Origin of the sequence: Bacillus cereus group sp. BcHK124 (genome assembly GCF_027712065.1) — a bacterium.
Classification (GTDB): domain Bacteria; phylum Bacillota; class Bacilli; order Bacillales; family Bacillaceae_G; genus Bacillus_A; species Bacillus_A pacificus.
The window spans coordinates 56,266-99,592 of record NZ_JAQFPJ010000015.1 but is presented as its reverse complement, the minus strand read 5'-3'; the positions used below and the strand labels follow the sequence as shown (position 1 = coordinate 99,592).

Sequence of the window (43,327 nt, the reverse complement as noted above, 5' to 3'; positions counted from 1 at the left end):
TTGCGAGAACACGATGAAGCACTAACTTGTGTAAATTTGATTGAATTGTATAGATTTAGTTAAGTTTATCGTATCGGATGCTTGGGGGAAGATGTTAAGAAGTTTACGTTTAAAAATTGCGGTAGTATTTTCGGTACTTATTTCTATGATGTTCGTAATATTAGGTACAGCTATGTATCAATTACAGAAAGAGAAGGAAGTGCGCTCCTTAGACCAGTATTCTCAAAATACGATGGATCTTGTGACAGAGCAGTTAACTGCATTTATGCAGCGAATTGAAGAAGATATGGGTCATTATGGGAGTCATGATGATATTCAAAACATGTTACAAGATGGAGTGACTCCAGAAGAAGAGAGCTTTATTTTAAAAGAATTTTCAAGGTTTAAAAAGAACCATCCTGATATTTTAGATGTATACATTGGGACAAAAGATAAAAAAACGTTGAGTGCAAATCTTGCTGACGGAGGAAAAGTACCAGAAGGGTATGATCCAACGAGTCGTCAGTGGTATAAAGCATCAGAATCCGATACAAAATCGATTATTTGGGGGCAACCACAATATGAAATTGCGACAGGTAAGTTAAGTATTGGGGTTTCAAAAGCTATTGTCGGACAAGATGGTTCAGTATTAGGGGTAGTAGCAATGGATGTATCACTAGGAACAATCCAAAAGCTACTCCATAATATTCAATATAATAATGGCGGAGAAATGTTTATCGTAAATGATAAAAATATTGCTATTGTATATCCAGAGAAAGTAGGAAAAGATGTTTCAAAAGAATCACTTGTAAAAAGTTTGAATAAAGATGAAACAAAATTTGCAGTGACGACATTAGGAGGGAACGATGTAGTAGCCTATAGTCAACTGTTTGATAAGATGAAATGGAAAATTGGGATTGTTTATCCGAAGGACACGATTGATGGGCTATTAAATAGTACGAGAAATACAGTCATTATAATGGCATGTATTAGCTTATTCGTTGGAATTGCAGCTTCATACTTGTTCTCAAGAAGGTTAGCAAGACCGCTGCAACTATTAACGAATCACGTTCAAAAAGTAGCAGAAGGTGATTTAACGTTGCAAATGAAAGTGACAAGTAAGGATGAAGTTGGAGAACTGACGAACCATTTTAATCATATGGTTGAGCAAATGAATGAAATGGTAAGCAAAATTAAAAATAGTGTATCAACCGTGCAACAATCAACGAATAATCTACATTATTTAACGAATGAGACTGTAGCAGCTAGTAGAGAAGTGTCAGGTGCAATGGATGACGTGAGCGGAGGAGCTTCTACGCTTGCTAATAGTGTAGATGAAGTTTCAGAGCAGCTCGAGAATATGGCGCAGTCAGTGGAACAAATGAATAATTCTGTTAGTGAAATAAAAGGTGTGGCTGGCAAAGCTGAAGAGGCATCTAAGCAAGGATTAAATACGATGCGTAATTTAGTTCGTACGAGGGGCCAATCCTCTTCGATTGTTGTTCATACAGAGGAAGCATCTGGAAAGTTAGAGCAAAGGGTTGGATCGATTCAAAATGTTGTAGAGCTTATAAAAGGTATTTCAGATCAAACGAATTTACTTGCTTTAAATGCTTCAATCGAGGCGGCACGTGCGGGTGAACAAGGTAAGGGCTTTGCTGTTGTTGCGGAAGAGGTTCGGAAATTAGCGGAACAATCAAAAGAAGCAACAGTAGAAATTGCGACGATGATTGGTGATGTACAAGTAGAGGTAAGACGAGTTGTAGAAGTTGTAAGTAAATTGAAAGACATTGCGGATATACAAAATAATGTTACGACAGAAGCAGAGGCGGAATTCCGTACCATTATGTCAGTTGTAAATACAATTAGTACTTCAGTGGAACAAATTGTAGAAGAGGTACATAACATCGGTCACGAGCAAGGAGAAATTACAGCGGTCATGCATACAATCGCTGGTACGAGTCAAGAAAGCGCAGCTGTTTCGGAAGAAGTAAATGCTGCAACTGAATCACAAGTGAACCATCTAGAAAAGGTAGCTCATACGATGGAAAGCTTGACGGAGCATATGAGAGACTTAGAAAGATTAGTTGAGCAGTTTAAAATAGAGGAATAACAAATTAGTAAAATGATGCGTATTTCGGTAAAATAGACAATGGATATATAAGAAGCAAGTATAGGAGGAAGACTACTATGGCAATTGTTGACGTATCGATTATTCCAGTAGGAACAAGTAATCCAAGTGTGAGTGAATATGTAGCAGAAGTACAAAAGGTGCTAGAGAAAAACTCAGATCGTGTGAAATATCAATTAACACCAATGAATACAATTATTGAAGGAGATCTTCCTGTCATTCTAGAAGTAATTCAACAAATGCATGAAGTTCCATATACGAAAGGTGCACAGCGCGTTGCAACAACAATTCGTATCGATGATCGTCGTGATAAAGTAAGCACAATGGAGAAGAAATTAAACTCTGTTCGATCAAAATTATAAAGAAAAGCAGCGATCTTCGCTGCTTTTTTCATATAGGAGGTAGATAAGATGAGTGAAAAGTTTAACGAACAATTTGACGGGTTGTTAGAGAAATACACGGAACTATTACTTGGAGAGAGCAATGAAGAGAGAAAAGAACAGGTGCAGAAGTGGGCACTGTATTCTTACATAGCGAAGACGATGCCGGCTTTAGTGAAGCATTGGAACGAGACGTATCCCGATGCGAAAGAAGAGATGGTGCAGTTAATTACACATATTAAAAGGCTGAATGAAGAGAAGAGAAATGAGCAATAAAAAAACTCGAGGTAAATATAATCTCAAGTTTTCTGTATTAATATCCTCATATAATTTACATGGAATATAAAGGGTTTTATAGGCATGTCGAATATTTTCGGCATGCCTATTTTGTGCCTATTAAACTCTATTTTTCTAAATGTCGAAAAATATTTCAGTCATATTTATAAGCGAGAATATAGGTTTTTAAATGTTTTTATAGTATTTTATAAATTATCTAAATAATTATTTGTATCCAATAATTTTAAACAATGATATAATTTCGAAGAGGGGTAAAAAACAGATAAATTAAGTCATAGGGGTGAATTACATGGAACAATTAATGCGAAATTCGTTTCTTTTCTTATCTAAAAATAAAGCGCTAACAAAACTGGCTAAAAAGTACGGTTTACGCTTTGGTGCAGGTCGCTTTGTCGCAGGGGAGACAATTGAATTAGCGACAGCAGCTATTAAACAATTAAACAAGCAAGGACTTTGCGTAACAATCGATTATTTAGGGGAATTCGTTGATAATGAAGCGGAAGCAAATGAAATGGCTAACCAATCGATTGAAGCAATCCGTGCAATTGGAAGAGAAGGTCTTGATTCGCAACTTTCTTTAAAGATGACTTCTATGGGGCTAGATATCTCTGATGAAATCGTAATGAACAATATGCGCCGCATTTTAGAAGCTGCAAAAGAAAATGGTGTGTTCGTTACAATTGATATGGAAGATTATACACGCTGTGGAAAAACAATTGATATCTTTAAACAGTTAAAGTCTGAGTACGATAATATTGGTACTGTTATTCAAGCTTACCTATATCGTACAGAAAAAGATATTGAGGACTTAAATGCTTATAATCCTAATTTACGTCTTGTAAAAGGGGCTTATAAAGAACCTGAAGAAGTGGCGTTCCCGGACAAGAAAGATGTAGATGACAATTATAAAAAGATTATTAAAATGCACTTATTAAATGGAAATTATACTGCAATTGCTTCACATGACGAAGCGATTATTGAATATACAAAAAAACTTGCCGAAGAACACAACATTCCAAGGGATCAATTTGAATTCCAGATGTTATACGGTATTCGTAATGAGCGTCAACTTGAGCTAGTAAAAGAAGGTTACAAAATGCGTGTTTACGTACCTTATGGAAACGACTGGTATGGTTACTTCATGCGTCGTCTAGCAGAGCGTCCAGCAAACGTTGCGTTCGTATTAAAAGGTATGGTTAAAAAATAACCAAGGAGAAAATACTCCTTGGTTATTTTAATTGCTGAAATGCGTAATGTGCCATTTTCTTCGTATCAGGATACAGTTGCTTGCGAGTGGAAGATAATACAACATTAATGACGCGTTTACCGTCTTTCTCATCCACTGTTACGACTGTATATTTTCCGAGTGCTGATAGACCGCTTTTACTTCCAATTGCATATGGATCGTCATATAGTTCTTCTCGTCCATAGTTTGCAATCTTTGGAGAGCGTTCTGAAGTATGTAGAGTTGTACGCGTTGAATTCATATATTCTAAAACAACTGGGTACTTTAATGCTTCTTTCGTAATTATAGCAATGTCATATGGTGATACTTTGTTTCCTAGTGCATCAGCACCACTTGCGTTTTTGAAAGTCGCATGCTTTGTACCAAGTTCCTTCGCTCTAGCATTCATCATTTTTACAAATTCATTTTTTGATCCTGCAATATGTTCTGCAATGGATTCAGCTATTGGGTCTGCACTAATGATAAGCATCAGTTTTAATGCCTCATCACGTTTTAACTTTTCCCCAGCACGAAGTTTAATTTTCTTACTTTGGCTTTCTGTTTTAATTGCGTTTTCTGTAACTGTAATTTCTTCATCTTCTTTTACATTCTCTAGTAAAAGAAGGGTTGTCATCATTTTGGCTATACTAGCCGGATAAGAGCGTTCGTCCTCTCTTTTTCCATACAAAATTTCACCTGTGTCTGCATCAATTGTAATGCCGTATTGCCCAGTGATATTAGGTTGATCAGCTCTTACAGCTTGTTGCCTTTGTGCGTAAGAGAAGAAAATCATCCCTGTAAATAGTGTGGCAATCATTACAATCATAACTATTGTTCGTTTCATTATAATTCCCTCATTTGTTACAAATAAATTGGGCAGAAAAAGCAGCCATTACCCATTATGCCACGTTCTCTGCCCAAAAATATAGCGTTATTTTTCGCCCATATTATGCTTCTTATATTGTTGGTTATTACCTTGACGTCCTTTTTCTACGCCTCGATCAGTTGGGCCAGCGTTTCCTGTCACACTTGCTGCGCTAATTCCAGCCTTTGAAGGGTTCTTCTTAAGTTTTGCCATATATATTCCTCCAGTTTCGTCAGATTATAAAAAGGGAAAGTGTATTTTAGTGAAGAAAATACATATATAGCATGGGCAAATAAAAGAAAAATATTTATTTCAGAAAATTTTATCAATAAATATATTGCGAAAATTTAAACAGTATCATATATTTATTAGTAGAGGCTCACTCATTGATTGCGACTTATGTCGAAAAATTGAATGAGCATTCATTCAAGAATAGGGGGAGAATTGGATGTTCCAAATTAAAAAGGCTGCTGTTCTAGGGTCAGGCGTAATGGGTTCAGGAATTGCGGCACACTTAGCTAATATTGGTATTCCGACATTATTGCTTGATATTGTACCACCTGCGCTTACGAAAGAAGAAGAAGCGAAGGGACTTACATTAGAACATAAAAGTGTGAGAAATCGTTTTAGTAATACGGCGCTGCAAAAACTATTAAAGCAAAAACCAGCTCCTCTGACAGTGAAAGGAAATTTAGCACTGATTGAAGCAGGTAACTTAGAAGATGACCTTGAGCGTCTAGCTGATGTAGATTGGATTATTGAAGTAGTAGTTGAAAACTTAGATATTAAAAAGAAACTATTTGAAAAAGTAGATGCTGTTCGTAAACCGGGTTCTATCGTGAGCTCGAATACGTCAGGCATTTCAGTTGAAAAAATGGCAGAAGGTCGTTCAGATGACTTCCAGAAACACTTCTTAGGCACACACTTTTTTAACCCACCACGATATTTAAAACTTCTAGAGGTAATACCGACGAAAGAAACTGATCCACAAGTATTAAGCTTCATGAAACTATTTGGCGAAGACGTTCTTGGAAAAGGCGTTGTTATCGCAAAAGATACACCAAACTTTATTGGAAACCGCATCGGTACGTACGGTTTATTAGTAACTCTTCAAGAGATGGTAAAACGCGGCTATAGCATTGGGGAAGTTGATTCAGTAACAGGCCCACTTATTGGTCGTCCGAAGAGCGCAACGTTCCGTACATTAGATGTTGTCGGTTTAGATACATTCGTACACGTTGCAAATAACGTATATGAAAACGTACAAGAAGAAGAGCGCGATGTATTTAAAGTACCAGCTTTCATGCATGACATGCTTGATAAAAAATGGCTTGGAAGCAAAACAGGTCAAGGCTTCTTCTTAAAACAAGGAAAAGAAATTTTAGAATTAAATCCAGAAACGATGGAGTACGAAGCTCGTAAAAAATTAAAAGCTGCATCGATCGAGTTAAGTAAACAAGAAAAAGGTTTATCGAATAAATTGAAAGCGCTTGTATATGCGAAAGACCGCGCAGGAGAGTTGTTATGGAATATCATCACACCGACTCTTTTATACTCTGCAAAACTTCATAAAGAAATTGCTGACGATATCGTTGCAATTGACCAAGCGATGAAGTGGGGCTTCGGCTGGGAGCAAGGACCGTTTGAAGTTTGGGATGCAATCGGCGTTGAAAAGTCCGTTCAAAAGATGGAAGAAAACGGCGTAGTTGTTCCTGCTTGGGTGAAAGAAATGTTAGAGAAAGGTTTCACTACTTTCTACAAACATGATAACGGAGATAGCTACTATTACGATAATGGCGAATATAAGCTAATCGAACGTAATAAAAAAGCAATTTCTCTTAAGCAATTAAAAGCGAAAAATGGCGTATTAAAGAAAAATAGCGGAGCGAGCTTAATTGATTTAGGAGACGGCATCCTTTGTTTAGAATTCCATTCGAAGAGCAATGCAATCGGTATGGATATTACGCAAATGATTAACTACGCTGTTGATGAAGTAGAAAAGAATTATAAAGGTCTTGTTATCGGTAACCAATCGAAGAACTTCTGCGTTGGTGCGAACTTAGCAATGATCTTAATGGAAGCACAAGACGACAACTACTTTGAAATTGAGTTAGTTGTGAAAAACTTCCAAGATGCAATGATGAAAATTAAATACTCTTCTAAGCCAGTTGTAGCAGCACCATATGGTATGACGCTTGGCGGAGGTACAGAAGTTTGCTTACCAGCAGCGAGCATTCAAGCTTCTAGTGAAACGTATATGGGCTTAGTAGAAGTTGGTGTTGGCTTAATCCCTGGCGGAGGCGGTAATAAAGAGCTATACATTAAACACTTAAATAAAATGGCAAATGGCGTAGAGTTCGATCTACAAAAAGTTGCAAATAAAGTGTTTGAAACAGTCGCAATGGCGAAAGTTTCAACTTCAGGACAAGAAGCGATTTCTCATAACTTCTTAGGTGATAAAGATGGTATTAGTGTGAATGGTGATCACTTACTATACGATGCGAAACAGAAAGCACTTGCTTTATATGAAGCTGGTTATAAAGCGCCGATTCGTAAAAAGATACCGGTTGTTGGTGAAACAGGATATGCAACTCTTGCACTTGGTGCAGAAGCAATGCATTTATCTGGTTATATTTCAGAGTACGATCTTCACATTGCGAAGAAACTTGCATATGTCATCGCGGGCGGAAAAGTGCCGTATGGAACAGAAGTTGATGAGCAGTATTTATTAGATGTAGAACGTGAAGCATTTATTAGCTTAGTAAGTGAGATGAAATCACAAGCAAGAATGCAGCACATGCTTGTAAAAGGAAAGCCATTACGTAACTAATAACGAGGGGAGATATCGTTCATGAGAGAAGCTGTCATTGTTGCGGGAGCAAGAACACCAATTGGAAAAGCAAAGAGGGGTTCATTAAAAACAGTTCGTCCTGACGATCTAGGGGCGTTAGTAGTAAAGGAAACGTTAAAGCGTGCGAATTATGAAGGACCAATCGATGATTTAATTTTCGGTTGTGCGATGCCAGAAGCAGAGCAAGGTTTAAATATGGCTCGTAATATCGGCGGATTAGCAGGACTTTCTTACGATGTTCCAGCTATTACAATTAACCGTTACTGTTCTTCAGGTTTACAAAGTATCGCTTACGGAGCAGAGCGCATTATGCTTGGGCACTCGGAAGCTGTATTATCAGGCGGAGCGGAATCAATGAGTTTAGTTCCAATGATGGGACACGTTGTTCGTCCAAATAGTCGCCTTGTAGAAGCAGCTCCAGAATATTATATGGGTATGGGACATACAGCAGAGCAAGTTGCTGTGAAATATGGAATTTCTCGTGAAGAGCAAGATGCATTTGCAGTACGAAGTCATCAACGTGCTGCGAAAGCATTAGCTGCAGGAAACTTTGCTGATGAAACAGTACCTGTAGATGTAACGTTACGTACTGTTGGATCAAATAACAAACTGCAAGAAGAAACAATCACTTTCACGCAAGACGAAGGTGTAAGAGCAGAAACGACGCTAGACATTTTAGGTAAATTACGTCCAGCATTTAACGTTCGCGGTTCTGTAACGGCTGGTAACTCTTCACAAATGAGTGATGGTGCAGCATCTGTATTATTAATGGACCGTGAAAAAGCAGTAAGCGATGGTATGAAGCCACTTGCGAAATTCCGTTCATTTGCAGTAGCGGGTGTACCACCAGAAGTAATGGGAATTGGCCCAATCGCAGCAATTCCGAAAGCATTAAAACTAGCTGGCTTAGAGTTATCTGATATCGGCCTATTCGAACTAAATGAAGCATTCGCTTCACAATCGATCCAAGTTATTCGTGAACTTGGTTTAGATGAAGAAAAAGTAAACGTAAACGGCGGTGCAATCGCACTTGGACATCCACTTGGCTGTACAGGAGCAAAACTAACACTATCTCTTATTCACGAAATGAAACGCCGCAACGAACAATTCGGTATCGTAACAATGTGTATCGGCGGCGGAATGGGAGCTGCGGGAGTGTTTGAATTACTATAAAAAAAGTGCAGGTGGCTTGCTCAGAACAGGAGGGCGTTGGAAGCCCTGACGAAGAGGCGCTTTTTGCCTCACAGGAAGGGGTGAAACGACCGACTGTTCTAGCCACCGGAACTGGATTATAAAAAAAGTGCAGGTGGCCCGTTCAGAACGAGACGTCACCAATGCAAAGAATGGAAGCAACAAAGGTTTATAAAAACAAAAGGGAGAGCCAGCTTCTTTCAAAATGAGAGAAGCGGCTTATGAAAATATGAAGGAGGAAATTTTCATGGAAAAAACAGTAGGAAGTGCAGTTAAAGGCGGTAGCTTTTTAGTAGATGAGATTACAATTGATCAAGTGTTTACGCCAGAAGATTTTTCATCTGAGCATAAAATGATTGCAAAAACGACAGAGGACTTTATCGTAAATGAAGTTCTTCCAGAGCTTGAATATTTAGAGCAACATGAGTTTGATCGTTCTGTTCGTCTTTTAAAAGAAGCTGGGGAACTTGGTTTATTAGGCGCTGATGTACCAGAAGAGTACGGCGGAATTGGTCTTGATAAAGTAAGCTCAGCGTTAATCGCAGAGAAATTCTCTCGCGCTGGTGGCTTTGCAATTACTCACGGTGCTCACGTAGGTATCGGATCTTTACCAATCGTATTATTCGGTAACGAAGAGCAAAAGAAAAAGTATTTACCATTACTTGCAACTGGTGAAAAATTAGCTGCATACGCATTAACAGAGCCAGGTTCAGGATCTGACGCATTAGGTGCAAAAACAACGGCACGTTTAAACGCAGAAGGTACACATTACGTATTAAACGGTGAAAAACAGTGGATTACAAACTCTGCATTCGCTGACGTATTTGTTGTATATGCAAAAATTGATGGAGAGCATTTCTCAGCATTTATCGTAGAGAAAGACTATGCTGGTGTATCTACAAGCCCAGAAGAAAAGAAAATGGGTATTAAATGTTCTTCAACTCGTACGTTAATTTTGGAAGATGCGTTAGTACCGAAAGAAAACTTACTTGGTGAAATCGGTAAAGGTCATATTATCGCATTCAACATTTTAAATATCGGTCGTTATAAATTAGGTGTTGGTACAGTTGGATCTGCGAAACGTGCAGTAGAAATTTCAGCCCAATATGCAAACCAACGTCAACAGTTCAAACAACCAATCGCTCGCTTCCCATTAATTCAAGAGAAACTTGCGAATATGGCAGCAAAAACATATGCAGCTGAAAGCTCTGTATATCGTACAGTAGGCTTATTCGAAAGCCGCATGAGCACATTATCTGAAGAAGAAGTAAAAGATGGTAAAGCAGTAGCAGCTTCTATCGCTGAATATGCAATCGAGTGCTCTTTAAATAAAGTATTCGGTTCTGAAGTACTAGACTATACAGTAGATGAAGGTGTTCAAATTCACGGTGGTTACGGATTTATGGCAGAATACGAGATTGAAAGAATGTACCGCGATTCTCGTATTAACCGTATTTTCGAAGGAACGAACGAAATTAACCGCCTAATCGTACCAGGTACGTTCTTACGTAAAGCGATGAAAGGTGAATTACCACTTCTTCAAAAAGCACAAAAATTACAAGAAGAGTTAATGATGATGATGCCAGAAGAAGTAGGCGATGAGCCATTAGCACTTCAAAAGTATTTAGTAACTAATGCGAAGAAAATTGGCTTAATGGTAGCTGGATTAGCTGCTCAAAAATACGGTAAAGCATTAGATAAAGAGCAAGAAATTCTTGTGAATATCGCTGATATCGTAAGTAACCTATACGCAATGGAGTCAGCTGTTCTTCGTACAGAAAAAGCAATCAAAACGACTGGTCTTGAAAAGAATAAACAAAAAGTGTTATACACTGAAGTATTCTGCCAAGAAGCATTCAACGAAATCGAAGCAGATGCGAAAGAAACACTTATCGCAGTTGAAAACGGCGACATGCTACGCATGATGTTATCATCATTACGTAAATTAACTCGCCACACACCACTTAACGTAATTCCGAAGAAGCGTGAAATCGCTGCGAAAATTTTAGAAGATGAGCGTTACACAGTTTAATATCTTTAAAGAACAGTAGTCGTTTATACGACTACTGTTCTTTTTTTTGAAAAAAATAAATTTTTAGTGACATAAAACTAATGCCATTAGTATAATAAAACTAATAGCATTAGTTTTCGTGAAAGGGAGATGGGAATATGAGAATGATACATGAAAAAACGGTATATCAATTGTCATTTTTGCCAAGAGTGTTTCCTGTGAATTGTTACTTTGTGGAGGAAGAAGATGGTTTAACTTTAATTGATACGGCTTTGCCATATAGCGCAAAAGGTATTTTGCAGGCGGCTGAGAAAATAGGAAAACCAATTACTAAGATTGTATTAACACATGCGCATGATGATCACATCGGTGCATTAGATGCATTAAAGGAAGTACTTCCTCATGTTCCAGTCTATATTTCTAAGAGGGACGCAAAGCTGTTAGAAGGAGATACGACGTTACAAAAGGATGAACCGAATATACCGATAAAAGGCGGTGTACCTAAAAAAGTAAAAACGGTACCTGATGTTTTATTGGAAGATGGCGACCGAGTTGGATCGCTTCTTGCGATTATGACACCGGGACATACGCCAGGCTCCATGTCGTTTCTTGATGTACGAAATAAAGCTCTTATTGTTGGGGATGCATTCCAAACGAGAGGAGGTACGGCTGTTTCGGGACAAATGAAATTTTGGTTTCCGTTTCCAGCGATAGCAACGTGGAGTAAAGAAATATCATTACAAAGTGCAGAGAAGCTAAGAGAATATGAGCCGTCCTTGCTTGCGGCAGGGCATGGGAAAATGATAAACGATCCAGGGGCTGTCATAGAGCTTGCTATTAAGGAAGCTAAGCGAAATATAGAAAGTAGAAAAGAGGGTTAATTTATGTCACCAAGAATCGGACTTACATTACAGAAAATTGTAGAAACAGCAGCAGAAATTGCAGATACAAATGGAATACAAGAAGTAACGTTAGCTTCATTAGCGCAAACATTAGGGGTACGTTCACCTTCGCTATACAATCATGTGAAAGGCTTACAAGATGTACGGAAACATCTTGGTATTTACGGAATCAAGCAGCTGTATAACAAACTGGAAGAAGCGGCCGAGGGTAAACGGATGGATGAAGCAATTCATGCTTTAGGAGAAGCATATGTAGCATTCGTACGCAAACACCCTGGACTATATGAAGCAACCTTTTTACGAGATGAAGAAGTAAGAAAAGCAGGTGATGGGATTGTAAAGCTTTGTCTTCAAGTTTTACAACAGTACGGCTTAGAAGGGGAAAATGCACTTCATGCGACACGTGGATTCAGAAGTATTTGTCACGGGTTTGCGTCGATTGAACAGCAGGGCGGATTTGGTTTGCCGTTAGATTTGGATATAAGTTTACATGTATTGTTGGAAATGTTTATTAAAGGATTACGTGGAATGAGAGAGTGAATAAGAGGAGAAAAACATGAATTTGTCGCTGAGCATGCTTTTTATATAGTAGGGCTTTGATTTGCTGGAGGGACAATGACAAAAGGATGTGAAGTGAAATGTTTGCAGGACATTTTGGCTTAGCGGCAGTAGTAAAAGCCAAATCACCTAAACTACCACTTTGGGCTCTTATGGTAAGCTCACAATTGTTGGATATCATTTTTTTGCCGCTGTATATTTTAGAAGTAGAGACAATTGAACCTATTAATAGGAATAGTTATGGTGAGGCAATCATTCATGCGGATTACACACATTCTTTAATAGGAGCACTGTTTATTGCTTTTGTTGCAGGAATAGTGGGGAAAAGGTTTTGGGGAAAGCGGAGTGGTTTTGTTATAGGGGCTGTAGTTTTTAGTCATTGGATTTTAGATTTACTTGTGCACCGTGCTGATTTGCCGTTACTTCCGGGCAATTACGGGGATTTACCTATGCTTGGTTTTGGATTGTGGAGATTTCCGGCTATTAGTATCATATTGGAATGTATTCTTATTGCGATAGGAGGTATATTATACTTCCGTTTTATCGTTTCAAGTGCGGGCGCACAAAAGAAGTTTATAGCACGATTAACTGGCGGATTGGTAGTTGGAGTATTAATTCTTTCGTTGCTTATCAGTATAGTGTCTTGAATATGGATAACTGGGAACCTTAGAAGCGATTCTAAGGTTTTTTAGTGCGTATGAGTCCAAAAGATTAGATGAGAAAGAGCCTCTAGTGGTTTAGAGGCTCTTTCTTGTTACATGATATTATTTTGCAGGTTTGAAAAATGTGTATATGGCTAAGAAAAAGCAAACGAAACTGAATACGATAGGATCTTGATATGGACTAGGCTCAGAGCCCTTCTGGATTTCTGTAAGGAAGTCATGTGTTTTCATGTTCATTGCTCCTTTATATAAGAATACGTTTAATGAAACTAATACTTACTAATAGAGTTGCACTAATAAATACTAAGAAAAACGTAGTGTTACGATTTTTATAATTGTTAAGTGTTATAAATAAAAAGCAAATGAGAAATAACATATGTAACGGTATAGAAGTGAGTAATGGCTTTAAAGTTAATATATCAATCAACAATTTTACATAGAGGATTGCGTAAATGATAAAGAAGGTAACTTTAACATATTTTTGCATGAGCACACCTACCATGGTTTGTTTGAGGATTATACTGTTATTATAAGGTTAGCTTTTGAATATTTTTATTTTTCTGTAATTATAACATTTTTTTGTATTTATAAATAGATGTGATTGATTTGAAATGTAAGAAAGCTTTTTCATGAATACGATTTAAAAAGAGCAGAATACTAAAGAAGAATGAAAGAAGAAAGGTAGGAGTATTCCATGCAAAATTTAACAGAGCTTGAAGTAGAAAACTTACGTCATTTAATTGGTGGACACGCAACAATTATTAACAAGTTGGAGCAGTATGCACAGACATGTACAGATCCACAACTGAAACAAATGCTACAAAAAGATGCGCAAGATGCACGAAATACGAAACAACAATTAATGACTTTCTTAGGATAGGAGGAAGCGAAAGATGAATGAAAAAGATATGGTAAATGATTATTTAGCAGGATTAAATGCAAGTTTAACAAGTTATGCAAATTATATTGCTCAGTCTGATAATGAACAGTTACACCAAACGTTAATTCAAATTCGTAATCAAGATGAAATGCGCCAACGTAATATGTATGAGTACGCAAAGCAAAAGAGTTATTACAAACCGGCAGCACCTGCAAATCCGATGATTGTACAACAATTAAAAAGCCAATTAAGTGCGGAATAACAGGAAAAAGAAAACGAGCGAATCTATTCGCTCGTTTTCTTTTTGTATATGTCAATAAATACATAATAAATATTTTTCCAGTTGTAACAAATATGACGAAAATGTAATATAACAATTCACAAAAAGGACAAAACTTTGTTCAATATTTCACAAAGTATCCATGGTTTCTATCGTGGGAACCTCTATAATTAGGAGTGTAAGGAACAAAAGAAATAGATTATATGATCAATTAGGAGAGATTGCTATGAAAAGACATACAAGAAAAATTGCGATTATCGGTACTGGATTAGTTGGATCAAGTTGTGCATATTCCATTGTCAATCAAGGCATTTGCGAAGAGCTATTATTAATTGATATAAATCATGAACGTGCAGTTGGGGAAGCAATGGATTTATCACACTGCATTAACTTTACAAATACAAGAACAAAAGTATATGCAGGAAGCTATGAAGACTGCAAAGATATGGACATCGTTATTATTACAGCAGGACCAGCGCCAAAACCAGGGCAAAGTCGCTTAGATACTTTAGGAGCAAGTGCAAAGATTATGGAAAGTGTTGTTGGCGGCGTAATGGAAAGTGGATTTGATGGTATTTTCTTACTTGCATCGAACCCAGTTGATATTATTACATATCAAGTCTGGAAATTATCTGGATTACCTAGAAATCGTGTGATCGGTACTGGTACATCACTAGATTCTTCTCGCTTACGAACAATTTTATCTGAAATGTTACATGTAGATCCTCGTAGTATTCACGGGTATTCATTAGGAGAACATGGTGATTCTCAAATGGTTGCTTGGTCACACGTAACTGTTGGTGGAAAACCAATTCTGCAAATCTTAGAAGAACAAAAAGAACGATTTGGTGAAATAGATTTAGATGAAATCGTTGAGAAGACTGCAAAAGCCGGATGGGAAATTTATAAACGAAAAGGTACTACTTATTATGGAATCGGAAACTCTCTAGCATATATTGCAAACTCAATCTTTAACGATGATCACCGTGTAATTGCTGTATCAGCCATTTTAGATGGTGAGTATGGTGAATATGATATTTGTACAGGAGTACCAGCTATTATTACTAGAGATGGTATAAGAGAAATTGTAGAACTAAATTTAACAGAGGATGAAGAATCTCGATTCGCAAAATCAAACGATATTTTACGTGATTATATGAAAACAATTGGTTACTAACTTATAGGAGAAGGTGAAACAAATGAAGGAATATATAATGTCTCGTGTATTTAAAGCATCAGCTGGAATCGCACAAGGTATTTTCGTATCCCTTGGAATTGGTTTACTAATCGAAAATATAGGAAGAATTGTTGATATTCCGTTGCTTATTACAATCGGAGTTGTTGCAAAATCACTTATGGCACCAGCCATTGGTGCCGGAATTGCTTTTATGCTTGGTGCAAATGGACTTGTAATTTTCTCGGCTATGGTAGCTGGAGCAATTGGTGCCGGATCCATTTCAATTACTGAAGCAGGTCTAATTATTAAAACAGGTGAGCCAATCGGTGCATTATTAACAGCGACTTTAGCTGTATATATTGGTAAACGTTTAAGTGGAAAAACTGCGTTAGATATGATGCTCGTTCCATTTGCGGCAATATTAGGTTCTGGTTTAGTCGGCATTTGGTTATCTCATAATATTACTCCCGTTTTAAATACAGTTGGAGCATTCATTAAAGATAGTTCAGCTGGTAGCCCGTTCATCGCTTCTATCGTTATTGCAGTCGTTTGGGGACTATTACTTATCTCTCCAGCTTCATCAGCTGCGTTAGCGATTGCACTTAGCTTAGACGGTGTTGCAGGTGGTGCTGCTCTTGCAGGCTGCGTTGCTCAGTTTATCGGATTCTCTGTCATCTCAGCGAAAGAAAATAATTTAGGTGGTATATTAGCTCAAGCTCTGTGTACTCCGAAAGTACAGTTGCCAAATATCACTAAAAATCCAATGATTCTCGTCCCAACTGTCGTCGCCAGTGCAATAGTTGGTCCAGTATCAGCATTAATTTTCCAACTGGAAGCAGGAAAAGAAATTGCAGGTCTTGGATTAAGTTCTCTTATCGCACCAATTAATTTAATTTCCAGCGAAGGATGGGAAGTTGTCCCAGCGATGGTAATCACTTATATCGTCATTCCAGTAGCTGTTTCTTATATACTTTACATTGCTCTTAAAAAAGCAGGTCGTATTCACTCTGGTGATATGACTGTACCGCAATCTTAACTTGAACATCTCCTTTTATATAGAGAAAAGCAGACTGAGAAGCCACAGTCTGCTTTTTACATTTTATAATTCTGTTTTACTGGAACACGTACCGTTTCTTTTGCTAATAACAGCTGAACGCCGAAGTAAAGTATGCTTGCAAGCGTCATTCCAGAAATGGCGTCTACAAAGGCATGTTGCTTCGTAAATAGCGTTGATAAAATAATAAGCGTACCGAAGAAGGTAAGAATGTAATATTCAAAAGCATGTTGTTCTCTACGTCTAAAGGCAGCTAACATAATGATAAAGGTAGTAAGAACGTGAATGCTAGGGAAACAGTTCACCGGTTGATCGATACTATAAATATAGCGGACTAGTTCGGAAAATACGTCGGATCCAACTACTGTTGGACGTGGTACAGTTGTCTGCCAAAAATAATAAATAGAAAAACAAGCAAGTTTTCCAAGAATGATACTACTTAAAGTGACATAATATTGTTTTCGATCTGCAAAGCAGTAATAAATAAGTGCGCCGTATAAGTAAGGAAACCAAAGTAAATAAGGAATAATAAATGCTTTCACAAATGGAATCCAATCATCTACTACAGTTGTGACATCTACTGCGTGTACAGTCGATTTATTTAATACATCGTAAAGGGGACTTACGAGTACGAGTAGAAGTATATAACTTAACGGAAGAAAAGATGAAAGTTTAAATTTCTTCATGATAATCTCCTATGTTTAGTAATGTAAGTAAATTCAATTGATTATAATATAGAAACGTAATTTGGGCTATCGATTTTGCTTACATTTTCTTGAATGAACCTTACGTTTTTGTCACTTGACTGAAAAGAAGGGGAGGGTGCTAAATGAAGCGTTTATCGTATTTCTTAGTTTTTATATTGATATGCCTAGCGAGTGCTGGGTGTGCAAAGGATAAAGAAGGAGAGAAATTAGAATATAACGGAAGAGCACTCGTAATTGGAGTTGTTGGAGAAAAACCGAAAGATACGTTTAGGAATGTAAAGTTTGAGGAAATGAAGTTAGAGGAACTGGAAAAGAAATCTAAGGAAGTAGATGGTTTTCTCATAATGAAAGATCACTTTCAAGAAGCCTCAACAGAGCAATATAAAAATGTATTTTCATCACTAAAGAAACCAGTATTTTTTATCGGTTTACAAGATAAATCATATTCGATTTTTATTACAAAAGGGATAGAGTATAACAGTGCCCGAAAAGATGTAAATGCGATGTATACGCAAGGGTTTGCAAATATTGGAAGTGGTGAAGGACAACAATGGGCAGTTGGTTTATCGAATGGCGGAAATACTGAAGAAAGCATTCATAATATGTATATCGTCGTATTTCAAACAATTGCAGATTATTTAAGTCGATAATGAAGGAGCCTGTAAACTAGGCTTCTTATTTTTTAAATAAACGTTTGTTTAAGAAGTATGTTCGGTAGGAAGAAACTGATGGAGCTCAGGGGGTGAACAAAGAAAAAAGGGGGATTAATCAAACGTTTGTTTAAGAAGTATGTTCGGTAGGAAGAAAGCGATACAGCTCAAGGGTTAACAAAGAAAAAAGGGGAGTTAATCAAACGTTTGTTTAAGATATATGTTCGGAGAGTGATAAGAGAAGAATCTAAAAAAATTTATATATTTATTTTTCCTTAAGAAATGGCGGAAAAATAAGAAAAATTTGCAGGATTATTAAAAATTATCACGAAATAAGTAAAAGTTTAGCGAATAATCGTTTGAAATAATAAAACGTTTTCTATATGATAAAGGTAAAGGTTAGTAAAAAAGTAGGTGAATTTATGACAGTAACATTTTATTCATATCCAAAGTGTGGCACATGTCAAAAAGCAAAGAAATGGTTTGAGGCAAACGATGTAGCATATGAGATGATTCATATTGTTGAAAATCCACCATCAAAAGAAGATTTACGTAATTTACATGAAAAAAGTGAATTACCATTAAAAAAATTCTTTAATACAAGTGGAATGCGTTACCGTGAACTTGGTCTGAAAGATAAGTTAAAAGATGCAAGTGAAGACGAAATGTACGAGCTTTTAGCATCTGATGGCATGTTGATTAAACGTCCAATTGTAACAGATGGAACGAAGGTAACACTTGGTTTTAACGAAGAGCAGTTTGAAAGTGTGTGGAAAAAGTACCAATAAGGTATTTTTACATAATTAATACATTCACTGGAGGTACAGTCATGAGCATTCCAAATAATTTACGTTACTCTGAAGAACACGAATGGGTAAAAACTGAAGGTAATGAAGTTGTTATCGGTATTACTCACTTTGCACAAAGTGAGCTAGGCGATATCGTATTCGTTGAACTTCCAGAAGTAGGTGCAACAATCGAAGCTGACGAGCCATTCGGAAGCGTAGAATCTGTTAAAACAGTTTCTGAATTATACGCACCTGTAAGCGGTAAAGTTGTAGCAGTAAACGAAGAATTAAGTGACCAACCAGAACTTGTTAACGAATCTCCATACGAGGGTGCATGGATGGTTAAAGTTGAACTTTCTGATGCAAGCCAAGTTGAGAAGTTATTAACTGCTGAAAAATATGCAGAAATGACAAACCAAGACTAATTATAGTCGACTGAAGGACAGCCTTTGTGCTGTCCTTTTTTATTTTATGTAAAATAATGAACGTAGAATCATATACTAATTATCGTGTGGGAGAACGTTTTTTGGAAAAACTTTTTTGTTTTAAGCTTTATATAGTTCTAGCTGTTTTCGCTTCTTCTTGCAAGGCAAAAAGCGCCTTTACGTCAGAAGCTCCATCCCCCTCGCAATCTGAACGAGCCGCTTGCGCTTTTCTTTTGCAAAAATAAACAGGAAACAACATGAAAATAACGAATATACTATATACTAAGTTAAAGGTTGTATAGTATATGGTGATCGGGTGATGACATATGGTTTATGTAGAAAAAGTCATTATTGTAGAAGGTACATCAGATAGAAGAAAGATTGAATCTATTATTCGGGAACCGGTGGAAATTGTTTGTACAAATGGTACAATTGGTTTGTCGAAAATGGATGAGCTCGTTGATCAGTTTTTTGATAAGGAAGTGTATGTACTAGTGGATGCTGATGATGCTGGAGAAAAGTTAAGGAAACAATTTCGAAAAGAATTCCCGCAAGCAGAGCATATTTATATTGATCGCTCGTACCGAGAAGTGGCAACTGCGCCATCTTCACACTTAGCAAATGTATTATGGGGAGCTGACATTGACGTTTATACAGAATATTTACGGTAAGGAATGATAGAAGTGATTGACTGGACAGGAGCCGAAGCTACAGCTCTAATAGAGAATGAAGAAAAAACAGTGTTATATGTATATACTCCAATGTGTGGAACATGCCAATTAGCAAAAAAGATGTTAACTGTCGTTGAGATGACAATTGAAGGTTTGAAAATTGGAATGTTAGATTTAAATTATGCTCCGCATTTCGCGAAAGAGTATGGGATCGAAAGTGTACCTTGTTTACTTGTTTTTGAAAATGGGACACTGATGAAGAAGATATACGCATTTCATTCGGTTGAATATTTATATACGGAATTAAAGTAGGCGGCAAAGTTTTTGCCGCCTCGACATATTTCTCGGGAAATATGTCGAGATGCAGGGTGGTTACAGTATTTGTCGAGCGAAAATAACAGGATTGCTCTTTAGTGAGAGGGAATGGTATGTGTAATAGAAAGTGATATGAAGGATGTGATTTAGAGTGAAATTATATTCTTTGCTGCAATCATTTGTAAATTACGCTAATGGTCAATATCATTTAGAACCGCTTTTAAGACAAGGAGAAAAAACTGTTAATTTCCGCTTTGGAGATGAAAGTTGTTCGTTACAAATTTCAAGAGATTATATAGAGCTGTTGAAAGAAGAAAGAGGAACAGAGCAAATTGTTTGTGTAGATGAAGAAGATGTAAAACAATTGGTGAACGGCAATGTACGATTGCAAATGTTAATGAACGATGGACGTGTACAATATTCGGGAACGTATCGAACGATGCTATTAGTTGAATCGATGTTTCATATATGTAAACCAATGTCAGTAGGTGCTTAAAATTCTGAAGTTTCATTTTTTGCGAAAATTTCTGTTGACATGGTGTGTGGATATTGATACAATTCAATTCATAAAATATAGATAATTTCATAAATTACAAATCAGACGAAAATGTAATCTGATTTCTCTTATCAAGAGAGGTGGAGGGACTGTGCCCTGTGAAGCCCGGCAACCGTCAACTTTATGTTGAAATGGTGCCAATTCCTGCAAAGCAAATGCTTTGAGAGATGAGAGAGAGGGATAATGTTGTTATATACGCACATAAACCTTTCTGCTTCTCTAAAGCGGAAAGGTTTTTTTGTTGTTTGAATGTGGAGGACATTCAAATAATAAAAGTAGTGATAACGGTGGACTACACGCATTAAACATAAAAAATTGCGGAGTCGATCCAAACAAAAAAGGGGTGATACACCATGATTCTATTAGAGAATGTAAAGAAAATATATAAAGCAAAAAGCGGTGATGTCACTGCTGTAGATAATGCCAATTTAAAAATAGATAAAGGTGAAATATTTGGTGTTATCGGATATAGTGGCGCTGGAAAAAGTTCTTTAATTCGATTATTCAATCAGTTGGAGAAACCAACTTCAGGCCAAATTACAATTGCAAATCGCGTGATTTCAGCGATTACAGGAAGCGAACTTCGTAAGGCAAGGCAAGAAATCGGAATGATTTTTCAACACTTCAACTTACTTTGGTCACGAACTGTACGTGAAAATATTGAGTTCCCACTTGAAATTGCAGGTGTTGATAAGGCGAAGAGAAGAAAACGCGTGGATGAGTTAATCCATCTTGTTGGATTAGAAGGAAGAGGAGACGCGTACCCATCTCAGCTGAGCGGAGGACAAAAGCAACGTGTTGGTATTGCGAGAGCGTTAGCTAACAATCCGCAAGTACTTTTATGTGATGAAGCAACGTCAGCTCTTGATCCAGAAACGACAGATCAAATTTTAGATCTATTATTAGATATTAATAAACGTCTCGGTTTAACGATTGTACTCATTACACATGAGATGCACGTAATTCGAAAGATTTGTAATCGTGTTGCAGTAATGGAAAAAGGGAAGATTGTAGAAACAGGTCCAGTACTTGATGTGTTCCGTAATCCGCAGCAAGACATTACGAAACGATTTGTACAGCAGTTAACGGATTCTGAAGATACAAATGAAACGATTGAAAGTTTAATTGAAAAATATCCAGATGGAAAAGTAGTTCGTTTGCAGTTTATCGGTGAAGCGGTAGAAAGACCAGTACTTCAAAGATTAATGCAACGCAGTGATATAGAAGTTAGCATTTTGCAAGGAAATATCGCACAAACGAATAACGGCTCTTACGGTAGTTTAGTTGTTCATTTAAATGGTGAGGAAACAGCGATTCAGCAAGCAATAGAGGGAATACATCAAGATCAAGTAGAGCTGGAGGTGATTGCACATGGATAAGTTACTCACAAATGTTGATTGGAATCAAATGTTAGAAGCAACTGGTGAAACGTTATATATGACGGCAATCGCCGCTCTTGCCACATTTGTTTTAGGACTCATTTTAGGATTGTTACTCTTTATGACAGCGAAAGATAATTTATGGGAAAACAAAGCGGTTAACACAGCAATTGGAGCTTTCGTAAACATTTTCCGCTCGATACCGTTCATTATTTTAATCATTTTATTAATTCCATTCACAAAGATTTTGCTTGGAACAATTCTTGGAGCGAGTGCAGCACTTCCAGCTTTAATTATTGGAGCGGCACCATTTTATGCAAGAATGGTTGAAATTGCACTTCGCGAAATTGATAAAGGTGTAATTGAAGCTTCAAAAGCGATGGGAGCAAAAACAAGCACAATTATTTTGAAAGTGTTAATTCCAGAATCGTTACCAGCGTTAGTATCTGGTATTACGGTTACGACAATTGCTTTAGTGGGCTATACAGCAATGGCGGGAGTTGTTGGTGCTGGTGGTCTTGGAACACTTGCTTATTTAGAAGGATTCCAACGAGGAAATAACGACGTAACAATCGTTGCGACAATTTGTGTATTATTAGTTGTATTTTTCATTCAGTGGATTGGTGATCGTGTAACGACTCGAATAGATAAACGATAATAAAAAACGGGAGGATGTTTCAAATGAAAAAATTATTACTTACAGCACTGATTTCAACTTCAATTTTGGGGCTAGCTGCTTGTGGCGGAAAAGATAAAGATGAAAAGAAACTAGTTGTGGGGGCTTCTAACGTGCCGCATGCGGTTATTTTAGAAAAGGCTAAACCTTTATTAGAGAAAAAAGGAATTGAGTTAGAAGTGAAAAAATTCCAAGACTACGTATTACCAAATAAATCGTTAGCGGATAAGGATTTAGATGCAAACTACTTCCAGCACATTCCGTATTTAGAAAAAGAAATGAAAGATAAAAAATATGATTTTGAAGTAGCAGGAAAGATTCATTTAGAACCGATTGGTGTATATTCTCAAAAATATAAGAGCTTAAAAGAACTTCCAGACGGAGCGACAATTATTATGAGTAATTCAGTTGCTGACCATGGACGTGGTCTAGCAATTTTACAAAAAGAAGGTATTTTAAAAATTAAAGACGGAGTAGATCCAGTTAAAGCAACTCCAAAAGATATTGCGGATAACCCGAAAAACTTGAAATTCAAAACAGATATTGAGCCTGGTTTATTGCCACAAGTGTATAACAATAAAGAAGGCGACGCGGTTCTAATTAACTCGAACTATGCAATTGATGCGAAGTTAAACCCAGAAAAAGATGCAATTGCAATTGAAAGTAATGATTCACCATACGCAAACGTAGTAGCTGTTCGTAAAGGTGATAAAGATAAGAAAGAGATTAAAGCTCTTGTAGAAGTATTACATTCTAAAGAAATCGAAGACTTCATTAATAAAGAATATAAAGGGGCAGTTGTTCCTGTAAAAGAATAATTGCTGTAAAAGGGCTGGTGTATGCCAGCCCTTTTTATAACTACATAATTATACGGGAGAAGGGGACATCATATGAAAAAGATTCTATTGTCAGTTGTTACAGCGCTGTCTGTATTTACATTAGCTGCTTGCGGAGGAAAAGAGGAGAATAAGCTGGTTGTGGGAGCTTCTAACGTACCGCACGCTGTTATTTTAGAAAAGGCACAGCCGATATTAGAGAAAAAGGGTATTAAATTAGAAATTAAAAAATTCCAAGATTATGTGCTGCCGAATAAAGCGTTAGCGGATAAGGAAATTGATGCAAACTACTTCCAGCACATTCCTTACTTAGATAAAGAAATTCAAGAAAAAGGATATAAAATTGTAAACGCAGGGAAAATTCATTTAGAGCCAATGGGCATTTATTCTAAGAAATATAAAAGCTTAAAAGACTTACCAGATGGTGGGACAGTGATTATGAGTAATAACGTAGCGGAGCGTGGCCGTATGCTAGCGCTGTTACAAAAAGGCGGCGTTATTAAATTAAAAGACGGAGTAGATGTTGTGAAAGCAACAGTAAAAGATGTTGTAGAAAATCCGAAAAACTTAAAGTTTAAAACAGATGTAGAGCCTGGTCTTTCACCGAAGTTATATGAAAATAATGAAGGTGATGCGTTATTTATTAATTCAAACTATGCAATTGATGCAAAATTAAATCCAACAAAAGATGCGATTGCGATTGAAGGATCAGACTCTCCGTATGCAAATATTATTGCAGTTCGTAAAGGTGACGAGAAGAAAAAAGAAATTAAGGAGCTAGTAGAAGTACTGCATTCAAAAGAAATTCAAGATTTTATTAATAAAGAATATAAAGGTGCTGTACTTCCGGTAAGTGAATAGATATAAGGAAAGGGCTGGAAATTTACCAGTCCTTTTTTCTTTATATAAATAAGAAGAAAGGTGTATCATATAAGGATGCAAGTGAAATACTTATATACATTTGTGAAAAAATTGTTACTTTTTTTCATCGTTTGCGATATCATTTTATTTGATATAAAATTAGAATGAGAATAAAATGAGAATATGAACGTTTTAGGAATTTTTAAAATGTATATATAGGATTAATGGAGGTATTGAGATGGCTGGTTCTACATTAACGGTTAAAGACTTACACGTATCAATTGATGGCAAAGAAATTTTAAAAGGTGTAAACCTTGAAGTAAAAGGTGGAGAAATCCACGCAATTATGGGACCTAACGGAACAGGTAAATCAACTTTATCTTCTGCAATTATGGGTCACCCAAAATATGAAGTAACAGAAGGTAGCATCATCATCGACGGTGAAGATGTATTAGAAATGGAAGTAGACGAGCGCGCGCAAGCAGGTCTATTCTTAGCAATGCAATATCCAAGTGAAATTAGCGGAGTAACAAACGCTGACTTCTTACGTTCTGCAATTAACGCACGTCGTGAAGAAGGCGATGAAATTTCTCTTATGAAATTTATCCGTAAATTAGATAAAAACATGGAATTCCTAGAAATGGATCCAGAAATGGCACAACGTTACTTAAACGAAGGTTTCTCTGGCGGTGAGAAAAAACGTAACGAAATTCTTCAATTAATGATGATTGAGCCAAAAATCGCAATCTTAGACGAAATTGACTCAGGTCTTGATATCGATGCATTAAAAGTTGTATCTAAAGGTATTAACGAAATGCGCGGCGAAGACTTCGGTTGCCTAATGATTACGCATTACCAACGTTTATTAAACTACATCACTCCAGACTTCGTTCACGTTATGATGAACGGTCGTATCGTTAAATCTGGTGGCCCTGAGCTTGCACAACGTCTAGAAGCTGAAGGTTACGACTGGATTAAAAAAGAATTAGGTATTGAAGACGAAACAACAGAGCAAGAAGCGTAAGAGAGGAGCATAAACATGACAATCGGTACATTACCTTTCGATCAAGAAACAATCCGTCAACGCGCAAGCGAAGTAAACGAAGCAGCTTGGTTGACTGAGTTCCGCTTACAAGCTCTTGCACAAGCAACTGAACTTCCAATGCCAACTCCTGATAAAACGAAAATTGACAAATGGGACTTTATCGGAAAAGGCGACGCTGCTAAGCAAGAGCCTGTAAGTTCTTTAACAGAGCTTCCAGAAGCAGTGAAAAACTTAATCGATGAAAATAACAGCGTATTAGTGCAACGTACTGGTACAACTGCATTCGTTTCTTTAGCAGACGAAGCAAAAGAAAAAGGTGTTATTTTCACAGACATCGTAACAGCTACAACAGAGCATGCTGAACTAGTACAAAAGTACTTAATGAAAGACGGCGTGAAGGTAGACGAGCATCGTCTAACTGCACTTCATGCTGCATTAATCAACGGTGGTGCATTCGTATATGTTCCGAAAAACGTTGTTCTTGAAACTCCACTTCAAGCTGTATTCTTAGTAGACGGCGAAGAAGCTAACGTATATAACCACGTATTATTCGTAGCTGATGCGAACAGTACTGCAACTTATGTAGAAAACTACGTTGCAAATGAAAATGCTAAAGGTATTGCAAATATCGTAGCAGAAGTAATCGTGGAACAAGGCGCACAAGTGAAATTCGGTGCGGTTGATTTATTAGCAAAAGACGTAACAACTTACGTTAACCGCCGCGGTATTGTTGGACGCGACGGCCGCGTTGATTGGGCTCTAGGCCTTATGAATGACGGAAACACAATTTCAGAGAACGTTACAAACTTAATGGGCGACGGTTCATATGCTGATACGAAAACAGTAACAATTGGCCGTGGTAACCAAACACAAAACTTTACAACTAAAGTTGTTCACTTCGGTAAACATTCTGAAGGTTGGATTTTAAAACACGGTGTACAGAAAGATAGTGCAACATCTATCTTTAACGGAATTGGTAAGATTGAACACGGTGCATCTAAGTCAAATGCACAACAATCTTCTCGCGTTCTTATGTTAGATGAGAAAGCACGCGGTGATGCAAACCCAATTCTTTTAATTGACGAAGATGATGTTATGGCAGGTCACGCAGCTTCAGTAGGTCGCGTAGATCCAACTCAACTATACTACTTAATGAGCCGTGGTATTCCAAAACGCGAAGCAGAACGTTTAGTCATCCATGGATTCTTAGCACCTGTAGTTAATGAGCTTCCAATTGAAGGAGTAAAAGCACAGCTTGTTGAGGTAATTGAAAGGAAAGTTCGCTAATGAATATTCATGAAATACGCAAACAGTTTCCAATTCTTGATCAAAAAGTGAACGGCAAACAACTTGTTTATTTCGATAGTGCAGCAACTTCTCAAAAACCAATTCAAGTCATTGAAACGTTAGAACGTTACTATAAAGAATACAATTCTAACGTGCATCGCGGTGTTCATACGCTCGGTACGAAAGCTACCGACGCGTATGAAGGTGCACGGGAGAAAGTTCGCAAGTTTATTAATGCGAAATCAATGGAAGAGATTATTTTCACGCGCGGAACGACAACTGCATTAAATACAGTAGCGGCTAGCTATGGTCTTGAAAATGTAAAAGAAGGCGATGAAATCGTTATTTCTTACATGGAGCACCATAGTAACATCATTCCGTGGCAACAAGTTGCGAAGAAAACTGGTGCAACTTTAAAATATCTTCCGCTTCAACCAGATGGGACAATTTCAATAGAAGATGCTCGTCAAACAATTACACCGAATACAAAAATCGTTTCTATCATGTATGTTTCTAATGTACTTGGAACGATTAACCCTGTAAAAGAAATCGGAGCAATCGCACATGAGAATGGCGCAATTATGGTCGTTGACGGTGCACAAAGTACACCTCATATGAAAGTAGATGTACAAGATTTAAACTGTGATTTCTACGCATTATCTGCTCATAAGATGTGCGGACCTACAGGTATCGGCGTATTATATGGTAAGAAAGAATTGCTAAACAATATGGAGCCAATTGAATTTGGCGGTGAAATGATTGATTTCGTAGATTTACAAGAATCTACTTGGAAAGAGCTTCCGTGGAAGTTTGAAGCAGGTACACCGATTATCGGTAATGCAATCGGACTTGGTGCGGCAATTGATTTTCTAGAAGAAATCGGTCTTGATAATATTGAAAAGCATGAGCATGAATTAGCGCAATACGCTTTAGAAAGACTATCAGAAGTAGATGGCGTTACAATTTATGGTCCAAAGCATCGCGCTGGTCTTGTTACATTTAATATTGAAGACGTACATCCTCACGATGTAGCGACAGTATTAGATGTAGAAGGCATTGCAGTTCGCGCAGGACACCACTGTGCACAACCGCTTATGAAGTGGCTGAAAGCTTCTTCAACAGCACGTGCGAGCTTCTATTTATATAATACAAAAGAAGAAATTGATACATTTGTTGAATCGCTAATCAAGACAAAGGAGTATTTCACAAATGTCATTTAATAATTTAGATACGTTATATCGTCAAGTTATTATGGATCATTACAAAAATCCTCGTAACCATGGCGTGCTAGAAGATAGTGTTACAGTTAACTTGAACAATCCAACTTGCGGCGATCGTATTCAACTTACGATGAAAGTAGAAGAAGGTATTGTGCAAGAAGCGAAGTTTGAAGGAGAAGGATGTTCTATCTCAATGTCTTCAGCTTCCATGATGACACAAGCAGTAAAAGGTAAGAAAATTGAAGAGGCGCTTCAGCTTTCTAAAATTTTCTCTGACATGATGCTAGGAAAAGAGTACGATGACAGCATCGATTTAGGAGATATTGAAGCATTACAAGGCGTATGCAAGTTCCCTGCACGTATTAAATGTGCAACATTAGCGTGGAAAGCGTTAGAAAAGGGCTTAAACGAAGATAAGTAATGTTAAAGGTTCCTAAAAACGAGGTTATCTAAGGAGGGACACACCAACATGGCGAAGCAACTGCCAGATATCGGCGATTATAAATATGGTTTCAAAGACAAAGACGTTTCGATTTTCCGTGCTGGACGCGGTTTAACAAAAGAGATCGTTGAAGAGATTTCACGTATGAAAGAAGAACCACAGTGGATGTTAGACTTCCGTTTAAAATCACTGGATAAGTTCTATGAAATGCCAATGCCACAATGGGGCGGCGACTTAAACGACTTAGATTTCGATGAAATTACGTACTACGTAAAACCATCTGAGAAATCTGAGAAGTCTTGGGATGAAGTACCTGATGAAATTAAAGCGACATTTGATAAATTAGGTATTCCAGAAGCTGAGCAAAAATATTTAGCTGGTGTATCTGCACAGTACGAATCTGAAGTTGTATACCACAACATGAAAGAAGACCTAGAAGCTCTAGGAATCGTCTTTAAAGATACAGATAGCGCATTAAAAGAGAACGAAGATATTTTCCGTGAGCATTTCGGAAAAGTAATCCCACCAACAGACAACAAATTCGCAGCATTAAACTCTGCAGTTTGGTCTGGTGGATCATTCATCTACGTTCCAAAAGGTGTGAAAGTTGATACACCACTTCAAGCGTATTTCCGTATTAACTCTGAAAATATGGGACAATTCGAGCGTACGCTTATCATCGTAGACGAAGGCGCACACGTACACTACGTAGAAGGTTGTACAGCACCTGTTTACACGACTAACTCACTTCACAGTGCGGTAGTAGAAATCATCATTAAGAAAGATGCATATTGCCGTTATACAACAATCCAAAACTGGGCGAACAACGTATACAACCTAGTTACAAAACGTGCGGTTTGTGAAGAAAACGCAACGATGGAATGGATTGACGGTAACATCGGATCTAAATTAACGATGAAATACCCAGCAGTTATCTTAAAAGGCGAAGGCGCTCGTGGTTTAACATTATCTATCGCGATTGCTGGTAAAGGCCAACACCAAGATGCTGGTGCAAAAATGATTCACTTAGCACCAAACACGTCTTCAACAATCGTTTCTAAATCGATTGCGAAGCATGGTGGTAAAGTAACTTACCGTGGTATCGTACACTTCGGACCAAAAGCGAAAAACTCTCGCTCTAACATCGAATGTGACACGTTAATCATGGATAATCAATCTACATCTGATACAATTCCTTACAACGAAATCAAAAACGATTACGTTTCACTTGAGCACGAAGCGAAAGTATCGAAAGTATCAGAAGAACAATTATTCTACCTAATGAGCCGCGGTATTTCTGAGCAAGAAGCTACAGAAATGATCGTAATGGGCTTCATCGAGCCATTCACTCGCGAACTTCCAATGGAATACGCAGTTGAAATGAACCGCCTAATCAAGTTTGAGATGGAAGGTTCTATCGGTTAATATATGTATGAAGAAAGCGCCCTGCTGTGCAGGGCGCTTTTTTTATTGTGTGAGCTTGGCTTGGGGTGGGGTTAGCCGAGATACCCAGGTAGGTTTCTCAGCTAAATATATCAGCGATTTTTCAAATATATCGACCATAACTCCGAATATATCAGCGATTATTTCAATATATCGGCGATTCGACAAGGGATATCGACTTATCAACAAATTACGACAGGAAGAACAGGTCGTATACCCCGAACCTAAATCGTATCCACCTTATCCACAGATTTAACACGTTCCAAAATATACTTTATCCCAACAAAAGAACCGTACCCAATTAAAGCTCCTAGCATATTGAGTATGATGTCATCAATATCGAAAACACCAGTAAAGGTAAGGAGTTGTAACGATTCAATTAATAAAATGAACTTAATAAAAATTTTGGATGCCATTTTTACATTGTTAATTTGTTTAAATAATAAAGGTAGCAGGAATCCGAATGGGATGAATATGATGACGTTTCCTAATGTGTTCATAAGTACGATTTCTATATTATAAGGATCTAGTAAATGAGTAGGATCGAATCCACTTAAATAGTTGATTGTACTTCTGAAAGGAATTAAGTTTATTAACCCACCGTGTATAGCATGCCAGTCACCTGTTTCAAAGAAGTACTTCAGATTACCAAAGTAAAAGGCTGACCTCCCGAGCAATAGTTTAAATAACAAAACAAACGAATACGGTAAAAACAATCCCCAGCCAATCCACTGTACATATTTTTGTGTAGAAGATTGCATCGCTTTTTCAATTTCAGTTCCTAAAGTAGAGGCTTCTCCAAAGTTTTGAATGGCTAATGCAGTAGCTTCTTTTTCAGATTTTCCTTGATTGAGAAATTCTTGTTTTAAGCTTATGAGATGATCATAAATTTCGAAGTATAGTTCGCTTTTATCAGATTGGGATAGGTTTGTTTTTTGAACGATACTCTTTATATATTCTTCAATCGTCATTAATTTAAAGCTCCTTTCTGACAAGTTTTAATAAGAGCTGTAACTGAATCCCACGCTGTTAGTTTTTCTTCTAAAATTTTCTTTCCGTTCGTAGTAATGCGATAAAATTTTCGTTTCATACCCGTTTCAGATTCACCCCAGTAGGAATTTATTAAATCCTTTTGTTCCAGACGTTTGAGTGCTGGATAGAGTGTACCTTGGCTCATTGTGTATAAATCATTGCTGTTTTCTTTTAGCTTTTGAATAATTTCATATCCGTACGTATCGTGCTGTTTAATGATGGAGAGAAGTAAAATATCAATACTTCCTTTTAATATCTCTTTATCCATTTTATGGTTCACCACCTTATAATGAGATTGTAACACGACATATGTCGTGTTACAAGGTATATGTGCATGAGTATACCCCTGCTAGTATACATTTCAATATATCAGCGATTTTTCAAATATATCGACGATTATTTCAATATATCAGCGATTATTTCAATATATCGACGATTCGACAAGGAATATCGACTTATCAACAAATTACGACATAGCAGAGCGGGCGTATACCCCTCAATATTTAGATGATATGCATGAAGTGGCCGAATGGAAGTAGTTGAGGCTAAGATATTGACAAACCCCCACAAGGAACCCCCACAAGGACCCACACAAGGAAATCCACCAAACACCTCGTAAAACCACTCAACAAACTTTCTGACAAATCCCCCCTCCGTTCTCTCAACGAATCCAACAACTAAAAAAGAAAGTTTTTCATATGAAAAGGGCAATCTTTTGCTTTTTTTCACAATGCGAGTACAATGTAAAATAGCAAGAAAAGACGAAAAGTATTTACAGGATTATTGCGTACGCATAGCGTAAATGGCAGTAAGGAACTGAGAGGAGGTTTTTTCTCTGAATATAAATAAAGAAACAATTATCCACCTTTATCATACAAACGATATACATAGTCATTTTGAAAATTGGCCGCAAATTTCTCGGTTTGTACAAGGAGAGAAAAAGCGAAGACAGGAAGCGGGAGAGACCGTTTTGACTGTAGATATCGGCGATCATGTGGATCGTTTTCATAGTATTTCGGAAGCGACGAATGGGCTTGGCAATACGAAGCTTTTAAATGAGGCGTTATATGATTATGTAACGATCGGAAACAATGAAGGAATTACGTTAGCGAAGGAGCATTTGAATCGTCTATATGATGATGCTGGATTTGAGGTGCTTGTCGCGAATTTATTTGAAAAAGAAGGGGTACGTCCAGAGTGGGCAAAGCCTTATAAATTACATACAACGACAGATGGGATTACGATTGCTTTTATCGGATTAACGGTTGCGTATCCAGAGTTTTATCAAATGTTAGATTGGCATATTGAAGATCCAATCGAGCATTTAGAGTCTATTTTAGAAGAAGTGAGAGATGAGGCTCATATAACGGTTGTCCTTTCTCACCTTGGAAAAAGCATGGATGAGCATATGGCGGAGCATTATGATATAGATGTTATTTTAGGGGCACATACGCATCATTTATTTGAGCGTGGTGTTCTTATGAATAATACGTTACTATGCTGTTGTGAGAAGTGGGGACGTTACGTTGGGCACGTTCAACTTACTGTGGATAAAGAGACGAAGAAGTTGTTGAACAAGGATGGTAGAGCGATTAAGACTGAACGTTTAGGTGCTTATAGCAAACCGTTATCCACAATTGAAGCGCTGCAGGAAGAAAGTGAACATATTATGGAAGAGCCTGTCGTTCATTTAAAGGAATCATTACCGGTTGATTGGTTTCATGAGACAGCATTTTCGCACATGTTAGCAAATGCGCTGAAAAACTGGTGTGGTGCAGAGATTGGCATGGTGAACGCTGGTGTACTTCTTGAAGGATTAGAAGAAGGAGTTGTGACGCGCGGAGATATTCACAGAATTTGTCCACATCCCATTAATCCATGTTTATTGAAAGTGCCGGGGAAAACGTTACGAGAAGTGATCTTGAAAGCACGCCGCCCGAATATGGAGAACCTTGAGGTAAAAGGATTCGGATTCCGCGGGAAGGTAATGGGAAAAATGATTTACGCTGGTGTAGAAGTCATTCCAGATACGATTCCCGGGAATAAAATTTTACTCGAAGATGTATTAATTAACGGAGAATCGCTTGAGTTAGATCGTATATATACAGTGGGAACGATCGATATGTTCACATTTGGATACTTATACCCAGAGCTATCCACACTTTCTGACAAACAATATTATATGCCAGAACTACTTAGAGATGTGTTAGCAGACATGTTAATAACTTATACATCTTCCGTCAAACTATAGGCTAGTTAACTTGTAACACTCATTTTTCTCTTGTCATACAGATAAGAAAGAGAGGAGTGTGAACTATGGTTAATGTAGAGCCAATTATAATCGATAATTATACGTTTATTGCGGTTAGCGTCAAACTTCCAAAGACAAATTTGCTAGCTGTAATGAGCGATAAAGGATATATTATGTGCGGTGCATTAGATGTAGGTCTTTTAAATGAGAAGTTAGGGGATCGAGGTATTATTGCTGGCCGCGCGGTTGGTGTAAGAACGATTGAACAACTTCTTGAAGCGCCGCTAGAATCAGTAACGATTGAAGCCGAAGCGTTAGGTATTACGGCTGGTACAATCGGAAAAGAAGCATTATTAAAAATGAGATAAGCATATATCGTCCCTCCTTCTTGCATAGAAATGATATAAGAAGGAGGGTTTTGTATGAGTATATTTCGTTCGAAAAATTCGCGGTTTCGAAGGGGACCTATTTCCTTTCGGCATATACTGCTTATGTCGTTTATTCTTTTTGTCATATTACTCGTGCAAGGATTATGGATTGTGAATAGCAGCATTCAGCCGACATTAATGAAATATGGAGAAGTAGAGACACATAAAATGGCGACAGCGGTTATGACGAAGGCGGTAAAAGATAGGATCGATGAGGGATTCGATGTCGATTCATTAATGAAAGTACAAAATGATAAAAACGGGAAAGTATCCACAATTAATTTAAATACGAAGCAAGTAAATGAAATCGTAACGTCAACGACCACATACATAGAAAAATATTTACAGCAAGTAGAACAAGGGAATTTGAAGGGGTTAGGTATTTCTGAAAAAAATGGGGCAACGATGGCAGTTCCGTTTGGCCGTGTAACAAATAATGCACTTCTTGGAAATATCGGACCCGACATTCCAATTGATTTCACAACGATTGGTCATGTGAATACGGATATTAAACAAAAAATTGAGCCGCACGGAATCAATACGACAGCGATTCAAATTATTATGGAGATGGAAGTGACGTTGCAAGTCATTATTCCATTTCATACGAAAGAAATAAAAGTAAAACAAGATGTTCCGATTGCGACGCGTATCGTTCAAGGGGAAGTGCCTACGTATTATGGAAGCGGAAGTGTTGTTGTACCTGATAAAAAGAAAACGGATAGTTAGTCGAATATAAAAAATAACCGTAGCAATGTGCTACGGTTATCGTTTTGTATTCGCGCGTTCTTTTCGCTCCCAAAGACTTAAATGCATGTATGGATCGAAAGCCCATTCTGTATAACCATTGTCTTTATACATACCGAAATGTAGGTGGGGCGGGAATTTTCCAGCTGTGCCAGGAGGTCCGTAACCGGTGCTACCAACAAATCCGATTACTTTTCCAGGCTCGACAATTTGCCCAAGCTGTATTTCTTTTGAGAATCCGCCTAAATGAGCGTAATAATGGTAATTATTATGAAGGTCACGAATGCCGATGCGCCATCCGCCAAGGCGGTTCCAGCCTTTTGTTTCAATAATACCATAGCAAGTGGATTTTACTGGTACGCCATAGCCTGCAAAAATATCAGTTCCTTCATGAACTCTTCTTCCTCCAAAGCTTCTTCCAGCGCCGAATGTACTACGGTAGCTATGGTCACTGCGAATAGGGAGAGGAAACGCATTTCCTTCTAAATTAATACGTCCATAATGTTTATAAATTTGGGCGTATTCGGTAATTAATTCAACTGTTTTCGCACGTCTATAATATTCCCAGAGCATGATTTTAATACGTTCTTCTGACGTTCCTTGTTTCTTTAAAATCGTTGCTGCTGTATGCAAAAGATCACGGTCGTTATTTGCATTTGCAAATCCATCTTTGTCACCATCTAAACCTAACCCGCCAAATAGAGCAATTGTATGGGGGAGAGTGTCGTTACTATTAACAGGTCCAGCCCATATTTCTGGTTTGAAATAAAGGGAAATGATGGCATCTGGTTTTTTCGGAATATCTTTTCTTACGCTCCGTATATTTCTTTCGTATTGATCCATTGCAGCTAAGTAATACCACGGAATGCCTGAAGATTGCTCGGTTTCTTTATATAGTGCCATGCGCTTTTCGTATATGCTTTGCTGATTATCTTCACCGTAAGCGATGTTTTGGTGGAGAAGAAAGCAAATCGAAAGCAAAAGAGAAATTTTTCGAAGCATGAAATAGACTCCTTTCACATCATCACTCTTTTTAGTGTGGGATATACGGAGTATTTCATTATAGGGAACGATTGGAAAAAATCTTAGAATCTTCATTTGAGCAAATCGCTTTCATACGTTAGAATAGATATGTTACATTGAAAGAAGCGAACACGGTAAACTATTTCATATTGTGCGGAGTTGATAACCATGACAAAACAAACAGAATATAAGCGCAAGCCCGAATGGTTGAAAATTAAGTTAAACACGAATGAAAACTATACAGGCTTAAAGAAAATGATGCGTTCTAAAAATCTTCATACAGTTTGTGAGGAAGCAAAATGTCCGAATATTCATGAATGCTGGGCTGTAAGAAAAACAGCAACATTTATGATTTTAGGTGCGGTTTGTACACGTGCTTGTCGTTTTTGTGCGGTTAAAACAGGCTTACCAACTGAGCTTGATTTACAAGAGCCAGAACGCGTAGCAGATTCTGTAGTACAAATGGGCTTAAAGCACGTTGTTATAACAGCGGTTGCACGTGATGATTTAAAAGATGGTGGAGCAGCTGTTTTTGCTGAAACAGTACGCGCTGTACGTCGTAAAAATCCATTTACGTCAATCGAAGTATTACCATCTGATATGGGTGGAGTAGAAGAAAACTTAAAAATGTTAATGGATGCAAAACCAGATATTTTAAACCATAACATTGAAACAGTACGTCGATTATCTGACCGAGTTCGCGCTAGAGCAAAATATGATCGTTCATTAGAGTTTTTACGTCGAGCAAAAGAAATGCAGCCTGATATTCCAACTAAATCGAGCATTATGGTGGGCTTAGGTGAAACGAGAGAAGATTTAATTGAAGCAATGGATGACTTACGTGCAAACAATGTAGATATTTTAACTCTTGGACAATACCTACAACCATCTAAGAAGCATTTACCAGTTCTTAAATATTATCCACCAGCAGAATTTGCAGAGCTAAAAGAAATTGCACTTAGCAAAGGCTTTAGCCACTGTGAAGCTGGCCCACTTGTGCGTTCTTCTTACCATGCGGACGAGCAAGTTCGTTCTGCAAAAGAAAAAACAGCAGAAGCAAAATAATGAAAAAAGGGAGCTAATGATTAGCTCTCTTTTTGTTTGTACTCCAAAACAGTATTTGAACATGTTAATAAAATCTTTTTTAATTCTTCTGTGGATAATTCAATTGTAAATTCAGGTACACCAGGTGTAATTAAAATTTTATCGTACGTATAAATAGCGTTATCCACAACAATTGTTACATCGTGTGAATACCCGAAAGGAGCTACACATCCCGGCGTACAACCAGTTTTGTCTCGCAGTTCATCAGGAGAACAGAGAGATAAGCGTTCTCCTGTTAGTTCTTTCATCTCTCCGCGGTTAAGCCTTGTGCCCTCTAACGTGAAAAATACGTAATAATCTCCAGCTTTTGATTTTAAAAATAAGCTTTTACTTGGAGTACCTTGTAAGCCAAGCCTCTCGCGTACGATACGATCTGTCTCATAATCGAGTACCGGTTCGTGTTCGAATTTTTCATAAGAAACATTTGTTTTATGTAGTAAAGCAAGTACATCTTCGTACATATGGAGTGATACCCCTTTCTATTATTAGTACAGTTTCTTCTCGTGGCGTCAACTGAATGTGTTGGAAAGAGATATTACTTGGACGGTGCTTTCCATAATCGTTTTAGGCTACATTGTTCATCAATTGTAATTTCGTACATATCAGGATTCGTTAAAGCTCTCCATTCATGAAAGCCGATCGTATGATCAAAGTGCTTTAAAATGAGCGTAAGTAAGTTTCCATGTGTAACGAGTAATGTTGTAGTATGGTTTAATTTTAAAACGTCTTCGATAAGCGATATAGCACGGTCCGTTGCTTGTTTTGTTGACCCTCCGCCTGAAAAGGCAATATCTATATTTATAAAAGTAGATTCTAGTTTTTGCATCCAATCGTCCATTGGAACGTCGCTTAATATGCGTTCAGCTAATCGTTCATCTTCTTGGATAGACAAATTAGCTTGGAGTGCATAGGGCCGAATAGAATCGATAGCTCACACAAATGGGCTTGAAATAATATGATCTATTTGTAGTTGGTTTTCTAAGAGGAATGTAGCAAGGGTGTTTGCTTGTTTTTTTCCATCGGTCGTTAATTCGGCATCACGTTCTTGGCCAGTTGCTGAACAATGTCGTATGACAATAATTTTCTTCATAATTCATCCCCATCTTTCAAGTTGACGCTATATACTTCGACAAATGTGAAAAAATCCCTTTTTATTGGAAACAGCATATTGATTTATATATGTGGAAAAGTAATGTGGATAATGAAAATTGAGGTGCCAGTATGAAAAAAATGATATGTATCGTATTCATGATGTGTTTTCTGACGCAAATGTCCACAACATATGCACAATCCAATCAAAAGTTAGATTATCCAAGTAATCGAAATAAGCCATTTGTGAGCGAAGATGTGTTTTACGAACAGTTAGATAAGAAAATGTATAAAGAATACAATAATGCAGCGTATAGTGTTCGAAAAAAGATTTTATTTAAAGAAGTACCCGACGAAGAATTTTCCTTTCTACAAAAAACAGCCGCGGGTTGTCGGGGTGAAGTGGTGCTTCAAGATTCTTTTATTCACCCTGATCGCCAAGTTTATTTTTTCGCTTCCTTTTCTCAAAATGAAGTAGAAGAGTTACACAAGTACATCGTTATAGATGCAGAAACAAAGAAGGAGCTGCAAAGTGGCAAAAGTTATCATCACTATGATAATCCTTATAAAAAATAACCCACCAATTGGCGGGTTATTTTTTATTCCGGCACACTCATTAATTTCTCTTTCATTTTACGAATAAGAATGATAGCACCAATTGTGAAGAGAAGGGTGATTCCTTCTGCAACAAAGATGTTAATTGTTTTCGTTTGGTAAAGTGCCGCGAAGAAGTCTACAAGTGCGTGGAATAGTATAGCGTACACAAGGAAGATATATTTCTTCTGCTTCACTGCGTATAAAACAAGCATTGTAAAGGCGATTTGCAGCACGAGTGCCATAATTCTTTCTAAGCTGCCAAGGAAGTATAAGTAGGCAGGTTGCTGAATTAACATGTCTTGTAGGCGGCTTAGTTCTGGCATTTTTTCGACCATCTGGGCGAAGCTACCGTTGTTAATTGAATTCGCAAATATAAGTGCTTGGAATGCAGAGAATCCGCCAACTAAAATGGATTCTATCCCGCCGTGACCTATTCCGTAAGCAAAGCCATCTTTATATTCTTGATATTTTTTTAGTAGGAAGAAGAAGGCAACGAAGCGTCCTAATTCTTCAAAAATACCAGCAGTGAGTCCGCCATAAAGTGCGAAAACAAATGGATTTTCTAAAATTGGAGCGATTGCTGGATTACCGCGCATAAATAGGTGGAATGGTGTTTCGAGAATTTGGGTAAATCCGATAAAGATAAGAACACCAACGCCGACCACTTTCCAATTTATATTATATTTTTTACGGAAATAAACGAGTACAATAATTGGGACCAGAATCGAGACAATGAGTTGAAAGATGATGCTGGCAATTACAGTATTTGAAACCATACTTTCACCGCTTTCTAATATATGTACATATCTATTATGCATGAAATATTTTATAAAGAAAATGAATTTACTTATTGACTCTAACGTTGCGTCATACTTTATCGTATGTACTAAGGGGGAGATACACATGGCAATGAAGGTAAAAGAAGTAGCTAGTTTAGTTGGAATTAGTGTGCGCACACTGCATCATTACGATGAAATTGGGTTGTTAACCCCAGACGAGACGACAGAGTCTGGATATCGTTTGTATTCCAATGAAAATTTAGAGACGTTGCAGCAAATTTTATTTTTTAAAGAACTAGGCTTCCCTTTGAAGAAAATTAAAGACATTATCATGAGTCCATCATTTGACCGGAAAGAGGCACTGCAGCTTCATAAAAAAATGCTTCTTGAAAAGCGTGCTCGGTTAGATAAAGTGATTGCGACGATTGATAAGACAATTCAGCATACAAAAGGAGAGATTGAAATGACGAACAAAGAGAAATTTGAAGGCTTCGATTTCAGCCATAATCCGTACGAAGAAGAAGCGCGTGAAAGATGGGGAGACGCAGCTGTAGATAAAGCGAATGAATATGCGAAAGGTATGTCAAAAGACAATCAAGAAGAGTTTAATACGATTTACAGAAATTTAGCGGCGCTTAGACATGGTGCACCAGATTCTAAAGAGGCACAAGAAGCAATTGGAGTATGGTACAATTACTTGCAAAACTTCGGTGAATATTCATTAGATGCTTTTAAAGGACTTGGTCAAATGTACGTCGCTGATGAGCGCTTTACGAAAAATATCGATAAGTTTGGTGAAGGATTAGCTCAGTTTATGTGTGATGCGATGGAGGTTTACGCAAATCGTAAGAAATAGTAAAAAAATAAAGAAGATGGAGGTTTTCTCCACCTTCTTTATTTTTTTATCATATCATTCAAAGTCTGATCCCCCGTATTGTTCAAATGAGGATTTTTACTCATTTCACGTTTTAACATATCGAGGCTCTGTGTATATTCTGTATCATTTAAGGCACCAGATTGAAGGCCTTGAATTTGAGAAATCAACTTTTGGTCTGTTGATACATATGCTTTATAATAGCGAGGGACGATGGACAAAGCAGCTCTATATACTTGATCCGCTACGAGTTTTGGATCCGTTGTGTTTGCACGGTATACAACAAATACTTCATCATCGGTAACGAGCGTAGCAGCGTTTGTAACGTCAGGAAGTTTGACTGTCATGCTTGTAATCATTTCAGCGACTTTCTCACGGTTAATGGCTCCTACTTGTTTGTTAGACACTTCATGCTTTTGTTTAGATGAATAACCGACTCTTGTAAGCCGTGTATTTGTATTTTCCGTATGATACATGTCGTTTTTATTGGAAACAAGAACACGACTTCCTTCTTCACGTTCCATTTCGGCTTTATTCGTTGATTGGCAGCCTGCAAATAAGGAAAGAGTGAGAAGAGAAAGGATAATTTGTTTTTTCACGATGTATCACCTCCTTCTCCATAGCATGCACTAATTTTCAATTTTTTGTATTTGAAATTGTTGGTTGGTATGCTTTGTGATACGATAAAAAGAAGAATGCTTAGAGAGGAAGTTAATGATGGAGCAAAAGCAAGAGATTCATGCTACGGTGAGCATTAATAATGTGCAGTACGAAGTAATTAAAAACTTTCGTGACGGTTTTAGTGAAGAAGCATTTAAAGAGCGCTATGCAGAAATTTTAAATAAATATGATTACATCGTTGGGGACTGGGGTTATGAGCAACTTAGATTGCGCGGCTTCTTTGATGATAGTAACCAGCGTGCGACATATGATACGAAAATTAGTACGTTATCGGAGTATTTATACGAGTACTGCAACTTCGGTTGTGCACATTTCGTATTACGAAAAGTGAAGAAATAAAAAAATCCTCTTACAATCGTAAGAGGATTTTTTTGCATTATAAACAAATCGAGATATGATCGCCTTCAGAAAGTATTGTATTTGGCTTCATTTGTTGCCCGTTCAATTGAATATCCCCGTTTTTAATTTTATCCACAATGAGTGTACGGCTCCAATCTGAAATATATGTGGATAAAGCTTTATCCATCCGGTGGGAACCGAAAACGAGGTCTAATACAATCGTAATTTCAGCTATGCCACTTTCTTTATGCTGTGTAATGGAAATAGTAGTTGTTTCCGTTTGATCTTGCTGCGTCATATCAACTGTTTCAACGTGGTCAGTAAATGATTTATAAATCCGAAGTTTTTGATTCCACGTATGATCTTTCGGACATTTATAAATAGCAAAGCGATATATGTTTTTTCCGTTGGCGTTATGCCTACGAATATTTGTGTCGGTAAATAGGGTAGTGCGTCTGCAATTTTTACAATATTTTTCGATTGTGTTTTGCTGATTTTCATATAAACTCCAAGAAAGTTGTACTTTCTGCATTTTTCTTCACCTCTTATAGTAGTGGCAAAGAAACGTAATACAGCTATTTGGATGTCTTGTAGTATGAAGACATGAGGAAAAGACAAAAATAAAAGGAGGTTCCCTTAGGAACCTCCGTAAACATCATACTACAGATGCAATACGTTCCTTTGTAATGGGAATGGGCAGACTACTCCCTTGAAAAAGCACGGTGCTTTTTTGAGAGTAATGCTATCCAATTGCTGGTCCATTACAAAGTAAATGTTGGCATACGTAGATAACGTCCTTTCTATCCAAATAGATTTGTTTTTCATTATAACATAGAAGATTGAAAATTCAAAACTCTTATGATGAAAAAGCACCAGCTAAAAAGCTGGTGCCTACGATAAATTATATAAGTTCAAATAAAAATGAGCGTAATTCTTCTGCAATTTCTTCAGTCATAGAAAATGCGTGCTCTAAGTAGCCTGGTTCGTTTAAATCGTCGGCGCCGATGATTGCAAATTTATTACGCTGCATATCAAGGACAATTGTTTTACCGTAATGACGATCGGAGTATAGTAGCGCTAAATCATGACGCTCATTTTCTCCCATAAAGCTAACGAAACGAGTTTTTGTAGCGACAGTGTCGTCGTACAGAAAGAAACGTTCTTCCATACACATGGCTCCTTTTATTAAATATCTAAGTTTAAGTGTGGCTTATGATCTAAATGGTGATGCGTTTTAATGAATCGTACCGTTCTTGTTTTGTAACGCATTACGATAGAGTATGTTTCAGCTAAATCTCCGCCTAGGAATTTCACGCCGTCTAATAACTCACCAGCAGATACACCAGTTGCTGAGAAGATTGCGTCATCACCAGATACTAAGTCTTCTAGCATTAGAAGTTGACGAGGGTCTTCTAATCCCATTTCACGACAACGAGCTTCTTCTTCTTCGTTCATTGGAACTAAGCGAGCTTGCATTTCACCTTCAAGACATTTTAATGCTGCTGCAGAAATAACACCTTCTGGAGCTCCACCGATACCTACGAATAAGTCGATACCTGTCCCAGGTAGTGCTGTTGCGATTGACGCACCAACATCACCATCACCAAATAATTTTACGCGTGCACCTTTTGCACGAACACGATCAATAATATCTTGATGACGTTCACGTTCTTGAACGATAACTGTTAGATCGCGAATCTTTTTATTGTTAGCTTCTGCTACAATTTCAATTGTTTTTTCAATTGGATCATCTAAGCTAATTTTACCAGCTGCTTTTGGACCAACCGCGATTTTTTCCATGTACATATCAGGAGCATGAAGAAGGTTTCCTTTATCTGCGATTGCGATAACTGCCATTGCATTTGCAAGACCTTTTGCAACGATGTTTGTACCTTCTAATGGGTCAACGGCGATATCTACTTCTGGACCGTTACCTGTTCCTAGTTCTTCACCAATATATAACATCGGTGCTTCATCAAGTTCTCCTTCACCAATTACAACTGTACCTGCCATGTTTACTGAATCGAACATATCACGCATTGCTGTAGTTGCTGCATCATCTGCTTCGTTTTTCTTTCCGCGGCCCATCCACTGTGCGGATGCTAATGCTGCTGCTTCTGTTACACGGACAATTTCTAGTGCGAGTTCACGTTCCAAGGTTCCATTCCTCCAATTTCAAAAATCATACAAATATAACTATAACAAATAACGGAGAAAAGGTGAATTCGAAAAATTGTCGATTTTTTCAGAAGAAAGCGTTACAATTAAAATGTAAATGCTTTAATTTCCAGGTAGGTGACATTCATGTATTTTGTAGACAGAAAGAAAATAGAACAAATGCTAGTATGTTTAGAACGAGCAACAAGTACATTTCAAGAGAAAAAGATATATGAAACCGAGTTTGAATTTTACGCATTAGAACGCATAGCTCATCTAATGATTGATTGTGTATTAGATGTAGGGAATGCGATGATTGATGGATTTATTATGCGCGATCCAGGAAGTTATGAAGATATTATCGATATTTTAATGGACGAGCGAGTGATAAGTACAGAAGATGGACAAGGGATGAAAGAAATTATCCTTCTTCGAAAAATGCTTACGCAAGATTATATTCAAATGAATCATGATGAATTATATAA

Annotated in this window: 49 protein-coding genes, 1 pseudogene and 1 riboswitch (1 of these 51 cut by a window edge); of the genes and pseudogenes, 37 read left to right on the top strand and 13 right to left on the bottom strand. The window is 37.4% G+C overall.

Annotated features, from left to right (window positions below; translation table 11 throughout):
• Positions 1-91: 91 nt before the first annotated feature.
• From PDK19_RS19865 to PDK19_RS19850, 4 genes are all read left to right on the top strand, one after another.
• Positions 92-2,092, top strand: coding sequence for a methyl-accepting chemotaxis protein (locus tag PDK19_RS19865; RefSeq protein ID WP_000946340.1), 2,001 nt, complete (start codon positions 92-94; stop codon positions 2,090-2,092).
• Between the two features lie 77 nt (positions 2,093-2,169).
• Positions 2,170-2,472: an MTH1187 family thiamine-binding protein gene (locus tag PDK19_RS19860; protein ID WP_001018869.1), complete on the top strand. Its 303-nt coding sequence runs from the start codon at positions 2,170-2,172 to the stop codon at positions 2,470-2,472.
• Between the two features lie 48 nt (positions 2,473-2,520).
• On the top strand, positions 2,521-2,766 hold the full coding sequence (locus PDK19_RS19855; protein WP_001290596.1) for a YusU family protein: 246 nt from the start codon (positions 2,521-2,523) through the stop codon (positions 2,764-2,766).
• Between the two features lie 310 nt (positions 2,767-3,076).
• On the top strand, positions 3,077-3,994 hold the full coding sequence (locus PDK19_RS19850; protein ID WP_000436772.1) for a proline dehydrogenase family protein: 918 nt from the start codon (positions 3,077-3,079) through the stop codon (positions 3,992-3,994).
• A gap of 22 nt (positions 3,995-4,016) precedes the next feature.
• Here PDK19_RS19850 and PDK19_RS19845 read toward each other — a convergent pair whose 3' ends face one another.
• Together PDK19_RS19845 and PDK19_RS19840 are read right to left on the bottom strand one after the other, a co-directional pair.
• A complete protein-coding gene (locus PDK19_RS19845) occupies positions 4,017-4,856 on the bottom strand; it encodes a D-alanyl-D-alanine carboxypeptidase family protein (RefSeq protein WP_000831458.1) in 840 nt (279 codons plus the stop codon).
• A gap of 87 nt (positions 4,857-4,943) precedes the next feature.
• Positions 4,944-5,090 carry a YuzL family protein gene (locus tag PDK19_RS19840; protein WP_001096347.1) on the bottom strand — a complete coding sequence of 49 codons (147 nt, stop codon included), beginning with the start codon at positions 5,088-5,090 and terminating at the stop codon, positions 4,944-4,946.
• Positions 5,091-5,325: 235 nt separating this feature from the next.
• On the opposite strand from PDK19_RS19840, the gene PDK19_RS19835 reads away from it, so the two are divergent.
• From PDK19_RS19835 to PDK19_RS19790, 10 genes are all read left to right on the top strand, one after another.
• Positions 5,326-7,707, top strand: a complete 2,382-nt coding sequence (locus PDK19_RS19835; protein ID WP_000486341.1) for a 3-hydroxyacyl-CoA dehydrogenase/enoyl-CoA hydratase family protein — start codon at positions 5,326-5,328, stop codon at positions 7,705-7,707.
• A 21-nt stretch (positions 7,708-7,728) separates the two neighbouring features.
• Positions 7,729-8,901, top strand: a complete 1,173-nt coding sequence (locus tag PDK19_RS19830) for an acetyl-CoA C-acetyltransferase (RefSeq protein WP_001206328.1) — start codon at positions 7,729-7,731, stop codon at positions 8,899-8,901.
• A 265-nt stretch (positions 8,902-9,166) separates the two neighbouring features.
• A complete protein-coding gene (locus tag PDK19_RS19825) occupies positions 9,167-10,951 on the top strand; it encodes an acyl-CoA dehydrogenase family protein (RefSeq protein WP_074615488.1) in 1,785 nt (594 codons plus the stop codon).
• Positions 10,952-11,088: 137 nt separating this feature from the next.
• A complete protein-coding gene (locus PDK19_RS19820) occupies positions 11,089-11,811 on the top strand; it encodes an MBL fold metallo-hydrolase (protein WP_074615487.1) in 723 nt (240 codons plus the stop codon).
• Between the two features lie 3 nt (positions 11,812-11,814).
• Positions 11,815-12,372, top strand: a complete 558-nt coding sequence (locus PDK19_RS19815) for a TetR/AcrR family transcriptional regulator (protein ID WP_049110970.1) — start codon at positions 11,815-11,817, stop codon at positions 12,370-12,372.
• A 98-nt stretch (positions 12,373-12,470) separates the two neighbouring features.
• The gene (locus tag PDK19_RS19810) at positions 12,471-13,037 is read left to right on the top strand and encodes a metal-dependent hydrolase (protein ID WP_049110972.1); all 567 of its coding nucleotides are present in this window, start codon (positions 12,471-12,473) and stop codon (positions 13,035-13,037) included.
• Positions 13,038-13,746: 709 nt separating this feature from the next.
• The gene (locus PDK19_RS19805; protein ID WP_001180555.1) at positions 13,747-13,932 is read left to right on the top strand and encodes a hypothetical protein; all 186 of its coding nucleotides are present in this window, start codon (positions 13,747-13,749) and stop codon (positions 13,930-13,932) included.
• Between the two features lie 13 nt (positions 13,933-13,945).
• Positions 13,946-14,194: a spore coat protein gene (locus PDK19_RS19800; protein ID WP_001002987.1), complete on the top strand. Its 249-nt coding sequence runs from the start codon at positions 13,946-13,948 to the stop codon at positions 14,192-14,194.
• A 244-nt stretch (positions 14,195-14,438) separates the two neighbouring features.
• Complete coding sequence (locus PDK19_RS19795; protein WP_000820657.1) at positions 14,439-15,389, top strand: L-lactate dehydrogenase; 951 nt, start codon at positions 14,439-14,441, stop codon at positions 15,387-15,389.
• A gap of 22 nt (positions 15,390-15,411) precedes the next feature.
• Positions 15,412-16,425 carry a PTS transporter subunit IIC gene (locus tag PDK19_RS19790; RefSeq protein ID WP_000666177.1) on the top strand — a complete coding sequence of 338 codons (1,014 nt, stop codon included), beginning with the start codon at positions 15,412-15,414 and terminating at the stop codon, positions 16,423-16,425.
• A gap of 56 nt (positions 16,426-16,481) precedes the next feature.
• Here the strand turns inward: PDK19_RS19790 and PDK19_RS19785 are convergent, their stop codons facing one another.
• Positions 16,482-17,129 (bottom strand): phosphatase PAP2 family protein, encoded by a 648-nt coding sequence (locus PDK19_RS19785; RefSeq protein WP_088106281.1) that lies wholly within the window; start codon positions 17,127-17,129, stop codon positions 16,482-16,484.
• Between the two features lie 143 nt (positions 17,130-17,272).
• On the opposite strand from PDK19_RS19785, the gene PDK19_RS19780 reads away from it, so the two are divergent.
• The 15 genes from PDK19_RS19780 to sufB all read left to right on the top strand — a co-directional run bounded on the left by PDK19_RS19780 (position 17,273) and on the right by sufB (position 29,726).
• Positions 17,273-17,800, top strand: a complete 528-nt coding sequence (locus tag PDK19_RS19780) for a hypothetical protein (protein ID WP_000826900.1) — start codon at positions 17,273-17,275, stop codon at positions 17,798-17,800.
• 422 nt (positions 17,801-18,222) lie between these two features.
• A complete protein-coding gene (locus PDK19_RS19775) occupies positions 18,223-18,588 on the top strand; it encodes an arsenate reductase family protein (RefSeq protein WP_000218967.1) in 366 nt (121 codons plus the stop codon).
• A gap of 41 nt (positions 18,589-18,629) precedes the next feature.
• Positions 18,630-19,013: a glycine cleavage system protein GcvH gene (gene gcvH / locus PDK19_RS19770; protein WP_000026900.1), complete on the top strand. Its 384-nt coding sequence runs from the start codon at positions 18,630-18,632 to the stop codon at positions 19,011-19,013.
• 326 nt (positions 19,014-19,339) lie between these two features.
• Positions 19,340-19,684 (top strand): toprim domain-containing protein, encoded by a 345-nt coding sequence (locus PDK19_RS19765; RefSeq protein WP_000263237.1) that lies wholly within the window; start codon positions 19,340-19,342, stop codon positions 19,682-19,684.
• A gap of 3 nt (positions 19,685-19,687) precedes the next feature.
• The gene (locus tag PDK19_RS19760; RefSeq protein WP_001974355.1) at positions 19,688-19,996 is read left to right on the top strand and encodes a thioredoxin family protein; all 309 of its coding nucleotides are present in this window, start codon (positions 19,688-19,690) and stop codon (positions 19,994-19,996) included.
• Between the two features lie 154 nt (positions 19,997-20,150).
• Positions 20,151-20,495 (top strand): hypothetical protein, encoded by a 345-nt coding sequence (locus PDK19_RS19755; RefSeq protein WP_270707888.1) that lies wholly within the window; start codon positions 20,151-20,153, stop codon positions 20,493-20,495.
• A gap of 125 nt (positions 20,496-20,620) precedes the next feature.
• Positions 20,621-20,729: riboswitch (SAM riboswitch) on the top strand.
• A 179-nt stretch (positions 20,730-20,908) separates the two neighbouring features.
• Entirely contained in the window at positions 20,909-21,934 is a 1,026-nt protein-coding gene (locus PDK19_RS19750; RefSeq protein WP_000601759.1) for a methionine ABC transporter ATP-binding protein, read from the top strand.
• Entirely contained in the window at positions 21,927-22,592 is a 666-nt protein-coding gene (locus tag PDK19_RS19745; protein WP_000359556.1) for a methionine ABC transporter permease, read from the top strand. Before PDK19_RS19750 ends, PDK19_RS19745 begins: the two co-directional genes overlap by 8 nt.
• A gap of 23 nt (positions 22,593-22,615) precedes the next feature.
• Positions 22,616-23,428 (top strand): methionine ABC transporter substrate-binding lipoprotein MetQ, encoded by an 813-nt coding sequence (metQ, locus tag PDK19_RS19740; protein WP_016718832.1) that lies wholly within the window; start codon positions 22,616-22,618, stop codon positions 23,426-23,428.
• Between the two features lie 72 nt (positions 23,429-23,500).
• Complete coding sequence (gene metQ / locus PDK19_RS19735; RefSeq protein WP_000722401.1) at positions 23,501-24,307, top strand: methionine ABC transporter substrate-binding lipoprotein MetQ; 807 nt, start codon at positions 23,501-23,503, stop codon at positions 24,305-24,307.
• Between the two features lie 238 nt (positions 24,308-24,545).
• A complete protein-coding gene (gene sufC, locus PDK19_RS19730) occupies positions 24,546-25,331 on the top strand; it encodes a Fe-S cluster assembly ATPase SufC (protein ID WP_000929157.1) in 786 nt (261 codons plus the stop codon).
• Between the two features lie 15 nt (positions 25,332-25,346).
• A complete protein-coding gene (sufD, locus tag PDK19_RS19725) occupies positions 25,347-26,639 on the top strand; it encodes a Fe-S cluster assembly protein SufD (RefSeq protein WP_270707886.1) in 1,293 nt (430 codons plus the stop codon).
• Positions 26,639-27,859: a cysteine desulfurase SufS gene (gene sufS / locus PDK19_RS19720; RefSeq protein ID WP_001020761.1), complete on the top strand. Its 1,221-nt coding sequence runs from the start codon at positions 26,639-26,641 to the stop codon at positions 27,857-27,859. Before sufD ends, sufS begins: the two co-directional genes overlap by 1 nt.
• Positions 27,849-28,280 (top strand): Fe-S cluster assembly sulfur transfer protein SufU, encoded by a 432-nt coding sequence (gene sufU, locus PDK19_RS19715; protein ID WP_000009523.1) that lies wholly within the window; start codon positions 27,849-27,851, stop codon positions 28,278-28,280. Before sufS ends, sufU begins: the two co-directional genes overlap by 11 nt.
• Before the next feature lie 48 nt (positions 28,281-28,328).
• Positions 28,329-29,726: a Fe-S cluster assembly protein SufB gene (sufB, locus tag PDK19_RS19710; RefSeq protein ID WP_001118823.1), complete on the top strand. Its 1,398-nt coding sequence runs from the start codon at positions 28,329-28,331 to the stop codon at positions 29,724-29,726.
• 242 nt (positions 29,727-29,968) lie between these two features.
• On the opposite strand, the gene PDK19_RS19705 is transcribed toward sufB, so the two are convergent.
• Positions 29,969-30,715, bottom strand: a complete 747-nt coding sequence (locus PDK19_RS19705) for a VanZ family protein (protein ID WP_014893430.1) — start codon at positions 30,713-30,715, stop codon at positions 29,969-29,971.
• The gene (locus PDK19_RS19700; protein ID WP_000356633.1) at positions 30,715-31,044 is read right to left on the bottom strand and encodes a PadR family transcriptional regulator; all 330 of its coding nucleotides are present in this window, start codon (positions 31,042-31,044) and stop codon (positions 30,715-30,717) included. Before PDK19_RS19700 ends, PDK19_RS19705 begins: the two co-directional genes overlap by 1 nt.
• A 567-nt stretch (positions 31,045-31,611) precedes the next feature.
• Between PDK19_RS19700 and PDK19_RS19695 the strand changes: the two genes are divergently transcribed.
• The 3 genes from PDK19_RS19695 to yunB all read left to right on the top strand — a co-directional run bounded on the left by PDK19_RS19695 (position 31,612) and on the right by yunB (position 34,181).
• A complete protein-coding gene (locus PDK19_RS19695; RefSeq protein WP_276068229.1) occupies positions 31,612-33,027 on the top strand; it encodes a bifunctional metallophosphatase/5'-nucleotidase in 1,416 nt (471 codons plus the stop codon).
• 65 nt (positions 33,028-33,092) lie between these two features.
• A complete protein-coding gene (locus PDK19_RS19690; protein ID WP_000248463.1) occupies positions 33,093-33,395 on the top strand; it encodes a YunC family protein in 303 nt (100 codons plus the stop codon).
• Positions 33,396-33,449: 54 nt separating this feature from the next.
• Positions 33,450-34,181, top strand: coding sequence for a sporulation protein YunB (yunB, locus tag PDK19_RS19685; protein WP_000021810.1), 732 nt, complete (start codon positions 33,450-33,452; stop codon positions 34,179-34,181).
• A 36-nt stretch (positions 34,182-34,217) separates the two neighbouring features.
• Here the strand turns inward: yunB and PDK19_RS19680 are convergent, their stop codons facing one another.
• On the bottom strand, positions 34,218-35,201 hold the full coding sequence (locus PDK19_RS19680; RefSeq protein WP_270707883.1) for a M23 family metallopeptidase: 984 nt from the start codon (positions 35,199-35,201) through the stop codon (positions 34,218-34,220).
• A 189-nt stretch (positions 35,202-35,390) separates the two neighbouring features.
• Here PDK19_RS19680 and lipA point away from each other — a divergent pair, with 189 nt between their 5' ends.
• Positions 35,391-36,287, top strand: coding sequence for a lipoyl synthase (gene lipA / locus PDK19_RS19675; protein ID WP_000166369.1), 897 nt, complete (start codon positions 35,391-35,393; stop codon positions 36,285-36,287).
• Between the two features lie 20 nt (positions 36,288-36,307).
• On the opposite strand, the gene PDK19_RS19670 is transcribed toward lipA, so the two are convergent.
• Together PDK19_RS19670 and PDK19_RS19665 are read right to left on the bottom strand one after the other, a co-directional pair.
• Positions 36,308-36,787: a YbaK/EbsC family protein gene (locus PDK19_RS19670; protein WP_270707882.1), complete on the bottom strand. Its 480-nt coding sequence runs from the start codon at positions 36,785-36,787 to the stop codon at positions 36,308-36,310.
• 74 nt (positions 36,788-36,861) lie between these two features.
• Positions 36,862-37,416, bottom strand: a pseudogene (locus tag PDK19_RS19665) (histidine phosphatase family protein).
• Between the two features lie 131 nt (positions 37,417-37,547).
• Here PDK19_RS19665 and PDK19_RS19660 point away from each other — a divergent pair.
• The gene (locus tag PDK19_RS19660; protein WP_073530176.1) at positions 37,548-37,991 is read left to right on the top strand and encodes a hypothetical protein; all 444 of its coding nucleotides are present in this window, start codon (positions 37,548-37,550) and stop codon (positions 37,989-37,991) included.
• Between the two features lie 23 nt (positions 37,992-38,014).
• On the opposite strand, the gene PDK19_RS19655 is transcribed toward PDK19_RS19660, so the two are convergent.
• A complete protein-coding gene (locus PDK19_RS19655) occupies positions 38,015-38,830 on the bottom strand; it encodes a YhfC family intramembrane metalloprotease (RefSeq protein ID WP_011040809.1) in 816 nt (271 codons plus the stop codon).
• Positions 38,831-38,915: 85 nt separating this feature from the next.
• Here PDK19_RS19655 and PDK19_RS19650 point away from each other — a divergent pair, with 85 nt between their 5' ends.
• On the top strand, positions 38,916-39,647 hold the full coding sequence (locus tag PDK19_RS19650; RefSeq protein WP_270707879.1) for a MerR family transcriptional regulator: 732 nt from the start codon (positions 38,916-38,918) through the stop codon (positions 39,645-39,647).
• A 38-nt stretch (positions 39,648-39,685) separates the two neighbouring features.
• On the opposite strand, the gene PDK19_RS19645 is transcribed toward PDK19_RS19650, so the two are convergent.
• A complete protein-coding gene (locus PDK19_RS19645) occupies positions 39,686-40,264 on the bottom strand; it encodes a YhcN/YlaJ family sporulation lipoprotein (protein ID WP_000744038.1) in 579 nt (192 codons plus the stop codon).
• A gap of 118 nt (positions 40,265-40,382) precedes the next feature.
• Here PDK19_RS19645 and PDK19_RS19640 point away from each other — a divergent pair, with 118 nt between their 5' ends.
• Positions 40,383-40,685 carry a YutD family protein gene (locus PDK19_RS19640; RefSeq protein ID WP_000435941.1) on the top strand — a complete coding sequence of 101 codons (303 nt, stop codon included), beginning with the start codon at positions 40,383-40,385 and terminating at the stop codon, positions 40,683-40,685.
• Positions 40,686-40,722: 37 nt separating this feature from the next.
• On the opposite strand, the gene PDK19_RS19635 is transcribed toward PDK19_RS19640, so the two are convergent.
• The 3 genes from PDK19_RS19635 to glpX all read right to left on the bottom strand — a co-directional run bounded on the left by PDK19_RS19635 (position 40,723) and on the right by glpX (position 42,842).
• Positions 40,723-41,217: a hypothetical protein gene (locus PDK19_RS19635; protein ID WP_014893433.1), complete on the bottom strand. Its 495-nt coding sequence runs from the start codon at positions 41,215-41,217 to the stop codon at positions 40,723-40,725.
• 369 nt (positions 41,218-41,586) lie between these two features.
• A complete protein-coding gene (locus PDK19_RS19630) occupies positions 41,587-41,853 on the bottom strand; it encodes a DUF3055 domain-containing protein (protein ID WP_000392606.1) in 267 nt (88 codons plus the stop codon).
• A gap of 17 nt (positions 41,854-41,870) precedes the next feature.
• A complete protein-coding gene (gene glpX / locus PDK19_RS19625; RefSeq protein ID WP_000439091.1) occupies positions 41,871-42,842 on the bottom strand; it encodes a class II fructose-bisphosphatase in 972 nt (323 codons plus the stop codon).
• Positions 42,843-42,989: 147 nt separating this feature from the next.
• Between glpX and PDK19_RS19620 the strand changes: the two genes are divergently transcribed.
• On the top strand, positions 42,990-43,327 hold the 5' portion of the coding sequence (locus PDK19_RS19620; RefSeq protein ID WP_000274011.1) for a DUF86 domain-containing protein. 103 nt of this gene lie beyond the right edge of the window; the window shows 338 of its 441 coding nt (coding positions 1-338); its start codon is at positions 42,990-42,992; the stop codon falls past the right edge of the window.

Excerpts from the sequence above, each read along its gene's own strand:
- PDK19_RS19660 (WP_073530176.1), top strand. The coding sequence starts at position 37,548 with ATGAAAAAAATGATATGTATCGTATTCATGATGTGTTTTCTGACGCAA.
- PDK19_RS19815 (WP_049110970.1), top strand. The coding sequence starts at position 11,815 with ATGTCACCAAGAATCGGACTTACATTACAGAAAATTGTAGAAACAGCA.
- metQ (WP_016718832.1), top strand. The coding sequence starts at position 22,616 with ATGAAAAAATTATTACTTACAGCACTGATTTCAACTTCAATTTTGGGG.
- PDK19_RS19865 (WP_000946340.1), top strand. The coding sequence starts at position 92 with ATGTTAAGAAGTTTACGTTTAAAAATTGCGGTAGTATTTTCGGTACTT.
- PDK19_RS19705 (WP_014893430.1), bottom strand. The coding sequence starts at position 30,715 with ATGACGATTGAAGAATATATAAAGAGTATCGTTCAAAAAACAAACCTA.
- PDK19_RS19845 (WP_000831458.1), bottom strand. The coding sequence starts at position 4,856 with ATGAAACGAACAATAGTTATGATTGTAATGATTGCCACACTATTTACA.
- PDK19_RS19670 (WP_270707882.1), bottom strand. The coding sequence starts at position 36,787 with ATGTACGAAGATGTACTTGCTTTACTACATAAAACAAATGTTTCTTAT.
- sufD (WP_270707886.1), top strand. The coding sequence starts at position 25,347 with ATGACAATCGGTACATTACCTTTCGATCAAGAAACAATCCGTCAACGC.
- PDK19_RS19830 (WP_001206328.1), top strand. The coding sequence starts at position 7,729 with ATGAGAGAAGCTGTCATTGTTGCGGGAGCAAGAACACCAATTGGAAAA.
- PDK19_RS19760 (WP_001974355.1), top strand. The coding sequence starts at position 19,688 with ATGATAGAAGTGATTGACTGGACAGGAGCCGAAGCTACAGCTCTAATA.
- PDK19_RS19700 (WP_000356633.1), bottom strand. The coding sequence starts at position 31,044 with ATGGATAAAGAGATATTAAAAGGAAGTATTGATATTTTACTTCTCTCC.
- PDK19_RS19640 (WP_000435941.1), top strand. The coding sequence starts at position 40,383 with ATGGAGCAAAAGCAAGAGATTCATGCTACGGTGAGCATTAATAATGTG.
- PDK19_RS19795 (WP_000820657.1), top strand. The coding sequence starts at position 14,439 with ATGAAAAGACATACAAGAAAAATTGCGATTATCGGTACTGGATTAGTT.
- PDK19_RS19765 (WP_000263237.1), top strand. The coding sequence starts at position 19,340 with ATGGTTTATGTAGAAAAAGTCATTATTGTAGAAGGTACATCAGATAGA.
- PDK19_RS19855 (WP_001290596.1), top strand. The coding sequence starts at position 2,521 with ATGAGTGAAAAGTTTAACGAACAATTTGACGGGTTGTTAGAGAAATAC.
- metQ (WP_000722401.1), top strand. The coding sequence starts at position 23,501 with ATGAAAAAGATTCTATTGTCAGTTGTTACAGCGCTGTCTGTATTTACA.
- PDK19_RS19785 (WP_088106281.1), bottom strand. The coding sequence starts at position 17,129 with ATGAAGAAATTTAAACTTTCATCTTTTCTTCCGTTAAGTTATATACTT.
- PDK19_RS19840 (WP_001096347.1), bottom strand. The coding sequence starts at position 5,090 with ATGGCAAAACTTAAGAAGAACCCTTCAAAGGCTGGAATTAGCGCAGCA.
- PDK19_RS19850 (WP_000436772.1), top strand. The coding sequence starts at position 3,077 with ATGGAACAATTAATGCGAAATTCGTTTCTTTTCTTATCTAAAAATAAA.
- gcvH (WP_000026900.1), top strand. The coding sequence starts at position 18,630 with ATGAGCATTCCAAATAATTTACGTTACTCTGAAGAACACGAATGGGTA.
- sufS (WP_001020761.1), top strand. The coding sequence starts at position 26,639 with ATGAATATTCATGAAATACGCAAACAGTTTCCAATTCTTGATCAAAAA.
- PDK19_RS19835 (WP_000486341.1), top strand. The coding sequence starts at position 5,326 with ATGTTCCAAATTAAAAAGGCTGCTGTTCTAGGGTCAGGCGTAATGGGT.
- PDK19_RS19820 (WP_074615487.1), top strand. The coding sequence starts at position 11,089 with ATGAGAATGATACATGAAAAAACGGTATATCAATTGTCATTTTTGCCA.
- PDK19_RS19825 (WP_074615488.1), top strand. The coding sequence starts at position 9,167 with ATGGAAAAAACAGTAGGAAGTGCAGTTAAAGGCGGTAGCTTTTTAGTA.
- lipA (WP_000166369.1), top strand. The coding sequence starts at position 35,391 with ATGACAAAACAAACAGAATATAAGCGCAAGCCCGAATGGTTGAAAATT.
- sufU (WP_000009523.1), top strand. The coding sequence starts at position 27,849 with ATGTCATTTAATAATTTAGATACGTTATATCGTCAAGTTATTATGGAT.
- PDK19_RS19635 (WP_014893433.1), bottom strand. The coding sequence starts at position 41,217 with ATGCAGAAAGTACAACTTTCTTGGAGTTTATATGAAAATCAGCAAAAC.
- PDK19_RS19680 (WP_270707883.1), bottom strand. The coding sequence starts at position 35,201 with ATGCTTCGAAAAATTTCTCTTTTGCTTTCGATTTGCTTTCTTCTCCAC.
- PDK19_RS19655 (WP_011040809.1), bottom strand. The coding sequence starts at position 38,830 with ATGCATAATAGATATGTACATATATTAGAAAGCGGTGAAAGTATGGTT.
- sufC (WP_000929157.1), top strand. The coding sequence starts at position 24,546 with ATGGCTGGTTCTACATTAACGGTTAAAGACTTACACGTATCAATTGAT.
- sufB (WP_001118823.1), top strand. The coding sequence starts at position 28,329 with ATGGCGAAGCAACTGCCAGATATCGGCGATTATAAATATGGTTTCAAA.
- PDK19_RS19805 (WP_001180555.1), top strand. The coding sequence starts at position 13,747 with ATGCAAAATTTAACAGAGCTTGAAGTAGAAAACTTACGTCATTTAATT.
- PDK19_RS19630 (WP_000392606.1), bottom strand. The coding sequence starts at position 41,853 with ATGGAAGAACGTTTCTTTCTGTACGACGACACTGTCGCTACAAAAACT.
- yunB (WP_000021810.1), top strand. The coding sequence starts at position 33,450 with ATGAGTATATTTCGTTCGAAAAATTCGCGGTTTCGAAGGGGACCTATT.
- PDK19_RS19750 (WP_000601759.1), top strand. The coding sequence starts at position 20,909 with ATGATTCTATTAGAGAATGTAAAGAAAATATATAAAGCAAAAAGCGGT.
- PDK19_RS19800 (WP_001002987.1), top strand. The coding sequence starts at position 13,946 with ATGAATGAAAAAGATATGGTAAATGATTATTTAGCAGGATTAAATGCA.
- PDK19_RS19650 (WP_270707879.1), top strand. The coding sequence starts at position 38,916 with ATGGCAATGAAGGTAAAAGAAGTAGCTAGTTTAGTTGGAATTAGTGTG.
- PDK19_RS19690 (WP_000248463.1), top strand. The coding sequence starts at position 33,093 with ATGGTTAATGTAGAGCCAATTATAATCGATAATTATACGTTTATTGCG.
- PDK19_RS19780 (WP_000826900.1), top strand. The coding sequence starts at position 17,273 with ATGAAGCGTTTATCGTATTTCTTAGTTTTTATATTGATATGCCTAGCG.
- PDK19_RS19790 (WP_000666177.1), top strand. The coding sequence starts at position 15,412 with ATGAAGGAATATATAATGTCTCGTGTATTTAAAGCATCAGCTGGAATC.
- PDK19_RS19745 (WP_000359556.1), top strand. The coding sequence starts at position 21,927 with ATGGATAAGTTACTCACAAATGTTGATTGGAATCAAATGTTAGAAGCA.
- PDK19_RS19775 (WP_000218967.1), top strand. The coding sequence starts at position 18,223 with ATGACAGTAACATTTTATTCATATCCAAAGTGTGGCACATGTCAAAAA.
- PDK19_RS19860 (WP_001018869.1), top strand. The coding sequence starts at position 2,170 with ATGGCAATTGTTGACGTATCGATTATTCCAGTAGGAACAAGTAATCCA.
- PDK19_RS19810 (WP_049110972.1), top strand. The coding sequence starts at position 12,471 with ATGTTTGCAGGACATTTTGGCTTAGCGGCAGTAGTAAAAGCCAAATCA.